Origin of the sequence: uncultured Sulfitobacter sp. (assembly GCF_947499945.1) — a bacterium.
GTDB lineage: Bacteria > Pseudomonadota > Alphaproteobacteria > Rhodobacterales > Rhodobacteraceae > Sulfitobacter.
Genome location: NZ_CANMQD010000001.1, coordinates 1,947,501 through 2,003,381 on the forward strand (window position 1 = coordinate 1,947,501; position 55,881 = coordinate 2,003,381).

General features: G+C 56.4%; 54 protein-coding genes and 2 rRNA genes (1 of these 56 cut by a window edge). 28 read left to right on the top strand and 28 right to left on the bottom strand.

From position 1 onward, the window contains the following. Positions 1-10 precede the first annotated feature (10 nt). From Q0775_RS09710 to aspS, 3 genes are all read left to right on the top strand, one after another. Positions 11-2,845: ribosomal RNA gene (locus tag Q0775_RS09710) — 23S ribosomal RNA — on the top strand. A 124-nt stretch (positions 2,846-2,969) separates the two neighbouring features. Beyond that, a 5S ribosomal RNA gene (gene rrf, locus Q0775_RS09715) occupies positions 2,970-3,084 on the top strand. A 719-nt stretch (positions 3,085-3,803) separates the two neighbouring features. Then, entirely contained in the window at positions 3,804-5,582 is a 1,779-nt protein-coding gene (gene aspS, locus Q0775_RS09720; protein WP_298859705.1) for an aspartate--tRNA ligase, read from the top strand. A gap of 50 nt (positions 5,583-5,632) precedes the next feature. Here aspS and Q0775_RS09725 read toward each other — a convergent pair whose 3' ends face one another. Beyond that, positions 5,633-5,824, bottom strand: coding sequence for a hypothetical protein (locus Q0775_RS09725; RefSeq protein WP_298859707.1), 192 nt, complete (start codon positions 5,822-5,824; stop codon positions 5,633-5,635). A gap of 153 nt (positions 5,825-5,977) precedes the next feature. Between Q0775_RS09725 and Q0775_RS09730 the strand changes: the two genes are divergently transcribed. Continuing rightward, positions 5,978-6,709, top strand: a complete 732-nt coding sequence (locus tag Q0775_RS09730) for a GNAT family protein (RefSeq protein WP_298859710.1) — start codon at positions 5,978-5,980, stop codon at positions 6,707-6,709. Between the two features lie 3 nt (positions 6,710-6,712). Here Q0775_RS09730 and Q0775_RS09735 read toward each other — a convergent pair whose 3' ends face one another. Beyond that, the gene (locus Q0775_RS09735; RefSeq protein ID WP_298860028.1) at positions 6,713-7,432 is read right to left on the bottom strand and encodes a response regulator; all 720 of its coding nucleotides are present in this window, start codon (positions 7,430-7,432) and stop codon (positions 6,713-6,715) included. A gap of 132 nt (positions 7,433-7,564) precedes the next feature. On the opposite strand from Q0775_RS09735, the gene mce reads away from it, so the two are divergent. Both mce and Q0775_RS09745 read left to right on the top strand, forming a co-directional pair. Further along, positions 7,565-7,969, top strand: coding sequence for a methylmalonyl-CoA epimerase (gene mce, locus Q0775_RS09740; protein ID WP_298859712.1), 405 nt, complete (start codon positions 7,565-7,567; stop codon positions 7,967-7,969). Continuing rightward, the gene (locus Q0775_RS09745; RefSeq protein WP_298859714.1) at positions 7,969-8,265 is read left to right on the top strand and encodes a DUF1467 family protein; all 297 of its coding nucleotides are present in this window, start codon (positions 7,969-7,971) and stop codon (positions 8,263-8,265) included. Before mce ends, Q0775_RS09745 begins: the two co-directional genes overlap by 1 nt. Here the strand turns inward: Q0775_RS09745 and Q0775_RS09750 are convergent. From Q0775_RS09750 to trpS, 5 genes are all read right to left on the bottom strand, one after another. Continuing rightward, positions 8,195-8,932, bottom strand: coding sequence for an EI24 domain-containing protein (locus Q0775_RS09750; RefSeq protein WP_298859715.1), 738 nt, complete (start codon positions 8,930-8,932; stop codon positions 8,195-8,197). The two genes, Q0775_RS09745 and Q0775_RS09750, sit on opposite strands and share 71 nt — an antisense overlap. Then, positions 8,923-9,495 carry a nitroreductase family protein gene (locus Q0775_RS09755; RefSeq protein WP_298859717.1) on the bottom strand — a complete coding sequence of 191 codons (573 nt, stop codon included), beginning with the start codon at positions 9,493-9,495 and terminating at the stop codon, positions 8,923-8,925. The genes Q0775_RS09750 and Q0775_RS09755 overlap by 10 nt, the downstream gene beginning before the upstream one ends. A gap of 2 nt (positions 9,496-9,497) precedes the next feature. Beyond that, a complete protein-coding gene (locus Q0775_RS09760; RefSeq protein WP_298859719.1) occupies positions 9,498-10,604 on the bottom strand; it encodes a class II histone deacetylase in 1,107 nt (368 codons plus the stop codon). A 73-nt stretch (positions 10,605-10,677) separates the two neighbouring features. Further along, positions 10,678-11,196: a hypothetical protein gene (locus tag Q0775_RS09765; protein ID WP_298859721.1), complete on the bottom strand. Its 519-nt coding sequence runs from the start codon at positions 11,194-11,196 to the stop codon at positions 10,678-10,680. Between the two features lie 63 nt (positions 11,197-11,259). Next, positions 11,260-12,282, bottom strand: a complete 1,023-nt coding sequence (gene trpS / locus Q0775_RS09770; RefSeq protein WP_298859723.1) for a tryptophan--tRNA ligase — start codon at positions 12,280-12,282, stop codon at positions 11,260-11,262. Between the two features lie 84 nt (positions 12,283-12,366). Between trpS and Q0775_RS09775 the strand changes: the two genes are divergently transcribed. Further along, on the top strand, positions 12,367-13,074 hold the full coding sequence (locus tag Q0775_RS09775; RefSeq protein ID WP_298859725.1) for a rhomboid family intramembrane serine protease: 708 nt from the start codon (positions 12,367-12,369) through the stop codon (positions 13,072-13,074). Here Q0775_RS09775 and murJ read toward each other — a convergent pair. Next, positions 13,071-14,615, bottom strand: a complete 1,545-nt coding sequence (gene murJ / locus Q0775_RS09780; protein ID WP_298859727.1) for a murein biosynthesis integral membrane protein MurJ — start codon at positions 14,613-14,615, stop codon at positions 13,071-13,073. The two genes, Q0775_RS09775 and murJ, sit on opposite strands and share 4 nt — an antisense overlap. Before the next feature lie 113 nt (positions 14,616-14,728). Between murJ and Q0775_RS09785 the strand changes: the two genes are divergently transcribed. Then, positions 14,729-15,673 carry an NAD(P)H-binding protein gene (locus tag Q0775_RS09785; RefSeq protein ID WP_298859729.1) on the top strand — a complete coding sequence of 315 codons (945 nt, stop codon included), beginning with the start codon at positions 14,729-14,731 and terminating at the stop codon, positions 15,671-15,673. On the opposite strand, the gene Q0775_RS09790 is transcribed toward Q0775_RS09785, so the two are convergent. Genes Q0775_RS09790 through Q0775_RS09800 form a run of 3 tightly spaced genes read right to left on the bottom strand, consistent with a single transcriptional unit; the run spans position 15,658 to position 20,830 of the window. Further along, a complete protein-coding gene (locus tag Q0775_RS09790; protein WP_298859731.1) occupies positions 15,658-16,872 on the bottom strand; it encodes an MFS transporter in 1,215 nt (404 codons plus the stop codon). The genes Q0775_RS09785 and Q0775_RS09790 overlap by 16 nt on opposite strands. Then, positions 16,869-19,643, bottom strand: coding sequence for a [protein-PII] uridylyltransferase (locus Q0775_RS09795; RefSeq protein ID WP_298859733.1), 2,775 nt, complete (start codon positions 19,641-19,643; stop codon positions 16,869-16,871). Before Q0775_RS09795 ends, Q0775_RS09790 begins: the two co-directional genes overlap by 4 nt. Before the next feature lie 8 nt (positions 19,644-19,651). Then, positions 19,652-20,830, bottom strand: coding sequence for a penicillin-binding protein activator (locus tag Q0775_RS09800; protein ID WP_298859735.1), 1,179 nt, complete (start codon positions 20,828-20,830; stop codon positions 19,652-19,654). 100 nt (positions 20,831-20,930) lie between these two features. Between Q0775_RS09800 and rsmI the strand changes: the two genes are divergently transcribed. Genes rsmI through Q0775_RS09820 form a run of 4 tightly spaced genes read left to right on the top strand, consistent with a single transcriptional unit; the run spans position 20,931 to position 24,068 of the window. Continuing rightward, positions 20,931-21,782, top strand: coding sequence for a 16S rRNA (cytidine(1402)-2'-O)-methyltransferase (gene rsmI / locus Q0775_RS09805; protein ID WP_298860030.1), 852 nt, complete (start codon positions 20,931-20,933; stop codon positions 21,780-21,782). Between the two features lie 47 nt (positions 21,783-21,829). Continuing rightward, entirely contained in the window at positions 21,830-22,174 is a 345-nt protein-coding gene (locus tag Q0775_RS09810; RefSeq protein WP_366863391.1) for a YraN family protein, read from the top strand. 56 nt (positions 22,175-22,230) lie between these two features. After that, complete coding sequence (gene gshB, locus Q0775_RS09815) at positions 22,231-23,166, top strand: glutathione synthase (protein WP_298859740.1); 936 nt, start codon at positions 22,231-22,233, stop codon at positions 23,164-23,166. Beyond that, positions 23,163-24,068 (top strand): alpha/beta hydrolase, encoded by a 906-nt coding sequence (locus Q0775_RS09820; protein WP_298859742.1) that lies wholly within the window; start codon positions 23,163-23,165, stop codon positions 24,066-24,068. The genes gshB and Q0775_RS09820 overlap by 4 nt, the downstream gene beginning before the upstream one ends. Here Q0775_RS09820 and Q0775_RS09825 read toward each other — a convergent pair. The 4 genes from Q0775_RS09825 to cobU all read right to left on the bottom strand — a co-directional run bounded on the left by Q0775_RS09825 (position 24,040) and on the right by cobU (position 27,458). Then, positions 24,040-25,554, bottom strand: a complete 1,515-nt coding sequence (locus Q0775_RS09825) for a YifB family Mg chelatase-like AAA ATPase (RefSeq protein WP_298859744.1) — start codon at positions 25,552-25,554, stop codon at positions 24,040-24,042. The two genes, Q0775_RS09820 and Q0775_RS09825, sit on opposite strands and share 29 nt — an antisense overlap. A gap of 65 nt (positions 25,555-25,619) precedes the next feature. Next, entirely contained in the window at positions 25,620-26,297 is a 678-nt protein-coding gene (locus Q0775_RS09830; RefSeq protein WP_298859746.1) for a glutathione S-transferase, read from the bottom strand. 58 nt (positions 26,298-26,355) lie between these two features. Then, positions 26,356-26,940, bottom strand: a complete 585-nt coding sequence (locus tag Q0775_RS09835) for a histidine phosphatase family protein (protein ID WP_298859748.1) — start codon at positions 26,938-26,940, stop codon at positions 26,356-26,358. Continuing rightward, positions 26,937-27,458: a bifunctional adenosylcobinamide kinase/adenosylcobinamide-phosphate guanylyltransferase gene (cobU, locus tag Q0775_RS09840; protein WP_298859750.1), complete on the bottom strand. Its 522-nt coding sequence runs from the start codon at positions 27,456-27,458 to the stop codon at positions 26,937-26,939. Before cobU ends, Q0775_RS09835 begins: the two co-directional genes overlap by 4 nt. A gap of 97 nt (positions 27,459-27,555) precedes the next feature. Between cobU and Q0775_RS09845 the strand changes: the two genes are divergently transcribed. The 6 genes from Q0775_RS09845 (at position 27,556) to Q0775_RS09870 (ending at position 34,080) form a co-directional block, all read left to right on the top strand. Next, the gene (locus tag Q0775_RS09845; protein WP_298859752.1) at positions 27,556-28,434 is read left to right on the top strand and encodes an RNA polymerase factor sigma-32; all 879 of its coding nucleotides are present in this window, start codon (positions 27,556-27,558) and stop codon (positions 28,432-28,434) included. Between the two features lie 23 nt (positions 28,435-28,457). Continuing rightward, entirely contained in the window at positions 28,458-29,240 is a 783-nt protein-coding gene (locus Q0775_RS09850) for a ChaN family lipoprotein (RefSeq protein WP_298859754.1), read from the top strand. Between the two features lie 65 nt (positions 29,241-29,305). Continuing rightward, positions 29,306-30,502: a bifunctional phosphopantothenoylcysteine decarboxylase/phosphopantothenate--cysteine ligase CoaBC gene (gene coaBC / locus Q0775_RS09855; RefSeq protein ID WP_298859756.1), complete on the top strand. Its 1,197-nt coding sequence runs from the start codon at positions 29,306-29,308 to the stop codon at positions 30,500-30,502. Further along, a complete protein-coding gene (gene dut / locus Q0775_RS09860; protein WP_298859758.1) occupies positions 30,499-30,960 on the top strand; it encodes a dUTP diphosphatase in 462 nt (153 codons plus the stop codon). The genes coaBC and dut overlap by 4 nt, the downstream gene beginning before the upstream one ends. A gap of 52 nt (positions 30,961-31,012) precedes the next feature. After that, positions 31,013-32,014: a molybdopterin-synthase adenylyltransferase MoeB gene (moeB, locus tag Q0775_RS09865; protein WP_298860032.1), complete on the top strand. Its 1,002-nt coding sequence runs from the start codon at positions 31,013-31,015 to the stop codon at positions 32,012-32,014. A gap of 53 nt (positions 32,015-32,067) precedes the next feature. Then, entirely contained in the window at positions 32,068-34,080 is a 2,013-nt protein-coding gene (locus Q0775_RS09870) for a M3 family metallopeptidase (RefSeq protein ID WP_298859760.1), read from the top strand. Here the strand turns inward: Q0775_RS09870 and Q0775_RS09875 are convergent. The 7 genes from Q0775_RS09875 to Q0775_RS09905 all read right to left on the bottom strand — a co-directional run bounded on the left by Q0775_RS09875 (position 34,077) and on the right by Q0775_RS09905 (position 41,232). After that, a complete protein-coding gene (locus Q0775_RS09875) occupies positions 34,077-35,006 on the bottom strand; it encodes a glyoxylate/hydroxypyruvate reductase A (RefSeq protein WP_298859762.1) in 930 nt (309 codons plus the stop codon). The genes Q0775_RS09870 and Q0775_RS09875 overlap by 4 nt on opposite strands. Next, a complete protein-coding gene (locus Q0775_RS09880) occupies positions 35,003-35,413 on the bottom strand; it encodes a VOC family protein (protein WP_298859764.1) in 411 nt (136 codons plus the stop codon). Before Q0775_RS09880 ends, Q0775_RS09875 begins: the two co-directional genes overlap by 4 nt. 43 nt (positions 35,414-35,456) lie before the next feature. Next, positions 35,457-36,596 carry a rod shape-determining protein RodA gene (gene rodA, locus Q0775_RS09885; protein ID WP_298859766.1) on the bottom strand — a complete coding sequence of 380 codons (1,140 nt, stop codon included), beginning with the start codon at positions 36,594-36,596 and terminating at the stop codon, positions 35,457-35,459. Beyond that, a complete protein-coding gene (mrdA, locus tag Q0775_RS09890; protein ID WP_298859768.1) occupies positions 36,593-38,515 on the bottom strand; it encodes a penicillin-binding protein 2 in 1,923 nt (640 codons plus the stop codon). Before mrdA ends, rodA begins: the two co-directional genes overlap by 4 nt. A 21-nt stretch (positions 38,516-38,536) precedes the next feature. After that, complete coding sequence (locus Q0775_RS09895) at positions 38,537-39,169, bottom strand: rod shape-determining protein MreD (RefSeq protein ID WP_298859770.1); 633 nt, start codon at positions 39,167-39,169, stop codon at positions 38,537-38,539. 6 nt (positions 39,170-39,175) lie between these two features. After that, positions 39,176-40,093 (bottom strand): rod shape-determining protein MreC, encoded by a 918-nt coding sequence (gene mreC / locus Q0775_RS09900; RefSeq protein ID WP_298859772.1) that lies wholly within the window; start codon positions 40,091-40,093, stop codon positions 39,176-39,178. 92 nt (positions 40,094-40,185) lie between these two features. Further along, positions 40,186-41,232: a rod shape-determining protein gene (locus tag Q0775_RS09905; RefSeq protein ID WP_298859774.1), complete on the bottom strand. Its 1,047-nt coding sequence runs from the start codon at positions 41,230-41,232 to the stop codon at positions 40,186-40,188. A 181-nt stretch (positions 41,233-41,413) separates the two neighbouring features. Here Q0775_RS09905 and Q0775_RS09910 point away from each other — a divergent pair, with 181 nt between their 5' ends. Beyond that, the gene (locus Q0775_RS09910; RefSeq protein WP_298859776.1) at positions 41,414-41,998 is read left to right on the top strand and encodes a VOC family protein; all 585 of its coding nucleotides are present in this window, start codon (positions 41,414-41,416) and stop codon (positions 41,996-41,998) included. 79 nt (positions 41,999-42,077) lie between these two features. Here the strand turns inward: Q0775_RS09910 and Q0775_RS09915 are convergent, their stop codons facing one another. Continuing rightward, a complete protein-coding gene (locus Q0775_RS09915; RefSeq protein ID WP_298859778.1) occupies positions 42,078-43,643 on the bottom strand; it encodes a 2-isopropylmalate synthase in 1,566 nt (521 codons plus the stop codon). 312 nt (positions 43,644-43,955) lie between these two features. Here Q0775_RS09915 and Q0775_RS09920 point away from each other — a divergent pair, with 312 nt between their 5' ends. The 3 genes from Q0775_RS09920 (at position 43,956) to Q0775_RS09930 (ending at position 46,794) form a co-directional block, all read left to right on the top strand. Continuing rightward, on the top strand, positions 43,956-44,621 hold the full coding sequence (locus Q0775_RS09920; RefSeq protein WP_298859780.1) for an SDR family NAD(P)-dependent oxidoreductase: 666 nt from the start codon (positions 43,956-43,958) through the stop codon (positions 44,619-44,621). Then, positions 44,618-46,144 (top strand): cryptochrome/photolyase family protein, encoded by a 1,527-nt coding sequence (locus Q0775_RS09925; protein ID WP_298859782.1) that lies wholly within the window; start codon positions 44,618-44,620, stop codon positions 46,142-46,144. Before Q0775_RS09920 ends, Q0775_RS09925 begins: the two co-directional genes overlap by 4 nt. Positions 46,145-46,338: 194 nt before the next feature. Next, on the top strand, positions 46,339-46,794 hold the full coding sequence (locus tag Q0775_RS09930) for a hypothetical protein (protein ID WP_298859784.1): 456 nt from the start codon (positions 46,339-46,341) through the stop codon (positions 46,792-46,794). Positions 46,795-46,800: 6 nt separating this feature from the next. Here Q0775_RS09930 and Q0775_RS09935 read toward each other — a convergent pair whose 3' ends face one another. Genes Q0775_RS09935 through Q0775_RS09945 form a run of 3 tightly spaced genes read right to left on the bottom strand, consistent with a single transcriptional unit; the run spans position 46,801 to position 48,109 of the window. Next, complete coding sequence (locus Q0775_RS09935; RefSeq protein WP_298859786.1) at positions 46,801-47,412, bottom strand: nucleoside/nucleotide kinase family protein; 612 nt, start codon at positions 47,410-47,412, stop codon at positions 46,801-46,803. 32 nt (positions 47,413-47,444) lie between these two features. Further along, on the bottom strand, positions 47,445-47,789 hold the full coding sequence (locus Q0775_RS09940; RefSeq protein WP_298859788.1) for an antibiotic biosynthesis monooxygenase: 345 nt from the start codon (positions 47,787-47,789) through the stop codon (positions 47,445-47,447). Further along, positions 47,786-48,109: an NIPSNAP family protein gene (locus Q0775_RS09945; protein WP_298859790.1), complete on the bottom strand. Its 324-nt coding sequence runs from the start codon at positions 48,107-48,109 to the stop codon at positions 47,786-47,788. The genes Q0775_RS09940 and Q0775_RS09945 overlap by 4 nt, the downstream gene beginning before the upstream one ends. A gap of 98 nt (positions 48,110-48,207) precedes the next feature. Between Q0775_RS09945 and Q0775_RS09950 the strand changes: the two genes are divergently transcribed. Continuing rightward, entirely contained in the window at positions 48,208-48,897 is a 690-nt protein-coding gene (locus Q0775_RS09950) for a winged helix-turn-helix domain-containing protein (protein ID WP_298859792.1), read from the top strand. Here the strand turns inward: Q0775_RS09950 and Q0775_RS09955 are convergent. Next, positions 48,894-50,342 carry a 2-isopropylmalate synthase gene (locus Q0775_RS09955; protein ID WP_298859794.1) on the bottom strand — a complete coding sequence of 483 codons (1,449 nt, stop codon included), beginning with the start codon at positions 50,340-50,342 and terminating at the stop codon, positions 48,894-48,896. The two genes, Q0775_RS09950 and Q0775_RS09955, sit on opposite strands and share 4 nt — an antisense overlap. A 162-nt stretch (positions 50,343-50,504) precedes the next feature. Here Q0775_RS09955 and Q0775_RS09960 point away from each other — a divergent pair, with 162 nt between their 5' ends. The 4 genes from Q0775_RS09960 to gltX all read left to right on the top strand — a co-directional run bounded on the left by Q0775_RS09960 (position 50,505) and on the right by gltX (position 54,957). Beyond that, on the top strand, positions 50,505-52,163 hold the full coding sequence (locus Q0775_RS09960; RefSeq protein ID WP_298859796.1) for an NAD+ synthase: 1,659 nt from the start codon (positions 50,505-50,507) through the stop codon (positions 52,161-52,163). After that, positions 52,160-52,693, top strand: a complete 534-nt coding sequence (locus tag Q0775_RS09965) for a hypothetical protein (RefSeq protein WP_298859798.1) — start codon at positions 52,160-52,162, stop codon at positions 52,691-52,693. The genes Q0775_RS09960 and Q0775_RS09965 overlap by 4 nt, the downstream gene beginning before the upstream one ends. Positions 52,694-52,763: 70 nt before the next feature. Beyond that, positions 52,764-53,561, top strand: a complete 798-nt coding sequence (locus Q0775_RS09970; RefSeq protein WP_298859800.1) for a prolyl oligopeptidase family serine peptidase — start codon at positions 52,764-52,766, stop codon at positions 53,559-53,561. A 61-nt stretch (positions 53,562-53,622) separates the two neighbouring features. Further along, positions 53,623-54,957: a glutamate--tRNA ligase gene (gene gltX, locus Q0775_RS09975; protein WP_298859803.1), complete on the top strand. Its 1,335-nt coding sequence runs from the start codon at positions 53,623-53,625 to the stop codon at positions 54,955-54,957. 24 nt (positions 54,958-54,981) lie between these two features. Here gltX and Q0775_RS09980 read toward each other — a convergent pair whose 3' ends face one another. Then, a complete protein-coding gene (locus tag Q0775_RS09980) occupies positions 54,982-55,542 on the bottom strand; it encodes a gamma-glutamylcyclotransferase family protein (protein ID WP_298859805.1) in 561 nt (186 codons plus the stop codon). A 128-nt stretch (positions 55,543-55,670) separates the two neighbouring features. Between Q0775_RS09980 and gcvH the strand changes: the two genes are divergently transcribed. Continuing rightward, positions 55,671-55,881, top strand: the 5' portion of a protein-coding gene (gcvH, locus tag Q0775_RS09985; protein ID WP_298859807.1) for a glycine cleavage system protein H. Its footprint extends 155 nt past the window's final position; 211 of the gene's 366 nt are visible here — the first part of the coding sequence; it begins with the start codon at positions 55,671-55,673; the stop codon falls past the right edge of the window.

Consider the following 55,881-nt stretch of genomic DNA (forward strand, 5'->3'; position numbering starts at 1 on the left):
TTCTGGATCAAATCAAGCGCGAAAAGGGCGTTTGGTGAATGCCTTGGCAGTAAGAGGCGATGAAGGACGTGATACTCTGCGATAAGTCATGGGGAGCCGAGAATAGGCTTTGATCCATGAATTTCCGAATGGGGCAACCCACCTGATACTATGTTATTACTACTCATTCGTGAGTAGCTAATAATGTGGTTAACCAGGTATTTCTTTGTTGAATATATAGACTCAGAAAAGCAAACCCGGGGAACTGAAACATCTAAGTACCCGGAGGAAAGGAAATCAATATGATACTCCCCTAGTAGCGGCGAGCGAACGGGGACCAGCCGAGCCATGAGTGTGGTTAGAATGCGTTGGAATGCGCAACCAAAGTGGGTGATAGTCCCGTATAAGAAGCATGATTGGACGTATTAAGTAGGGCGGAACACGTGAAATTCTGTCTGAAGATCGGAGGACCACCTTCGAAGGCTAAGTACTCCTTACTGACCGATAGTGAACCAGTACCGTGAGGGAAAGGTGAAAAGCACCCCGACGAGGGGAGTGAAACAGTACCTGAAACCGAACGCCTACAATCAGTTGGAGGGCCCTTGCGGCCTGACAGCGTACCTTTTGTATAATGGGTCATCGACTTGGTCTCTCAAGCAAGCTTAAGCCGTTAGGTGTAGGCGCAGCGAAAGCGAGTCTTAATAGGGCGAATGAGTTTGAGGGATCAGACCCGAAACCGAGTGATCTAGGCATGGCCAGGTTGAAGGTAAGGTAACACTTACTGGAGGACCGAACCCACATCTGTTGAAAAAGATCGGGATGAGCTGTGCCTAGGGGTGAAAGGCCAATCAAACTCGGAGATAGCTGGTTCTCTGCGAAATCTATTTAGGTAGAGCGTCGACCGAATACCATCGGGGGTAGAGCACTGGATGGGTAATGGGGCCCCACAGGCTTACTGATCCTAACCAAACTCCGAATACCGATGAGTACTAGTCGGCAGACACACGGCGAATGCTAACGTCCGTCGTGAAGAGGGAAACAACCCTGACCTACAGCTAAGGCCCCTAATTCATGGCTAAGTGGGAAAGCAGGTGGGACGACCAAAACAACCAGGAGGTTGGCTTAGAAGCAGCCATCCTTTAAAGATAGCGTAACAGCTCACTGGTCTAAATAAGTTGTCCTGCGGCGAAGATGTAACGGGGCTCAAGCCATGAGCCGAAGCTTAGGATGCATTTATTGCATGGTAGCAGAGCGTAGTGTGACATAGTTCCATGTGTCCTTACCTACTTCGGTAGGATTGGACACGCGGAGCTTTCTGTGAAGCGGGCCTGTGAGGGATCCCGTGGAGAGATCACTAGTGAGAATGATGACATGAGTAGCGACAAAGAGTGTGAGAGACACTCTCGCCGAAAATCCAAGGGTTCCTGCTTAAAGCTAATCTGAGCAGGGTAAGCCGACCCCTAAGGCGAGGCCGAAAGGCGTAGTCGATGGGAACCAGGTTAATATTCCTGGGCCAGATGGAAGTGACGGATCTCGAGGGTAGTTCATCCTTATCGGATTGAATGGGCTGCTTAGAGGTTCCTGGAAATAGCTCCATCGTTAGATCGTACCCTAAACCGACACAGGTGGATAGGTAGAGAATACCAAGGCGCTTGAGAGAACTATGTTGAAGGAACTCGGCAAAATACCTCCGTAAGTTCGCGAGAAGGAGGCCCGGTCGAAACGCAAGTTTTGGCTGGGGGCACAAACCAGGGGGTGGCGACTGTTTATTAAAAACACAGGGCTCTGCGAAGTCGTAAGACGACGTATAGGGTCTGACGCCTGCCCGGTGCCTGAAGGTTAAAAGGAGGGGTGAGAGCTCTGAATTGAAGCCCAGGTAAACGGCGGCCGTAACTATAACGGTCCTAAGGTAGCGAAATTCCTTGTCGGGTAAGTTCCGACCTGCACGAATGGCGTAACGACTTCCCCGCTGTCTCCAACATAGACTCAGCGAAATTGAATTACCGGTCAAGATGCCGGTTACCCGCGGTTAGACGGAAAGACCCCGTGCACCTTTACTACAACTTCACACTGGCATTAGGCCGAACATGTGCAGGATAGGTGGTGGGCTTTGAAGCAGGGACGCTAGTCCCTGTGGAGCCTCCCTTGAGATACCACCCTTGTTCTGCTTGATGTCTAACCGCGGTCCGTTATCCGGATCCGGGACCCTGTGTGGTGGGTAGTTTGACTGGGGCGGTCGCCTCCTAAATCGTAACGGAGGCGCGCGAAGGTTGGCTCAGACCGGTCGGAAATCGGTCGTTGAGTGCAATGGCAGAAGCCAGCCTGACTGCGAGACTGACAAGTCGAGCAGAGACGAAAGTCGGTCATAGTGATCCGGTGGTCCCGAGTGGAAGGGCCATCGCTCAACGGATAAAAGGTACGCCGGGGATAACAGGCTGATACTGCCCAAGAGTCCATATCGACGGCAGTGTTTGGCACCTCGATGTCGGCTCATCTCATCCTGGGGCTGGAGCAGGTCCCAAGGGTACGGCTGTTCGCCGTTTAAAGAGGTACGTGAGCTGGGTTTAGAACGTCGTGAGACAGTTCGGTCCCTATCTTCCGTGGGTGTAGGATACTTGAGAGGAGTTGCCCCTAGTACGAGAGGACCGGGGTGAACGATCCACTGGTGGATCTGTTGTGGCGCCAGCCGCAGTGCAGAGTAGCTATGATCGGACAGGATAACCGCTGAAGGCATCTAAGCGGGAAGCCCCCCTCAAAACAAGGTATCCCTGAGAGCCGAGGTAGACTACCTCGTCGATAGGCCAGAGATGTAAGCGTGGTAACACGTTCAGTTGACTGGTACTAATGGCTCGATAGGCTTGATTTGATCCAGTAACAGAGAGACTTAACGCCTCACTGAAACTGATCAGCGAGACATTCTTCGAATGCTCGTTATCAAAAGCATACACACACAATCAGCGTACTGACTTGGACATGAGGAATTTATTTGGTTTGGTGATCACAGCGTAAGCAAAACACCCGGTCCCATCCCGAACCCGGCAGTTAAGTGCTACTGCGCCGATGGTACTGCGTCTTAAGGCGTGGGAGAGTAGGTCATCGCCAAACCTAATAAGTTCCTCATGAGTATCTCTCTTCGATGTAATCAAAACGCCGTTCAGTGAAAACTGGGCGGCGTTTTGCTGTTTGAAGCATCGAGCTTTGTCAGCTGTTGCGCATGAAATAACTCGGGAGTGGGAAAAGGCTTCGCAAACAATACCTGGCCTATTACCGTCAGCATGCCCTGTGGCACGTTGCTAGGGCCCGGCAGACAGGTGCGACGGATGCCCCCTCTGCTGTCGGTATGCTCTTGATGACACTGTCAACCAGCCGATCATCGCAGACCTTCCAAGGTTCTGAAATCGGCCTTTCTCTATACCATGATTGCTGAAAACGTCGTTTGCCAGAAAGTTAGTGGCAATCTCCGTCTCCCAAAATGGACCACATTTATCCTGATCCAGCGCAAACCCTCCGGATCACCCCGTTCTTGTAGCAACACATCCAAAACCAAAATCCCAATACCAGCATCGCCTCCACCCATCCTCCGATAGATCAGAGACCTGTCAAACCATCCAAAACGCATACCCACCAGCCCAAAAAAAAACCTCCCCAAAAACTTCCAATGCAAAAAAATACTAACTACGAAACAAGCCAGCAACAAATACCTCACTATCCCTATACGAAGTCCCCCTTGACTTCATACCCCTCGGCCTGTGTAGCTGCCGACGAAACCAAAGAAGTTAAATGGCCAAAGTCAGTCCATTTCCGACCAAGTAAGAGGGACCACCATGCACGCCTATAGAAGCCAAACTTGCGCCGAATTAAATGCCACACATGTTGGCGAAAAAATCCGTTTGTCAGGATGGGTCCACCGCGTCCGTGATCATGGCGGTGTCTTATTTATCGACTTACGTGATCATTATGGCATGACCCAGTTAATCTGCGACCCTGACTCCGCTGCTTTTTCGCAAGTTGAAAAGGTACGTGCGGAATGGTGCATACGCATTGATGGCGAAGTAAAAGCGCGGGCACCTGATTTGATTAACACCAAAATCCCAACTGGCGAAATTGAAGTCTTTGTCCGTGAGCTTGAAGTTTTGGGCACCGTGAACGGTGAACTTCCGCTGCAAGTGTTTGGCGACCAGGAATATCCTGAAGAAACGCGTTTGCGTTATCGTTACCTCGATCTACGCCGTGAGAAGATGCAGCGCAATATGATCTTACGCTCTGACGTCGTGAGTTCCATTCGAAAACGGATGTGGGATCAATCCTTTAAGGAATTCCAAACACCTATCATTACTGCATCTTCACCGGAGGGTGCGCGGGACTTTCTTGTCCCCTCACGTCAGCACCCAGGTAAATTCTATGCCCTACCTCAGGCTCCGCAGCAGTTCAAACAGCTTCTTATGGTTTCGGGTTTTGACAAATACTTTCAAATCGCGCCGTGTTTCCGCGATGAAGACCCTCGTGCTGACCGCTCCCCCACGGACTTTTATCAACTTGACCTTGAGATGTCCTTTGTCGAGCAACAGGATGTGTTCGATACGATCCAACCTGTACTGACGGGCGTCTTCGAGGAGTTTGGTGGCGATAAGGCTGTGGATCAGGAGTGGCCACAAATTTCTTATAAAGATGCTGCGCTTTGGTATGGCTCGGATAAGCCTGACCTTCGTAACCCGATCAAGATGCAGGTGGTGTCGGAGCATTTCGCTGGTTCCGGCTTTGCTATTTTTGCGAAGCTGTTGGAGCAGGATGGTACACAAATTCGTGCAATCCCCGCGCCTAAGGGTGGTAGCCGAAAATTCTGTGACCGGATGAATGCCTTTGCGCAAAAAGAAGGCTTGCCTGGGATGGGATATATCTTCTGGCGCGATCAGGGCGAAGGCATGGAAGCAGCAGGGCCATTGGCCAAGAACATTGGACCAGAGCGGACGGAAGCCATCCGCCAGCAGCTTGGGCTGGGTGTTGGCGACGCCGCCTTCTTCCTTGGGGGTAAGCCGAAAGCTTTTGAAGCAGTGGCAGGGCGCGCGCGCAATGTCATTGGCGAAGAGTTGGGCCTGACGGATATGGACCGCTTTGCTTTTGCATGGATCGTGGATTTCCCGATCTATGAAAAAGACGAGGAGAGCGGCAAGATAGATTTTGAACACAACCCGTTCTCGATGCCGCAGGGTGGTATGGAGGCTTTGAACGGTGATCCGCTTCAGGTGCTTGGGTATCAGTATGACCTAGCGTGTAACGGATACGAGTTAGTTTCGGGCGCGATCCGAAATCACCGCCCGGAGATCATGTTTAAAGCATTTGAAATTGCCGGTTACGGTAAAGACGAGGTTGAGAAACGGTTTGGTGGTATGGTTAACGCCTTCCAATATGGTGCTCCGCCGCATGGTGGCTGCGCTGCTGGGATTGACCGCATTGTGATGCTGCTTGCAGAAGAGAGCAACATTCGCGAAGTTATTCTTTTCCCGATGAATCAGCGTGCGGAAGACTTGATGATGAACGCACCAAACGATCCGATGCCAGACCAATTGATGGAGCTTGGCCTACGCGTAATCCCGCTGGACTAAACAAGAGCGCCGCAGATAACTGCGGCGCTCTTTCGATATGGTTGGTGACCTTACTCGTTTTGAATGAATGGGCGCTCCGTCTCTAGGAATGTTCCAAGGTTGTCGCCCATCTGAACAGTACCATCTGCAACATTCACTGCGGCGGCAATGCCGAGCCCGACAACAGCGGCGGTGAGAACAACCCAGTCAACGGTCACAGCGCCGGATGTGTCATGTGAGAAGCTGCGTAGAAATGTGATCATTTCGATATCCTTGTTCCTCTGTGTTGAGGAAAGAATAGCGTCTGAATAAGGCGCGAATTAGAGGATAGGTAAGGGAAGTGCTTTGCATTTGATGCAAACGAGTAGCTCTCATCAGGGGTTGGCGATCCGCCGGATGCAGCCTATCACTCCTGTATGAATAACAATCCGCCTTCTGATACTCTTTTAGGGATGCCAGTTCCGAATTGGTCAACGCCAAGAATTCCAAACTGGGACGTGGTCGAAGGCCAATATGTCCGCCTCGAACGTATGAACGCGGAGGATCATGCGGCATTACTCTACCGCGCATTCGCGGAGCACGATCAGGTCTGGGATTATATGGCCTATGGTCCATTCTCATCTGCGTCGCAATACCATCGCTGGGTGCGTGACCATGCGGCCATGGATGATACGTATTTCTACGCCATCAAGAATTTGGAAACCGGAAACTGGGAGGGCGTTGCAAGCTATTTGCGCGCTGCACCTGAGGCGGGCTCTATTGAGGTCGGACATATCAATTACAGTCCAGCGCTCCAACGAACGCGGGCGGCGACCGAAGCCATGTATCTGATGATGTCATGGGCGTTCGACGCAGGGTACCGCCGCTATGAATGGAAGTGTAACGCACTCAATAAGGCATCGCGACGCGCGGCCCAGCGTTTCGGCCTTAGCTATGAGGGTGTGTTTCGTCAGGCCACGGTCTCAAAGGGACGCAACCGGGACACTGCGTGGTTTGCAGCAATTGACGCAGAGTGGCCATCTCTGAAGGAAGCATATGCGGCTTGGCTGTCGCCGACAAATTTTGACGCTGCAGGGCGGCAACGCGAGAGCCTTGGGGATATGACGCGCCTTGTGCGGGTGTCCGACGATCCGGCCTTGCCTTCCTAGCGTTTATATTGCGATTCTGTCTGCAAGCCGTTGCTGGATCAGTCCTGCTATTTGCGCCATCTCCGATGTTGTCGCTTCCCCGGACGCGCGCTTGTTTGCGAGTGCGCGTGCAGCCTGTTCCATGCGGTTGTCCTCGACCGACCGGGCGACCCCTTGCAGGAACTGTGCGATGTAGTCCAGTGCTTTGTCGTTGGGCAGATTGTCCAGTAACTCCGCCGCGTAGTTGATATCATCGTGATAGGCGATTTGATCGGGCGAGACCTGCTCATCTACGATCGCGCGAAGACCGGGGGGCTGGCGATCCGCAGGCAGTGATGCAAGAACCATCTGCTGAAACACGGCAAGAGAGGTAATGGGTTTGCCAAGGAAGCCCTGTGCACCAGCGGCCATTGCCTCACCCTCAAGCATGTCATCGCCGGAAGTGGCAAGTACAACGCTTTTTTCCGTCTCGGTTTGTGCAAGCTCTGCAATCAGGTCAGCACCATTGCCATCTGGCAGGCCCATATCAACAACCACCACAGAAGGACGGTACACTTGGAGGTGCCTGCGTGCAGATCGTATGCAGTCTGCGCGTCTGATCCGCGCACCGGAGCGTAGGCACAGTAGGCGCATGGCTTCGCAAGCGTAGCGGCTGTCTTCTACCACCAGAACCGTGAGGCCCAGCAGGGGACGCGCAGCGGTTGGCGCGGGATAGTTTGCCGCAAATGGGTCATTGGTATCCATCGTGCTCTCCGATTCCATACAAGTTTCCCTATTCTGGCGCAGGCCTCCCTAAGAGAGAGTTAACACGCCGCATTGCACGTCGATCTTTTGCAGCCCATAAACGCAAAAAGCCAAAGCTGTGAGGAGAATACCATGATCGGACGTCTTAACCATGTGGCCATCGCTGTGCCTGACCTTGAGGCTGCAGCGGACCAGTACCGCAATGCGCTGGGTGCCAATGTCGGCGCACCGCAGGATGAGCCTGACCATGGCGTGACGGTCATTTTCATTGAGTTGCCGAACACCAAGATTGAATTGCTTTATCCCTTGGGAGAGAATTCCCCGATTCAGGGGTTTCTGGACAAGAACCCCGCCGGCGGCATTCACCACATCTGTTATGAGGTAGATGATATTATTGCGGCGCGTGACCATCTGCTTACCACTGGCGCGCGGGTATTGGGGACCGGCGAGCCAAAGATTGGTGCGCATGGCAAACCTGTGATCTTCCTCCACCCCAAGGACTTCAACGGTGCCCTCGTTGAGCTGGAGCAAGTCTAATGGGTCCCGTCTCGGCCATTGTTCTGTATGCGATCGTCTGGTTCATGTTGTTCCTGATCATCTTGCCCATTCGTGTGCAGACGCAGGGTGACCTCGAAGATATCGTGCCTGGCACCCACGCAGGGGCGCCGGAACACCACCACCTAGGTAAAAAGGCGCTGTGGTGTACGGGCTTATCCTTCCTCATCTGGGGAAGCTTTGTGGCGATCATTCTTTCAGGTGTGATCAGCGTCGATAATCTGGAGGATTGGGTGGGCCGCGGTGCTCCTGCGGCAGTAACTGGAACAAATGAGTAAAAGTCGCAGCACCCAAGATCGGGATCACCAGGTTTAGCAGCGGAATGGAGAGCGGCATCGCCATAAGTATGCCCGCGACCCAGACGGTGAGGAAGTGCTTGCGGCGCAACTCCTTGGCGCGTTTGCGGCCCACGCGGCGCATGGCAACCAACATGAAGTATTCCCGCCCCAGCAGAAAGCCGTTCACCGTCCAGAAGATGAAGAGCGCGATGGGCGCGAAGATCACATAGAGAACCAGCGCGAGCAAGTTCACGATGACAATCACGCCGAGAAAGCCGAATGTATCACGCAAGGCCTCGCCAAAGGGTGTGCGGGGCTGTTGCGCGATGTTGGGGTAGTGTACGGCCTCTACCGCGTCTGCCACGTCGTCTAGGAACAGTGACGTGATGGCGGAGGCAACGGGCACCATCAGGAACACCGACAGGAGCAGTGCCAAGACGACTGCACCCCAGCTAAAGACGTTATCGAGCCATTGGATTTCGCCGACGAATGGCAATGAAATGCTGTCGCCTGTGAGCCACCCGACAAGGACGGACAAACACCAAGTAAAGGCGATGAGAAGCGTAACTGCACCGCCGACGCCAAGCAGCAGAACACGGCGAAAACGGGGATCGCCCAACTGACTCAACGCAAGGCTGATTGCCTTGAAAACAGTGTCTAAAGCCATGTTGTGATCGTCTCTATATCGGGGCGGGGGCGCTCTGGTGGCGTGCTCGTCTCGGTCGCGATATGGATGAGGCCTGCGATACGCTCATGCGAAGCGAGGTTGAATCCTTGCTCCATGAATTCGCGGTCGTGGCTCACCCAACCGCTGAGCCAGTTTGCACCCCATCCCGCGGCAAGTGCGGCGTTGAGCAAGGCGAGGCAAACGGCGCCTACGGTGTAAGTTTGCTCTAATGCGGGAATTTTCGGGGAGTCTCGCTGCACTTCGATCACGGCTACGGCCAGATGTCCTTGGTCAAATTGCGTACGGCCTTTGGTGATTTGGTCAGGGGCGAGGTTGAGCGTTTCGCCCCGAGTTTGGGCAAGCTCTGCCAATGGTCCCATCGCAGCACGGTCCACGATGATAAAGCGCCACGGCTCAAGCTTGCCATGATCAGGCGTGCGCGATGCGGCGGTGAGCAGTTGCATCAGCATATCGCGGTCAGGCACGGGGCCTGTAAGTGTCTTCGCCGGCCGCGAGCGGCGCGTCAGCAGGAAATCAAGTGCGGCAGGGTTTGGTACGGGCATTCTTATAGACCTATCTCATAGCTCATGTCGTCGATCAGCGCTTTGTGAAAGGCGGTGACGCGGGCGTTGGGTTGGCGTAAGTGCATAGCTTCGGCCATGGGATCTGGTGCGGTGATCTTGCTGCCGCTCAACTCCTCCATCACGGCATGGCCGCAGAAGGGGACATAGACTTCGGAATAGCCGCCTTCATGCACAACGACCAGCTTTCCGTTGCATACCTCGTTGGCGGTTTGTTTGATGCGGGCCGTCATATCCCGGAAGGTCTGGGCGGAGGCGAGCATGGAACCGAGTGGATCGGGCATGGCGCAGTCATAGCCGCAAGCGACGATGATGATGTCGGGATTGAACGCCTTGATCTGAGGGATCACGATGGTGTCGATTGCGTGCAGGTAGCCGTCATGGCCTAAGCCGGGGGGCAGCGGGAGATTGAGGTTAAACCCCTCACCTGCGCCCTCACCGCGATCAAGCAGGGGGCCGCTTTCCAACGGGTAGTTGTTTTCCTGATGTAGCGAGATCGTCAGCACATCATTGCGCCCGTAAAAGATTTTTTCTGTGCCATTACCGTGGTGCACATCCCAATCAAGGACAACAGCGCGGGTAATACGCCCCTCGCTGCGGGCAGCCTCAATGGCGATGGCGATATTGGCAAGCAGGCAAAAGCCCATGGGTTTGTCTGGCTCACAATGATGACCCGGAGGGCGGGAGAGGGAATAGGCGTTGTCGATCTCACCACTCATCACGGCGCGCACTGCGGCAGTGGCGAGGCCTGCGGAAAGCGTCGCAATCTCGTAGCCGTCTTTGGCGAAGGGGGCGTGGTGCCCCAACTCACCGCCATTTGCATCAGAGGCGGCTTTGAAGGTGTCGAGGTAGGAGGCGGGATGCACGCGGAGCAGCTCCTCTCGAGTGGCATGCTCTGCCGTGCGCATGTTCAGTTCACGGGCGAGGCCGGTAACATCCATCAGGTTTTTGAAACGGCGCTTGGTCTCTGGGCTTTCCGGCAGTCCGCCAGCCGCCAGAGGCTGCACCAAACCGCCCAAGGGCAGCGTCATGGCATAGTTGCCCCCTGCGTGCCAAAACGTTCGCTCATCCCAGAAAAATCCGGTTGCCATAGTGCTCTCCTATCGTTGAAGCGGAGCGTGGCAAAGTGGGCGAGAATTGTCCACGGCTGGCATGGCGCTAATACTATTTCTTGCAAAAGGCGCGTTTGAGCTCTGATATAGCGTCAATCTGGGATGAGGATAGGCCGTCTTGCACCAAGGAACCGAGGAACTCCTGTAGCAGATCCCAAGAGGCATCGCCGTCAATCTTGTAAAGGCGGCGACCAAGGCGTGTCACAGCTTGCTCCGGCCCTTGGCATTGGTTCATCAGCCAGCGGCCAAGGATTTGCATCTCGTCAGCTTCATCCTTGGAACAGCCGACCACTGCGCGAAGCTGCTGGCCCATATGTTCGCGCTGGTCGAGCGTGGGCAGGTCGTCCAACTCAATGAACGCTTGCCCGATCGCACAGATTGCAATGCGCGGATCATCAATGCCCTCAACAGGATGCGCATTGGTTTGTTTGCGAAAGGCCAGTTTGCGCGGGGCATTTTTGATTGTCGTTGCTGCGTCTTGGGCGGCGTGGATGGCATCGCGGGGATTGTTACGCACCCAGAACCAGATCGCGCCGCCAATGGCGCTCAAAATCAATAGAAGTATGGGCATGGTAAAATCTCTCGCTTGAATATCTTTACAGTATACGAAGATGTTACCGCTAGGGAAGTGTCCTTAGCTGCCTACCATCCCCACGATCTCATAGGTTTTCTTGAGGATCGGAGCGGTGATTTCGCGGGCTTGGAGTGCGCCCTTTGCCAGCAGTTTGTCGATTTCGGTTACGTCACTCATCAGACGTGCCATCTCGGTCGAGATCGGGCTGAGTTTTGCCACAGCCAGTTCTGCGAGCGCAGGTTTGAAGGTGCCGAATTGCTGACCGCCAACGTCTGCCAAAACCTGTTCGACCGTTTGCTCGTTAAGCGCGGCGTAGATGTTTACCAGATTGCGCGCCTCGGGGCGGTCTTTGAGGCCTTCGATCTCGGAGGGCAGCGCGTCGGGGTCTGTCTTCGCCTTGCGAATTTTCTTGGCGATGGTGTCGGCGTCATCGGTCATGTTGATGCGGCTGGCGTCAGAGGGATCAGACTTAGACATCTTTTTGGAGCCGTCGCGCAAGGACATGACGCGGGTTGCAGCCCCTTCGATTACAGGTTCAGTCACGGGAAAGAAATCAACGCCGTAGTCGTGGTTGAACTTGGCCGCAATGTCGCGGGTCAACTCAAGGTGCTGTTTCTGGTCTTCCCCTACGGGCACATGGGTCGCGTGATAAATCAAGATATCAGCGGCCATCAGCGCAGGATAACCGAACAGGCCCAGCGACGACTGCTCGGCGTTTTTGCCGGCCTTGTCCTTGAATTGTGTCATGCGGCTCATCCAGCCCATGCGCGCGACGCAGTTAAAGATCCACGCGAGTTGCGCATGCTCTGGCACCGCGGATTGATTGATCAGGACTGATTTTTCAGGGGAGATACCGCTTGCAATGAAACCGGCAGCCAACTCACGCGTATTGTGCCGCAACTTGGCAGGGTCTTGCCAAACCGTGATGGCGTGCAGATCGACCATGCAATAGATAGTCTGGAAATCGCCCACATTCTGCATATCCACAAAGCGTTTGATCGCGCCCAGATAGTTGCCCAGCGTGAGGCCGCCCGAAGGCTGGATGCCGGAAAATACGCGGGGGGTAAATTTGGTTTCGGTCATGGGATGCTCCGGTTGGGGCTGGATATGCTGTTGCGATGGGCTTACCCATGGCGCAGGTTCCCGTCAACAGACCGAAAGAGACCGATGCCAAACGAGTACACGCCACAAAACGATCCTGATTTCGAGCCACCTTTCAATAAACTGCCTGTTGTGGTGGTGGTCCTGTTCCTGCTGATGGCGGGGGTCGAGGCGGTGCTGTCGCTGGGCGAGGCGGGGTTGGTAGGCGGACCAAACGCGATAGGTTGGCGTCTGGCACTCGTGCGCGACTGGGGATTCTCGGGTGATTTGTTCGATGCGATGATTGCGCAAAACTACTGGACTGCACAACATGTTGCACGGCTCATTACCTATCCGTTTATCCACCTCAGCTTCACCCACGCGCTGCTCGCGATCGTTCTGATGTTGGCGCTGGGGAAGATGGCGGCAGAAGTGATGGGGCAGTTTGCGATGCTGGCGCTGTTTATGCTGTCGGGCATTGGTGGGGCATTGGCCTATGCTCTTCTGCTGGATGACCCTGTCTGGCTGGTGGGTGCCTACCCGTCTGTTTATGGTCTGATCGGCGGCTACAGCTTTTTGATGTGGCGTAGGTTGGGGGCAACGGGCGGCCAGCAGATGCAGGCGTTTACCCTCATCGGAATGCTGATGGGCCTACAATTGGTCTGGAGCCTGTTCGGCACCGTAGGCAACGGCTGGGTCGCGGAATTATCAGGTTTTATCTGCGGTTTCTTACTTTGCTTTCTTTGTGCCCCCGGCGAATGGGCAAAGATATTGGGGCGGTTGCGCCAGCGCTAACCGCCGCGCCGCATGGCTGATTTAAACTCTGACAATCTGAATGCCCCAAAGAGTTGCCCCGCGCCAAAATAGACCACAGCGCCAATGCTCAGAAGGATCAGAAGGCCCAACCCGCGCCACCATGGTAGGGCAAGCAATGGGCCGATTTGCAGGTTTACGAACCATAGCACAGCACCCATTACCACGGATGCCGCAATGATCCGCCAGATGCGTTTGCGAAAGCGAGCGTCGACACGTGCCGCATCGCCAAAGCCACGTGCGCCGAAGGCCAGTTGTGCATACATCGCCCAGCCTGCCACTGTCGCGGCGATTGCAGGGGCAAGCCAGCCGACCCACGGCGCCAAGCCAATCGCGAGGCCTGCATTCACGGTCATTGCAACCACAGCGTAGTAGAAAGGCCGCTTTGTATCGGCGCGCGCGAAGTAAAGGGGCTGCACGATCTTTTGCAGAACAAAGGCAGGCAGACCGAGGCCATAGATCATTACGGCAGTGGCAATCGCAGCGGTATCATCAGGACCAGAAGCGCCTCGCTCGAACAGAACAGAAATGAGCGTAAGCGGGATAACCATAAGCGCGATGGCGGAAGGGATAGTAAGCGCGAGCGAGATTTCGGCAGCGCGGCTGAGTGCGGATTTTGCACCTGCATCATCACCTGCCTGAAGGCGACGCGAAAGTTCGGGGAGGAGGACGATGCCCACAGCGATACCGACCACGCCCAAGGGGAGTTGATAGAGCCTGTCAGCCGCGAAAAGCCAGCTCACTGCGTTCTCATATTGCGATGCGACCAATTGGCCTACGACAAGATTGATTTGCATCACACCGGAGGCGAGGGCGGCAGGCAGGGCAATCATTACCAGATCGCGCATGTCCTTGTTCCAGCGTGGACGCTTGGGTCGCAGGTCAAATCCCGCTTGGGACGCTGCGCGCCACGTAAGGGCAAGCTGTGCGACACCTGCAATCGGGATCGCCCATATAAGCCAGTTAATGGCTTCGCCCCCTGTCACTGCAGCCATGGTTAGGGCGGAAATGACAAAGATGTTGAGCAGTACGGGTGCTGCGGCGGCCACGGCAAAGCGGCCTGTGGCGTTGAGGATGCCAGAGAAGAGAGCCGAAAGCGACATGAACAGGATGTAGGGAAAGGCGATGCGGCCAAAGCCGACAGTCATGTCAAAACGTGCGTCGTCGGAAAAACCCTCCGCCGTGGCCCAAACCAGCGCAGGCATAAAGATCATGCCAAGGGCGGTCAGAAGTGTGACAACAAAGAACAGTCCTGAAAACGCGTTTTGGGCAAAGGCGGCAGCGTCCGTATCGGCCTCAAGGCGCTTGGAAAACATCGGCACAAAGGCTGCGTTAAACGCCCCTTCGGCAAAGAAGCGGCGGAACATATTGGGTAAGCGGAAGGCGGCCACAAATGCGTCCATCACAGGGCCAGGGCCGACAAGCGACAGGATCATAACTTCGCGCACAAAGCCCAAGATGCGGCTCAACAGGGTCCAGACCCCTACAGTGAAAAAGCCTGTCATCAGGCGAATGGGTTTCATGGTGTTTGCCTTTGCTGCGCTTAGTGCATGGCGTAGCGATTGGACGCAGCCGTTGCAAATGTCTTTTGTGAGTGGTTGCGCGTGCGCGGATTTTTCCCGATGGTGCGCGGGATATGACACCTAAACGCATCTTTCTCACGGGCGCCACTGGTACGGCGGGCCGTGCTACGCTGGCAGCCTTGCAAGAGGCGGGCCACGAGGTTGTGTGTTTTACCCGCGCCGTGGCCGATTTGGATGCGGAGGTGCGTGTCGGGGACGCTGGTGATCCGATATCACTTATCCGGGACGGATTGCGTGGTGAGGCGTTTGACGCCGTCGTGTCTTGCATTGCATCGCGTACGGGCACGCCGCGCGATGCTTGGCTGGTGGATTATGGGCACAACTCGGTATTGTTGGACGCGGCAAAGGCAGCGGGCATCGTGCAGTTTGTCATGCTTTCGGCCATTTGTGTGCAAAAGCCGCTTTTGGAATTTCAGCATGCCAAGCTGGCGTTTGAAGCGGAGTTAATGGCTTCAGGGCTGACCTACTCCATTGTGCGGCCAACAGCGTTTTTCAAATCGCTGTCGGGCCAATTGGACCGTATGCGGGCGGGTAAGCCGTTTTTGGTGTTTGGGGATGGTAAGTTGACGGCGTGCAAGCCGATCAGCGACCGAGATTTAGGGGCGTTTATTGCAAGCTGTGTGGGCAATCCCGAGCGCGCCAATCAGGTGTTGCCCATTGGTGGCCCTGGCCCTGCGATTACGCCGATGGATCAGGCCGAGGCGCTGTTTGCGCTGCTGGGGAAACCTGTGCGTGTAAAGCGGGTGCCTGTAGCGATGATGGATGCCATTCGCAGTGTGCTGCGCGTTTTGGGGAAGGTCAGCCCCAAGATGGCGGATAAGGCCGAGTTGGTTGGCATCGGGCGCTATTATGCAACGGAATCAATGCTGGTTTGGGATGGCACCCGCTATGATGCGGATGCTACGCCCGAAACAGGTACGGACACCCTGTTTGAGTTTTACGCGACATTGCTTTCAGAGGGCCGCAGTGTTGCGCTGGGCGATCATTCGGTTTTCTGAGGCGGCGCGATCTGGACCCACCGTGCTGTGACTGCGAGAGCGGCAATGCAGATCAGTCCGCCAACGGTGTACCAGCCAAGGATGCGCTGAAGATCATCCGCTGGCAATAACCCTGCATCACTCGCGGTCGTCGCGGCAAGGATGAGAGTTCCAGCGAAGAGCACTTTTCCACCGAGGCTTTTGAGCGACAGATAAGTCGCGCGGGTGCCGTCCTCCAGCAAGGGTTGGATGCGGGCGAGGATGAAGGGGTTGGCGAGCGAGTCTGGCACAATGCGCAATAGCAGCACGCCGATGATCAGCGTGGAGGTGCTGGTAGCGAGTGCGCCGATGAGTGCGATTTGCAGGCCGAAGGCGCAGAGCAGCAGTAGCGGCAGGCCCAACGCGTGGCGCAATCGCAGAGCGGCCAAGGAGGCAAGTACAGAGGTCAGCATCATCGCGCTTGTGATGGCTCCGCTGACCAGCGGAGCATCGGCGGCAAGGCCCCATCCCTCAAGTGCTGTGAGGATGAAGGGCTGACCAAAGACAAAGGGTAGGTGGCTGAATCCGTACATCAAAACCGAGAGAGTGAAGAGCCATGCTAGGACGGGATGTAAGAGGGCAGTTTTGAGTGTGGCAAGCTGGCCGCGCAGCGCCTCCATCGCTTTGCGCGGCGGCTCGGACATGGCAAACACCAAGAGAGCGGCGATGGCGAATGCAAGCGCTGTGGCAAAGAAAGGCAAGCTGTCTGACCACATGCTCATCGCGCCGCCAAAGATCGCGGAGAGGGCGAAGCCTACCAGCGAGAAACGCCATGCGCGGACTTCTTGTTCTTCGACTTCATCGGCGCGGCCTGCGGCCTCCAGCGACTCGTATAGTAGGGAAGAATCGGTTCCAGATTTGAAGGCGGAGCCAGCGCCGAGGAGTGCTTGGCCCAAAGCGAAAAGGGCAAAGCTGCCGCTTAAGGCAAGCACGAGGCAACCTAGTAGGGAGCAGAGCGTAGACAGCAGAAGCGTAAACCGGCGGCCGATGCGGTCTGAGAAATAGCCGGAGGGTACTTCGAGGACCGTGACGGAGATATCGTAGACGGAATAGAGGATGATCGCCTCTGCGCCTGACAAGTTGCTCTGAAAATAAAGGAACCAGACCGCTTGCCAGAACAGCAGGGAATTGAGGAATTGAAACCACGGGATCAGCGCAATGGTGCGCGTGGCACTTATCAACTGTCGGCGCGGGCAACCCCTTCGAGAATCGCCTCGCGAAGACGCTTTTCAAGCGTGCGCTGTTTGCTTTCGGAATAGTATTTTAGGCCAAACATATCCTTCACATAGAAGGTATCGACGACCTGCTCCCCGTAGGTCGCAATCACGGCATTGGCGACATAGACATTGGCCGCCGCAAGAGTGCGTGCGAGATCATAGAGAAGGCCGGGACGATCGCGGGTGTCCACTTCGATGATCGTATAAATCTCGGAGCCGTCATTGTCGAAAGTGATAGAAGTCGGCACGCGGAACGCTTTTTCGCGCTTTTTTACCTTATCGCGGGACTTTAGCGCATCGCGGGCGATCACTTCACCCCTCAGAGTCTTCTCGATCATCTGGCGCAGGCGGGGCAGTTTTGAGGCCTCATAGGCGTTGCCCTCACTGTCCTGAATCCAAAACGCATCGGTGATATAGCCGTCTTTGGTTGTATAGCTGCGGGCATCCACCACGTTGGCACCAACCAGTGCCAGGGCACCGGCAAGGCGGCTAAAGATGCCGTGGTGATCAGGCATGACAAAACAGGCACGCGTCGCGTCGCGGTCCTCGTCGGGGTGCAGATCAATCTGGACCACATCAGGATCCACATCGCGCAGCAGTTTCGCAAAAACGACATGGGCAGTCACATGCAGACCCTGCCAATAAGGGTCATAATGGCGCCCTGTCTCGATCTGGAGGGCCTTCTTGGGCCAGTCAGGTAATGCCTCGCGCAGGGCCTTCTTCGCCTCTGCACCTCTGTTCTGGCGGTTGAGGTCTTCAAGGCCGGTTTCCAGCGCACGCTCGGTCTGGCGGTAGAGGGCGCGGATCAGTACGGCCTTCCAGTTGTTCCATGTGTCAGGACCGACGCCGCGAATATCACAAACCGTCAGGACGCATAACAGGTCAAGGCGCTTCACGGTCTGGACGGCTTTGGCAAAGTCGCGGACAGTGCGCGGGTCGGAGATATCACGCTTTTGCGCCATATCAGACATCAGCAGGTGATAGCGCACAAGCCATTCGACGGTATCGACTTCGTCTTGTTTGAGGCCGAGGCGCGGCGCCACTTTTCGCACGATCTGAGCCCCGAGGATGGAGTGGTCTTCGGACCTGCCTTTGCCGATATCATGCAGCAACAGAGCCACATAAAGCACTTTGCGGTTCACACCACGGTTCAGGATAGAAGAGGCCACGGGCAACTCTTCTTCCAACTCGTTCTTCTCAATACGGGCGAGGTTGGCAATGGTCTGGATGATATGCTCGTCCACAGTATAGCTGTGATACATATTGAACTGCATCATCGCCACGATCGGCTCAAACTCGGGGATAAACGCTGCAAGCATGCCCAACTCGTTCATGCGGCGCAGGGCACGCTCGGGGTTGCCATGTTTGAGCAGCAGATCAAGGAAAATGCGCTGGGCTTCGGGATTGGTCCGAACGGTGTCGGTGATCAGGTGCAGGTTCGCTTTGACCGTTCGCATAGCGTCGGGATGGATGAGCATGCCCGTACGCAGCGCTTCTTCAAACAGCCGCAGCATGTTCAGCGGATCGCTCAGAAATGCGGCTTCGTCTGCAATCGCGATCCGGTTGTGGACAACCCGATAACCCTCTTTGATCTTTGGCTTGCGGCGGAACCAGCGCTCCAGCAGCGGCTCGGACTTTACATGCATGTCCTCAAGTTTGGTCAGAAAGATGCGCGTAAGATCCCCTACTACGGTGGCGTGGCGGAAATAGGCCTGCATAAAGACTTCGACAGCGCGGCGGCCGTTTTGATCCTCGTATTGCATTGCTTCGGCCACACTCACTTGCATGTCAAAAGTGAGCTGTTCGGTGGCTCGTTTTGTTAGCAGGTGCAGGTGTCCGCGCACGGCCCAAAGGAAGTTTTCAGCGGCTTTGAAGGTCTCGTATTCCTCTGCGCGGAACACACCAGCGGCGACGAGATCAGCGGAATGTTCTACGCCGTGAATGTATTTCGCGATCCAGAATAGAGATTGAAGGTCGCGTAGCCCGCCTTTGCCCTCTTTGACGTTCGGCTCGACCACATATCGCTGGCCTTGTTTGAGGTGGCGGCTGTCACGCTCCTCCAGCTTTGCCTCAATGAACGCTTGACCAGAGCCAGAGAAGAGGTCGCGTTTGAGGGTTTCATCCAGTTGCTCGGCCAGATCGGTGTCGCCGCAGACATATCGGTGCTCCAGCAGAGCGGTCTGGATGGTGTAATCTTCTGTCGCCAGCTGCACGCAGTCCGTTATCGTGCGGGTTGCATGCCCGACCTTCAGCTTTAGGTCCCACAGGATATATAGCATCGCCTCGATGATGGTGTTCGTCCATTTGGTGCTCGTATTTGGCACCAAAAACAGAAGGTCTACGTCCGAGAAGGGGGCCATCTCTCCACGGCCATAGCCGCCAACACCGATCACGCTGAGTACGGGTGCTTTCTTTGGGGCTGGATGGAGGTGCTGTGTGGTGACGAAAAGCGCCGATTTTACCATGCCGTCCGTCAGATAAGTATAGGAGGCGGTCATCGCTGCCGCATCAAATGGCGCTGCAGAAAAAGCAGATGCAATTGCCGCGCGCCCGTTGGCTTGTGCGGCTTTCAAAATTTCAATGGTTTCGGAGCGCAGGTCTGCAGGGGTTGCAGCGCGTTCTGCGGCCTCGGCAATCTGTGCGTCGATTGCGAGGTGGTTATAGATCTCGTTGGGTGATGCACTCAGACGCGGCGCAAGGGCGGCGTCTGAGTTTGGTTGGTCCGTGCTGTTCACTGGCGCACTCAGAAGCCTGCGCCGCCGAACGCCTTGGGTGCAGCTTCGAGTAGGACTACCTGATTGTTGCGCACCGTAGCGACAGCAAGGCCACGCTCGTTTGTGCCGTCTTTGAGCAGGCGGAAGATACCGTTTGCACCACGGAAACCGGCACCTTGGGTCAGTGCGGACGCTGTCAGTGCATTGCCCTTTTTACTTTTCACAAGTGAGCCAATGGCGGCGATACCGTCAAAGGCGAGACCTGCAATGTCCAAGGGACGCTCGCCGTAGGTCGCGTTATAACGTGCAGCGAAGGCCGCGCTTGCGCCTGGGTCAGGAAGAGCGAACCAGCCACCTTGGATGCCCGGAATGGCGAGCGTCTGTGCTGGGATATCCCAACGCGACAGGCCAACAAATTGTGTTGTGTTATTTTTGATGCCTGAGGCGGGTAGCAAGTCACCCAAAAGAGGCAAAGCCGTTGAGGAGTTCGCCGTCATGAACAGTGCGTTTGCGCCTGTGCTGTCGATGGCAGCTTTTACACGAGGGATTGCTGCGCGTACGGCCTCTTGGCTAAGCGCATACTCGATATCACCTGACATGGTGGCACCGTTTGCTGCGATTGCCCGCTGGATTGCGTTCCGCCCTAACTGACCGCCGATGTTGTTCGCATGAAGCACGACAATCTTGTCTTTGCCCGTGCGCTTTGCATAGCGGACCAAGCGGTTGGCGGTGGTGTCAAATGTTGGTCCAAGCACAAAGACGTTTCCGCCAGCGATTGTTGTATTATTGGAGAAGGACAGGACGTTCACACCAGATTCAGCAACAGCAACGCCTGCTGCATTTGCGGCTTCACCATAGACAGGTCCAAGAATAATCTTCGCGCCTTCTGCCACAGCCTGAGAAGCTGCTGTTGCGGCATTGGATGCTTTTCCTGCCGTGCCATATACCCGCAGATTGATCTTCACACCTTCAAGGTCGCGGATGGCAAGGCGTGCTGCGTTCTCGAGGTTCTTGGCCAGAAGATCGTCGGAGGCTGTGCCCCCACGCGGAACCAAAAGTGCAACAGCGATCGGCTCATTCGGGTCAATCTTGGGACCACCACCAAGGCCACCCAGCATCGCAGGATCACAGGCTGACAACATCATTGCAAAGATTGGCAGCATTAGCATCCGGATCGGCTTTCGGATGGTGCGCAGAATGGCAAACATGGTAACGGTACTCCCCAGTCAAAGGCGCAGGTACGGTCCTGCGCTGTCATTCCGGCAATCATATCGTGTCCAAGGAGCGGGTCCAGCGTTGAATATTAATATGCAGAAGTTAGCGCCCGGAATCACCTTTGTAGGTGTTCCGATAGGCACAGCACGCGACATAACCTTGCGTGCATTAGACGTGTTGGCGAGTGCCGATATGCTGGTGGCAGAGGATACCAGAAGCCTTCTTAAGCTCATGGATATTCACGGAATTTCACTCGATGGGCGTAAGATATCCGCCTTGCATGATCACTCCCCTGCAGGGGCGGTGGAGCGCCTCATCACGGCCGCGCAAGGGGGAAAATCCATCGCTTATGCCTCTGAGGCAGGGATGCCACTTATTGCCGATCCGGGGTTTGAGCTTTCGCGGGCCGCCGCAGCCGCAGGCGTGGCCGTAACTTGCGCGCCTGGGCCTTCTGCGGTGCTTACAGCCCTTACATTGGGAGGTTTGCCGACTGATGCGTTCAATTTTACCGGATTTCTACCAAGTACAAAAGCGGCAAGGCTAACTGCGCTGGAAGGGCTGCGCGATGTACGTGCCACTTTGGTATTTTACGAATCGGCGCGGCGCGTCGGAGTGATGCTCAAGGACGTACAAACCGCCTTAGGAGGGGAGAGACGTGTAGCAGTGTGCCGCGAACTTACCAAAAAGTTTGAGGAAATTAGGCGCGGAACAGCCGCTGAATTGGCCGAATACTACGCTGAAAACAAAACCAAGGGCGAAATTGTCGTATTGGTGGATCGGGGCGATTTAGAAACAATTAACTCGGATGATTTAGAAGTGGCGCTGAAGGCTGCCTTGGAAGAGTTATCGATGCGAGACGCTGTGGACTTGGTCGCGAAGGCCCACGCGTTACCGCGCAGACAGGTGTATCAGGCAGCGTTGGAGCTTAGCTCAAACAAGGACTGAAGCCGATGATGAAAGAGATCACGCAAAGACGCACTCAACGAGGGAGTATGTCGTATCATGCGGGCCTTGCTGCCGAGGGGCAGATCGCACAGGACTATGCACGGCGTGGTTTTGCGGTGGCGCGGCAACGCTGGCGCGGCAAATCAGGGGAGATTGACTTGATAGTTCAAAATGGCGATGGACTGATTTTTATAGAAGTAAAGCAGAGCCGGAATTTTGACCGTGCCGCCGCTGCTGTGAGTAGTGCGCAAATTCGTCGACTGTATCGCTGTGCTGAGGAATATCTGGATACGCAGCCTAACGGGAACCTTACGGATGTCCGTTTTGATGTGGCATTGGTGAACGGGCACGGTGAAACGAAGATTATAGAAAACGCTTTTGGTCACTGCTGAGGATTGCGTAGCGCCGCTTGCTTTGTCATCAAGATGACAACAGTAAGGATAAAGTTATGAAAATCGCCTTTCAAATGGACCCCATCGGGGACGTCAACATCGATGCAGACAGCAGTTTCCGCCTCGCCGAAGAAGCACAAGCGCGGGGTCATACCCTTTTTTTCTACACACCTGATCACTTGTCCTATCAGGAGGGACGGATAACCGCCCGCGGTCAAGATATGAAGGTGCAGCGCGTAGCAGGCGATCCCGCGAGATTGGGAGAGATGCGTGAAGTTGATCTGAGCGAATTCGACGTGGTCTGGCTTCGGCAGGACCCGCCCTTTGATATGCATTACATTACGTCCACTCATCTTCTTGACCGGATTTCCGAGACGACACTTGTGGTGAACGATCCATTCTGGGTGCGGAATTTTCCGGAAAAACTGTTAGTGCTGGATTTCCCCGACCTCACGCCACCGACGACCATCGCCCATGACCTTGAGACGATCAAAGCGTTTAAGGAAAAACACGGCGATGTGATTCTTAAACCGCTCTACGGCAATGGCGGCGCTGGCGTCTTCAAACTCACGCGGGACGACCGCAACCTTAGTTCGTTACACGAATTATTCACGAGCTTCTCGCGAGAGCCATTGATTGTGCAAAAATTCCTACCCGACGTGGCCAAGGGCGATAAACGCGTCATTCTGGTCGATGGGGAGCCTGTTGGCGCGATTAACCGCGTCCCGGCGGAAGGGGAAACGCGTTCAAACATGCATGTCGGAGGGCGTCCGGAGAAGGTAGGCCTCACGGAGCGTGATCTGGAGATTTGCGCCAGAATCGGTGGTGTTTTGAAGGAAAGAGGACAGATTTTTGTCGGGATCGATGTGATCGGGGATTATCTGACCGAGATAAATGTAACCTCACCCACCGGCATTCAGGAGCTGGAGCGATTTGATGGCGTTAATATCGCAGGCAAGATCTGGGATGTGATTGAAGCCAAGCGCGCATGAGCATATTGCGCCGTCCGCTGAATTTTTGGCTGCGCACGATTGAGAAGCCGCGCATGCGCAACGGCAGCGTAGCGACGTTGCGGCGGGCACTTCGCGTGCAATCGCGCCTGTTCTTTCATCCGCCGCGCGGCACGAAAAGCAGCTGGCGGGAGTACGGAGGCATCCGATGTTTGACGCTCTTCCCGCGCGGTGTGCGGCAGGGCCGCGTGTTATTCTACATTCACGGGGGCGGTTTCGTCTTTGGCAGTCCAGACACGCACAGTGCAATGGCTGCAACGTTGGCTCAAAAACTCGGGGCGTGGGCAGTACTACCGCGCTACAGACTTGCGCCCGAATCGTCTTTTCCTGCTGCACCCGATGATGTGCGCCAAGCATGGGATGGGCTTATAGCAAGTGGCGTATCGCCAGCGAATATTGTCGTGGGCGGGGACAGTGCAGGGGGTGCATTGGCGTTAGGCCTGATTTCAGCGCTTTGTGCTGAAGGAGCGGAAGTGCCCAGTGCGATGTTCGCTTTTTCGCCGTTGACGGATCTTACATTTAGCGGAGCAAGTATTAGAACGAACGCTGAAGTCGAAGCTGTTCTAGCAGCGGAGCGTGGCGCCGAGATGGTAGGCATGTACCTGAACGGTCGCAAAGGTGCCGATCCAGAGATAAGCCCGCTATACGCAAGCTTTCAGGGCGGCCCACCTGTTTGGATCACAGTAGGCGATACCGAAATTCTGCTAGATGACGGGCGCAGAATGATAGAAAAGTTGCAGCATGACAAAGTGGAGGCGACGCTGGTTATCGCGGATGACCTGCCGCATGTTTGGCCGATTTTTCATAATATCCTGCCCGAAGCGCGCGAAACCCTGAACGCGTTAGCATCATGGATCAAGCAACAGCAGAACTGGGCAGTCTAAAGCTTACGGCTTCTGCGATATGGGGTCTGCGTACATCTGCGGACCCGTCTAGGTCGGCGATCGTTCGGGCAACGCGCAGGACACGGTGGTAGCCCCGTGCAGACAGATGAAACCGATCTGCCGCACGCATCAACAAATCACGGCCCTCCGCATCTGGTGCTGTGACTTGTGTAAGGATATCCCCCTCTGCGTCTGCGTTACACAGCATTTCGGGGCTTGCCGCATAGCGTGCCATTTGGATGTCGCGGGCTTGCGCCACGCGCTGAGCCACCTCGGCAGAGCTGTCGCCCGACGACGGGAGGTCAAGGTCGGTGTATGCTACCGGAGGCACATCCACACGCATGTCAAAACGGTCCATGAGCGGACCTGAAATGCGGCCCATATAGTCTTCACCACAGTGAGGAACTTTTGCGCAAGCGCGCGCAGGATCGGTGAGATAGCCGCACTTGCACGGGTTTGCCGCAGCAACCAGCATGAAGCGGCAAGGGTATTTTACATGGGCATTGGCGCGGCTGATCATGACTTCACCCGTCTCAATGGGCTGGCGCAGCGTTTCTAAGACATTGCGGGCAAATTCGGGAAACTCGTCCATGAACAGCACGCCATTGTGGGCCAAACTAACCTCACCGGGTTTCGCGTTTCGTCCGCCGCCGATGATTGCAGCCATCGACGCGGTATGATGCGGCTCACGAAAAGGGCGCGCGCGCGAAATGCCGCCTTCATCCAGCAGCCCCGCAAGGGAATGGATCATCGAGGTGTCAAGCGCTTCTGATGCAGACAACGGTGGCAGGATGCTTGGCAATCGCGCAGCGAGCATGGACTTTCCGGATCCCGGTGTGCCAACCATCATGAGATGATGCCGTCCTGCTGCGGCGATTTCCAGCGCGCGTTTCGCACGCTCTTGACCTTTCACCTCGCGCAGATCGCGGCAGTGGCTCATCATGGCCACTTCACCTGGTTCGGCCGGAGAAAGGGGCACTTGCCCCGTATAGTGACGCACCACATCGCCCAAGGAGCGCGCGGCAATGACCTGACAGGCATTGACCCATGCAGCTTCGGCGCCGGATGCATGGGAACACAGCAGACTGCGGTTTTCCTGCGCTGCAGCAACGGCGGCAGGCAACGCGCCAACAACAGGAACAAGCGATCCATCCAAAGACAACTCACCCAGAGCAACGACACCCTCAACAACATCAGATGGCAGGATGTCGAGAGCGGCTAGTAGAGCAAGAGCGATAGGCAGGTCAAAGTGGCTGCCCTCTTTCGGCAGGTCCGCCGGGCTGAGATTGATAGTGATCCGCTTGGAGGGAAGCGCGATCGCCATTGATGTCAGCGCCGTGCGGACACGGTCCCGCGCCTCTGACACGGCTTTATCCGGCAGACCGACAATCGAAAAGGCGGGCAGACCTGGTGTAACGGCGCATTGTACTTCAACAATCCGCGCTTCAACACCTTGGAATGCAACGCTGTAGGCGCGTGCGACCATTCTTCCACTCCGTCCTTACCCAGTGGTTAACGGTACCGGAGGGAGTCTTTAGGAATGGTTAACGCTTAGAAAGGCCAAGGGTCCCTGCGACCCACAGGAGGATAGGGAAAGGGATCATACGTTTCCCTCAGTCCTTCGGCACGCCAGTGCTGAAACGCAGGATCGGTGAGGGTGGTCTTGCAATAGGCGCGAGCGGTGTCTGACACAGGCAGATTATAACCGACTATTCGCGCACAAACAGGCGCATAAAACGCATCCGCAAGGGAATATGCTCCAAACAGCCACGGACCATCAGCGGCTTTTTCACGCGCAAAAGCCCAGAGCGTTTCAATCCGCGTGAGGTCGGATTTGACGGCATCCGAGGGGGCGAAATCAGCATCGACATGGGCCAGCTGCATGGAGCAATCGCCGCGCAATGCATCAAAGCCGCCCACCATTTCAGCGGATAGCCAGCGGGCGCGGATACGCGCTGCAGGATCGTTGGGCCACATTGCAATATCTGGATGTCGTTCTGCCAATGTTTCAGCCATGGCGATGCTTTCTCCAACGACATCACCCTCGGGGGTTCGCATCGCCGGCACAAGGCGTGCAGGCGCAAGTGCGGCCATATCCTCTGCCATTGTGCCACCATAAAGCCCGACCAGATGTTCGCGATAGGGCAAGTTGAATTTATGCAGCATTAACCAGCCGCGCAAAGACCAGCTTGAAAACGTGCGGTCGCCAATAAAGAGTTCATATGTCATTATTTATCCTTAGCCGCATGTTTCTGAGTGGACAAATTCATTCGAGTGCGCTGCTCCATCACGGAAGGTGATTGATCCGGTGCACGTCCCATTGTTCCTCGCCGTGATGTTGAACGGTAGTGACAGAGATATTGTCGATTTTATGGGCCATCGCCTCGTAGGCTGATACATCCAAAGCGCGTTGAACCTGCGTAAGGATGACTCCAAAATGTGCGACTGCAATGATATGTGCACCGCGATGCGCAGCGTTTAATCGGTCGACGACTGCACTCACGCGGAACATCGTTTGATTCCAGCTTTCGCCGTCTGGCGCTTGAATATCTCCTGGTTTTTCCCAAAAATCACGGCTCAGTTGTGGATCGCGTTCCGCAACCGCATCAAATCGCATTCCGTCCCAAACGCCAAAATCCATCTCGCGCAGGTCAGGTTCATGCGGCAAGCGGCGATGGGCGGGCAGGGTCAGAACATCAGCGGTCGTGACCGAGCGGATAAGATCGGAGGAGACGATCACCGCCTCGTCAGGCAAATGAGCCCGAACGCGGTCGATCAAAGCTGTATCTGTCAAATCGGCAGGTACATCGCGCCAACCAACAAAAGATTTCTCATGCGTCGGCCCGTGCCGGACCCAGTGCCATGTGGTCATGGAAATGTCCCCTTGAGAAGTTGTGGCAAGCCAGCAATCACCATTACGGCCAGATCGGCCTCCCGCGCCAGCGCGATGTTCAGCCGCCCTTGAGCTTCACGGAACTGGCGGGCGAGTCTGTTGTCGGGCACGATGCCATGACCGACTTCGTTGGAGACAATAACCCACGGTGCCGAACATTCGCGCAGCGCAACCAGCAAGGTGTCCGTAGCCTTAGCGAGATTTGCCTCCTCCATCATTAGATTGCTTAACCACATGGTCGCGCAATCAATGAGAACGGGAGTATCGGGAGAGAGTTTTGCAAGGGCCGGCCCAAGGTCAAGCGGCTCTTCCACCGTTGTCCAACGAGTATCGCGACGCTCTTTGTGCACTTTGACGCGTAATTTAATTTCGGCGTCTTCGATTTTGCCTGTCGCGAGGTATACACTGTTCAAGTCACTGGAAAGTATAAAGGTTTCTGCCCATTCAGATTTCCCTGATGCAGCTCCGCCTAGAATGAATGTCCCGCGTGGCAACATTATTTGAAACCTTTTGTGAACCAAAGTGCACTTTGGTGCGTAATCTTACCAAAGCGTCACCAAAGAGTGACTACACACACTAAGGGAGCCGGAACAGATGGCAATGGGTACTGCGCAGGACTTTTCACTGACCCGCACCGCGATGAAAGCGGAGCTTTTGGACGCCGAGACCGAGTTGAAACTGGCATATGCGTGGCGCGACGAGCGCTGCGAGGCATCGTTGCACCGTCTGATCACAGCTTACATGCGTTTAGCCATTTCAATGGCATCGAAGTTTAAACGCTACGGCGCTCCCATGAATGACCTGATCCAGGAAGCCGGCCTCGGCCTCATGAAAGCAGCCGACAAATTTGACCCTGACCGCGGGGTACGCTTTTCAACTTATGCAGTCTGGTGGATCAAAGCGTCCATCCAGGATCACGTGATGCGCAACTGGTCTATGGTGAGAACTGGCTCCACTTCTTCCCAAAAGTCCCTGTTTTTCAACATGCGCCGGGTTCAGGCGCGACTTGAGCGTGAGGCAGCATCGGCAGGAGAAGAGCTTGATCGTCATCAGCTGCGCCAGATGATTTCAACGGAGATAGGCGTGCCCTTGCATGATGTGGAAATGATGGAGGGGCGTCTTTCCGGCTCCGACTACTCTCTGAACGCCACACAATCGGCAGAAGATGAAGGCCGCGAGTGGATCGACGCACTTGAGGACGATAGTGCGCAAGCCGCCGAGAATGTAGAGCATAGCCATGACACTCAGCAGCTGCGGGCTTGGTTGGTAACCTCCATGTCCGCCTTGAATGAACGTGAGCAGTTCATCGTGCGGGAGCGTAAGCTGCGCGACACACCCCGCACTCTTGAGAGCCTCGGCCAAGAGCTGAGCCTGAGCAAAGAACGCGTGCGCCAGTTGGAGGCCGCAGCCTTCCAGAAAATGCGCAAGTCGCTAGAGATGCAGTCCCAAGAAGTGTTTCACTTTCTGAACTGATGAGGCATTTTTCTCCTAAGAAAATGTGCACGAGCGCGGCTGTCTTGGCCGCGCTTTTTGCATCTGCTGTTCGTGCTGAGATCCCGCAAGAAGCGCGGGATGCGCAATTCGTTGTGCTGGGTGAACAGCATGACAATCCTGCACATCATACACGCCAAGCGGAATGGGTCGCCGCGCTGAACCCTAAAGCGCTTGTGTTCGAGATGCTCACGCCCGAGCAGGGAAAGAAGGCGCACGGCGCGTGGAGCAATCAGGCAGAGCTGGACGCGCTGATTGGTTGGTCAGAAACTGCGTGGCCGTCTTTTGAAATGTATTATCCGATTTTTGCCGCCGCGCCCGAAGCCATCATTTACGGCGCTGGCCTCACGAGATCCGATTTGGAGGGCTTACTGGAGCGCCCTTTAGGGGAGTACAGGATTGCTGCAAAATTCGGATTTGAACGTCCAGTGGATAAGGCAGAGCAAACCGCCCGCGAAACGCTCCAAGCCGAAGCCCATTGCAGCGCACTGCCCGAAGACCTGCTGCCGATGATGGTCGATGCCCAGCGGTTTCGTGATATTTGGCTGGCCGATGCAGCACTGCGGGCGCTGGAGCGGACGGGCGGGCCTGTTGTGATTGTAACGGGCAACGGCCACGCCCGCACCGATTGGGGCATGCCTGCATTGGTCGCCTATGCCGCGCCTGAGATCACAGTTTTTACGCTGGCACAGGGTGAGGACGGGTCAGATGTAGGGGGCGGCTTTTCCCTGACATTGGATGCCCCCGCGCCGGAACGGGGTGATCCGTGTGATGCCTTCGCCCAGTAGGGTCTGGCGCTGCGGTGGCCTGCGGCCTATGTTGAGCCTGAATTTACGGGTCCAAGGGGCGCAATATGCTGAGCGGCAAACATATTCTTCTGATCATTGGCGGCGGAATTGCTGCGTTTAAATCGCTCGATCTGATCCGCCGTCTGCGGGAGCGGGGTGCGACTGTCACGCCTGTCCTGACCCGCGCGGGAGAAGAGTTTGTGACGCCGCTGTCCGTCTCCGCCTTGGCGGGGCGCAAAGTACACCGTGATCTGTTTGATTTGGATGATGAGGCCGAGATGGGCCATATCCAGCTAAGCCGCGTTGCCGATCTTGTCGTGGTTGCTCCTGCGACTGCAGACCTGATGGCAAAGATGGCGAATGGCTTGGCCAATGATCTGGCTTCGACGTTGTTGCTCGCGACCGATACCCCTGTGACGATCGTGCCTGCAATGAATGTTCGCATGTGGGAGCATGCTGCGACCCAACGCAATTTGGCGGCGCTAAAGGGGGACGGCATCACGATAGTAGGCCCTAACAAAGGCGATATGGCCTGTGGTGAACATGGGCCGGGCCGCATGTCGGAGCCGATGGAGATTGTTGCTGCCATTGAGGCCGCATTGTCGAACGGTCCGCTCAAGGGGCGGCGCATCCTTGTGACCTCTGGCCCGACGCATGAGCCGATTGATCCTGTGCGCTATATTGCGAACCGCTCGTCGGGGGCGCAAGGTACGGCATTGGCGCGTGCACTGGCGGCGCTGGGCGCGGAAGTGGTGTTTGTAACAGGTCCTGCGGATGTACCGCCCCCTGACGGCGTAGAGGTGGTGGCCGTGCAAACTGCGCAGCAGATGAAAGAGGCGGTTGATGCGACACTTCCCGTTGATGCTGCGGTGTTTGCCGCTGCAGTAGCGGATTGGCGTGTGACTTCCGCCACCGATCGGAAGTTGAAAAAGACCAAGGACGGTTTGCCCGTTTTGGAATTTGCCGAGAACCCTGACATCTTGCATGACGTGAGCCAGATGAAAAAGGGCCGGCCGCCTCTGGTGATCGGCTTTGCCGCCGAAACGAATGATGTGATTGAGAATGCTACGGCAAAACGGCTGCGCAAAGGCTGTGACTGGATTGTGGCCAACGATGTCTCGCCCGAGACTGGGATCATGGGCGGAGCGGAGAATGCCGTGACCCTTATCAGCGATGCGGGGTCTGAAGCATGGCCGCGCATGGGCAAGGATGAAGTGGCGCAAAAGCTCGCTGTGCGTATTGCGGATGCCATAAACCGATGAATGGCGTCGATATCCGCATGATGTGGGAGCCGTATGCTGACACGACACTGGGCTTGCCTCGCTATGAAACGCTAGGTGCTGCGGGAGCGGATCTGCGGGCGAATTTAGAAGGTCGGGCGGCAATAATCCTTGCAGCGCGGGCGCGAACCCTAGTGCCTACAGGTTTGCGTCTCGCCATTCCCGAAGGTTATGAAGTCCAGATCAGGCCGCGCTCCGGATTGGCGCTTAAATACGGGATCACACTGCCCAATAGTCCTGGCACCATCGATGCAGATTATCGCGGGCCGTTGGGTGTGATCATGATGAACCAAGGCGACGCACCCTTTATCATCGAACACGGCATGCGGATCGCACAGATGGTTGTCGCACCTGTCATCCAAGCTAGGTTTATTCCTGTAAACGAGCTTGACGAGACGGCGCGTGGCGCTGGCGGTTTTGGCTCTACCGGAACGGAGTGACCGAGTGCTGGTACTGATTTTAGCGGGTGTGATCTGGGGTGTGGGCGCTGCGATGGGCACGCCGCGTCCTGCACGGTGGATAATGATTTGCTTGTTGCTGGTTATGGTCATCATCGTGCAACTGGTCTTTCCCGAGGGCCATTCCCTGCGCGCGGCAACAGGCGGATCAGCGGCACCTTGGTTTATTTTTGGTGGTATTGGCGCATTGGTATTCATCTATTCGCGTTTCATTGCGCGGATACGGGTGCAGACAGGGGCGGATGATGCGCCTGCGATGGTAATTAGCAAACAGGGCAGCTTTTCAGAGACGGAATTGAATCGGTATGCTCGTCACATTGCTCTACGCGAAGTGGGTGGCGCAGGGCAAAAAGCGCTCAAAAACGCTAAGGTGCTGGTAATCGGGGCAGGGGGGCTCGGCGCACCTGTGCTGCAATATCTGGCGGCAGCAGGTGTTGGCACGATTGGCGTGATTGACGATGATACGGTCGAGAATACCAACCTTCAGCGTCAGGTGATTCACAAGGACGCCAACATCGGTATGCCCAAGGTCTTTTCGGCGCAGGCGGAAATGGTTGCTCAGAACCCTTTTGTCACCGTCAAACCCTATCACCGCCGCCTCGATGCAAGCATCGCGCCCGAGTTGATTGCGGAATATGACCTGGTGATCGACGGCTGCGACAATTTCGACACACGATATCTGGTGAACGCGACCTGTGTTGCCGGAAGTGTCCCGCTTGTTTCTGGTGCGCTGAGCCAGTGGGAAGGGCAGCTCAGCGTATTTGACCCTGCCCACGGCGCGCCCTGTTACCAGTGTATTTTTCCCCACGCACCCGCCGCGCATCTGGCACCCAACTGTGCCGAGGCGGGTGTGATTGGCCCTTTGCCGGGTGTGGTCGGCGCGATGATGGCAGTGGAAGCAGTCAAGATTATCACGGGCGCAGGCACGCCCTTGCGCGGCCAGATGGTGATCTATGATGCACTTTATGCCGAGAGCCGCAGTATCAAATTGACCCCGCGCAGCGACTGTCCGATTTGCGCCCATATGCAAGCCTGAACATTGTAAGCCCCACACCGCACTCTTACTTTGGGTGCAAAGGAGACCACCACATGAACCCGCTTTTGCAAGACTGGAAGACCCCCTTTGGCTTAGCGCCCTTTGACCAAATCTCAGATGATGATTTCGCACCGGCACTGGAGGAGGCCTTAGCTGCTCATAACGCAGAGATTGACGCGATTGCAGACAATCCTCAAGCGCCCAGTTTTTCAAACACGGTTGAGGCGCTGGAGGCTGTGGGCGGTAAGCTAGATAAGGTTCTGAGCGTTTTTTATACGGTCGCAGGCGCAGATAGTAATCCTGCCCGTGAGGCGTTGCAGCGCGATTTCTCTCCTAAGCTATCTGGGCATTTCGCTGAGATTTCTGCGAATAAAGCGCTCTTTGCGCGGGTGGATGCCGTCTGGCAAGGGCGTGATGCGCTGGACCTGAGCGACGAGCAGGCGCGTGTGCTTAAGCTGACGCATCTGGGGTTTGTGCGGGCGGGTTCCGCGCTGACTGGCGCGGATGAGACGCGGATGAAAGAGATCAAAGGGCGCCTTGCTGTACTGGGAACCGAGTTTACGCAAAACTTGCTGGGCGATGAGCGGAGCTGGTTTATGAAGCTGGAAGAGGCTGACCTTGAGGGGTTGCCTGACTTCGTGATTGATACAGCGCGTGCTGCCGGTGAGGAAAAAGAGGCGGGTGGGCCAGTTGTGACTTTGTCACGCTCGCTCATCACGCCATTTTTGCAATTCAGCCCGCGGCGAGATCTGCGCGAGCGTGCATTCCTAGCATGGGAAGCGCGTGGGGCAAATGGTGGCGAGACAGACAACCGTGCAATCGCTTCGGAGACGCTGGTTTTGCGCAAGGAGCGGGCGGCGCTTTTGGGTTATAATAGCTTTTCAGACTACAAACTGGAGACGGAAATGGCCAAGATACCCGCCGCTGTGCGTGATCTGCTGATGCAGGTCTGGGAGCCGGCAAAGGCGCAGGCCAATGCGGATGCAGAAGTGCTCACCAAGATGATGCATGCGGATGGGGTGAACGGTGATCTGGCCCCATGGGATTGGCGCTACTACGCGGAGAAACGCCGCGCTGTGGAGCATGATCTGGATGAGGCGGCGCTCAAGCCTTACTTCCAGCTTGATCGTATGATTGAGGCATCTTTTGCCTGTGCGACAAGGCTGTTTGGATTGGAGTTCAAGCCGCTTGATGTGCCGCTGTACCACGCCGATTGTCGCGCATGGGAAGTCACGCGGAATGGCGAGCATGTGGCCGTGTTCATTGGCGACTATTTCGCACGCGGATCCAAGCGCTCTGGTGCGTGGTGCTCGGCCATGCGTGCGCAGGCGAAGTTCCCCAAAGTTCAGGCCCCTGTGGTCATCAACGTGTGCAACTTTGCCAAGGGTGATCCCGCGCTGCTGTCATATGACGATGCCCGCACGCTGTTTCATGAGTTTGGCCATGCGCTGCACCAGATGCTGTCGGATGTGACTTATGAGAGTGTCTCAGGCACTTCTGTAGCGCGCGATTTCGTGGAGCTGCCAAGCCAACTTTATGAGCATTGGCTGGACGTGCCAGAAGTACTGGGCGAGTTTGCGACCCATGCTAAAACGGGTGAGGCGATGCCGCGCGAGATGCTTGATAAAGTGTTGGGCGCATCGACCTTCGATATGGGTTTCCAGACGGTTGAATATGTTGCCTCCGCGCTTGTCGATCTTGCGTTCCATGAAGGGGATGCCCCTGCCGACGTTATGGTGAAACAGCGCGAAGTGCTGAACGGTCTCGGCATGCCCGCCGCGATCACCATGCGCCACGCGTCTCCGCATTTTGCGCATGTATTTTCCGGTGATGGATATTCCAGCGGCTATTATAGTTATATGTGGTCGGAAGTGATGGATGCGGATGCGTTTGAGGCTTTCGAAGAGGCCACTGGTGCCTTTGACCCCGAGCGTGCAAAAGCGCTGGAGGAGCATATCCTGTCTACAGGCGGAAGCCGTGATGCAGCAGAACTCTATATCGCGTTCCGTGGCCGTTTGCCTGGTGTCGAGGCATTGCTCAAAGGGCGTGGACTAAAGGCTGCCTAGTATCCCAAGGTGCAGTCAACGAGATTGATGAAATCCGCGCCTTGCTCTCCCCGCTTGATGTTCTCCACGATAACTTCGCTCGCTGTGCTGGCCCGCGTTTCTGCGGCGATGTGGGGCGTCACAGTCACCAGAGGATGCGCCCAGAACGGGTGCTCCTGCGGCAGGGGTTCGACGCGAAACACATCCAATGTGGCGTGTGCGATTTGGCCTGCGTCCAAAGCGGCAATCAGCGCGTCATCGTCGATAAGCGGCCCCCGGCCCGGATTGATGAGGAACGCACCGCGCGGCATTTGAGCGAGCGTTTCCTCATTGAAGAGGTTCGTCGTTGCAGGCGTGTCGGGCAGCAACGTCACAGCGATCTCGGCACGGCGCAAGGCATCGGCAAGACCATCTTCGCCATTCAAGCATGTAACGCCTGCTACATCCTTGGAGCTGCGAGACCAGCCCGTGACACGAAACCCAAGACCGAGCAGAGCCTGCGCACAGGCCGTCCCCAAAGCGCCGAGGCCAAAAATCACGACTTCGCGCTCCTGTGCCAGCGGCGGCGTTTTAACAGTCCAACCGTGCGAGGGGTTTACAATATGCGCGTCCATCCCGAGGTGGTAGCGCATTACATGCCCTGTGACCCATTCCACCATCCCTTTGGTCAGACCGGGGTCAACCATCCGCGCCAACGGGATTTTCAGCGTCTGGTTTCCCGTGATCTGCTCAACCCCTGCCCAAAGGTTCAACACGGCCTTGGCGCGGGTGTAGGGTGTGAAATCCTGTAGATCGCTGTTGGGCGCATAGACGATATAGTCGACCTGATCGGGGGCGATATCTTGACTTAGATGTGCCTCGATGCCTGCGGCGGCAAGAGCGCTGCGCAGGGGGGCTTCATAGGTGGTCCAGCGCTCGGGCTTTGCGGCGAAAAGGATATTGATCATCTGGCAAATGCCGCGTTCATATCGGCCAGTCCTTTGAACTCAATAGGGTTGCCAGAAGGATCGGTAAAGAACATGGTTGATTGCTCACCTGGCTCACCTTTAAATCGCGTCTGGGGTGCAAGGATGAACTCAATGCCCTTGGCCTCCATGCGGTCAGCCAAAGCGCGCCAGTCGGCATAGGGCAAAACAGCACCGAAATGGGGCATCGGTACTTTGTGCTCACCTACCAGACCCGTGGAGGCGACACTCATCGGGGTGCCAAGGTGGCAGGACAATTGATGCCCGAAGAAATCAAAATCGACCCAAGTGTTCGTGCTGCGCCCCTCTTTGCATCCTAAAAGGCCGCCGTAAAACGCACGTGTTTTGTCAAGGTCGGTCACGTTAAAAGCGAAGTGGAAGATGGACATACTGGGCGGACCTTATCTGACGTGTTTGAACATGGAGAAGCGGTTAGCGTGGCCTGTGTACATGCGCCGATTGCACAAGGCCAAAGGCAAGCATGAGAACGAGCATTGCAGAGCCACCATAACTGACCAGTGGTAGAGGTACGCCCACAACAGGGGCCAGCCCCATCACCATCGACATGTTAACGGCAAAGAACAAAAAGAAGTTCAGCGCGATGCCGAGGATGAGCAGCGATGAAAACCGGTCTTTGTTCATGACCGCAGAAACCACGCAAAAGACGATGATCAGCGCATAGAGCACCAGCAGAGATATCCCCCCGATAAAGCCGAATTCCTCTGCCAATGTGGTGAAGATAAAATCGGTATGCTTTTCAGGCAGGAAGTTCAGCCGCGACTGTGTTCCTTGCATGAAACCACGCCCTGTCCAGCCGCCAGAACCGAGAGCGATCTTGGACTGGGTGATGTGATATCCCGCTCCGAGGGGATCCGAGCTTGGGTCCAAAAACGTATCGATGCGGCGGAACTGGTAATCCTTGAGCAATTGCCAAGGGGTGCCGCGTGACTGGAAGACAGCAACCACTAGGCCGATGCCTGCCGCGATGACTGTTGCGAAATATGCCCAATGCACGCCCGCCAAAAACATCAACCCGCCCCCCGCAGCCATCAGCAGGATCGCAGTGCCAAGGTCGGGCTGTTTGAGAACAAGGGCGGTGGGGACAATGATGATCAGCAGGGGCAGCAACACCCATAAGGGGCGCGACGTTTTCTTGGCGGGGAGCCAATCATAATAGGCGGCCAAAAACATGACCAAAGTAATCTTTGTCATCTCGGAGGGTTGCAGGCGGATAAATCCAAGATCGATCCAGCGCTGGGCACCCATACCGACGGCGCCAAAAAACTCCACTCCGATCAGGAGCATGATAGAGACGCCATAAGCCACGCCGGCAAGGTTGCGCCACATCCAGATAGGGACCAATCCAACGGCCACCATCAAGCACAGGCCCAGGGCAAACCGCTTCATCTGCGGCTCTGCCCAAGGGGAATAACCACCCCCCGCAACGGAATAGAGCATTAGAAAACCTGTGCCTGCTACAGCAGTGAGCAGCAGGACCAGTGGCCAGTTCAAGTACAGGATTTTGCGAAAACCGGTCGGGACCGATTTGACGGTATATTCAAGATAACTCATGCTTGATCGCTGTTCTTTTTGATGCGGGCCTCGGGCTGTACATCGCGCAGTTTGCGCTGCTGGATTTTGATCCGGCCACGGTCGCCCGTGGGATAGGCCTCAAGTGGCGGTTCGCCCTCATAAAGTGCCTGTAGCATCACATCCCGCGCAATGGGCGCCGCCGCAGTCGAGCCGCCGCCACCGTGTTCGACCAGTACGGCACAGGCGTAGCGCGGGTTGTCGTAAGGGGCAAAGCCAACAAACAAGGCATGGTCGCGCTGCTCCCATGGGACTTCGCTGTTGTTCACCACTGCTGAGCGGACCTGTGAGGTGCCAGTCTTGCCTGCCATGCGCATGCCATCGGCGATGATCCTGCTGCGGTATGCCGTGCCACGGCGATCATTCACAACGGCATACATGGATTTGCGCATCTTGCGCAGGTTGCCCTCTTTCATGTCGAGTTGTGCATTGCCTTTTACGGGTTGCTCCACACCGTTTACTGTTTTCACCAGCCTTGGTGTGATTTCGCGACCCGTCGCCAGACGTGCAGTCATCACCGCCAGCTGCATAGGAGACGCCAACATAAAGCCCTGCCCGATAGATGCATTCACGGTATCGCCGATGACCCAGTCCTCGCCACGGTTTTGCAGCTTCCAGTCTTTGGTCGGTGTCAGACCCGAATTGACCGAGCTGAGGGCCAGATCATGCCGGATGCCGAGGCCAAAGCGATTGGACATGGCTGAAATCTTTTCAATTCCGACTTTGAGCGCCAGATCATAATAATACACATCGCAGGAGCGTTTGAGCGACGTTTCAAGATCGACCCAGCCGTGACCAGAGCGCTTCCAGCAGTGGAATCTACGCCCGCCCACTTCGAGATGACCGGGGCAATAAACGGTCTCATCCGGCCCGATAATCCCCGCCTCGATTGCGGCCATTGCAGTCATCATTTTGAAAGTGGAGCCTGGCGGGTAAGCCCCTTGCACGGTCTTGTTCACCAATGGGCGGTATTTGTCCGTGAGCAGCGGGTCATAATCCTTGGAGGAGATGCCGCCAATAAACAGGTTTGGATCATAGGAAGGCGCAGAGGAATTTGCGAGAATGTCACCTTTCTCGCAATCAATGATGACCACCGCCGCGCTTTCGCCAGTCAGGCGAGCCTGCACATAATTTTGCAATTTCGCATCGATAGTAAGTTGGAGGGCGGCGCCGGACTGACCCTCGCGGCGCTCAAGCTCGCGCATCACACGGCCTGTTGCGTTCACTTCAACCTGTTTGGTGCCAGCCGTGCCGCGCAGGAGTTTTTCCTCACGCGCCTCAACGTTGATCTTGCCGATCTGGAAGCGGGGGATGCGTAGAACCGCGTCGGGATCTTCAAGCGCATCAAGATCTTTCTGGCTCACGCGGCCCACACGCCCCACAACATGGGCAAAGTCGGAGCCGCGCGGATAAACCCGCGTGCTGCCGACTTCGGGGGCAACGCCGGGAAGGGCGGGTGCATTCACAGAAACGGCGCTGACCGCGTCCCAGCTGACGTCCTCAGCGATGGTGACGGGCAGGAAGGGCGCAGAGCGGTTGAGCTCGCGCACAGCACTTTCGGTCTGTTCCGGGGTGAGGTTAATCAGGCTGGCGAGGCGCTGCATCACGTCCTCAACATTACCTGCATCCTCGCGCACCATAACAATTCGATAGCTGGGCACGTTCTGGGCCAGCTGCATGCCGTTACGGTCAAATATCTCGCCGCGCTTTGGTGGAATAAGGCGGATGTTAATCCGGTTTTCTTCGGCAAGCAGGCGAAACTGGTCGGCTTGGTCTACTTGTAAGTACCGCATACGCGCGGCAAGGCCGCCCATGAACAACAGTTGCACCCCGCCCAAAAGGGCGGCACGACGGCCCAGCTTTGCGTGGCTGGCATCTGTTTCGGCTCTGCTGCGTCTCATGCTGTCTGCCTCATTTGTTCATCATGCGCGCCCGCCTAGGGCGTCAAGTTCTCCCGGTGCAGCGCGGCGCACGCCCATTAAGGAGCGCGTGACAAAAACGACGGCGGGATAAACCAAGATCGTTATGCCAAGCTCTAGCAAACTAAGCCGTAGCTGTGGCGCTGGCACCAGTAAAAGGGATAGCACAATCCTGTTCGCGATCAAAATACCTGTAAGCAGCACAGCCACTGAAACCCACTCGGCGCCAAATGTAGCATCCCGCAAAGACCTACTGCGTCCTTTGAGGTTTTCACATGCCAGCAATGCCAGAAGAGCCCAAAGGCCAGGTGGTCGCTGGAGCAATAAGTCAGCCAGCAGAAAAACCAGAGCGAGCAGGAGCGATGGCACATATTCAGGGCGGCGCAGCGACCATGCAAAAGCAAATGCAATCAAGAGGTCTGGGCCGATCAAAAAGCGGTTGCTGCCTTGGTCCAGTAGATCGCGCAGGCGGGCCTCTGCAGGGTCGATAACTGCCAATGGCGGGAAAAGCTCGGGCGTGAAAAGTGACACGGGTTGGGTGTCAATTGGCAACAGATGAAAGAATAGGATCAAAAGCGTGAGTGCGATAAAGGCACTGCGCATTAGCCATAGTCTTGCTGGTGAAAGCTCGTCCATCTGCGTCTACTCGCTCACTAAGGGGTCGGCGATCTCGGCAAGTGGTTGCGGCCCCTGGACTTGTGGGTTCGTCGAGATTACGGAAGGGTAGTTCACGACAGTGTCAGTGCCGTGATGGCGCAACACGCGTAGAAATTCCAACCGCTCAAAATCCGCAGCAAGGCGTACGCGCAACCGGCCGCCAGGGTCAGCCGCAATTTGCCCGATCAGCAGGCCTGCAGGAAATACGCCGCCATCGCCAGAGCTGATGACCCGGTCACCGGGGCGAACCAATTCGGGGTTCTCTAGAAAATCTATCGGCGGCGCGGCGGAGTTGTCGCCTGCCACAATTGCGCGTTGGCCGGAAGGCTGGATCACAGCGGGAATGCGGCTTGAAGCGTCGGTGAGCAGGATCACCCGCGCCGTATTGTCCCCGACACCCGATATGCGCCCCACAAGTCCGATGCCATCCATCGTGGCCCACCCTTCGATCAGCCCGTCGCGCGCACCGACATTGAGCAGCACAGATTGGCGAAACGGCGAACCACTATCTGCCATGACAACACCCGTCACATAGGTCAGGCGAGGGTCAAGACGAACGTTGTTCAGATCAAGCAGGCGGGCGTTTTCTTGCTCCAGTTGGAGGGCTGCCTCTTTCCACGTTTGCATGCGCCGCAACTCGGAACGGAGCTCTTGGTTCTGCTCCGACAGGCGCTGGTAGCTTTGATAATCGCGCAGCAGATTGATGGTGCCAGTTACGGGGGCCATTGCCCAATCAAGGTTTGGCACGAGGCTGTCTGTTACCTGTGCGCGAAACCGCTCGACCCGTGGGCTGTCGATGCGCCAGAGAATAAATACTGCAGCCAGGACCAGCGCCAGCACCGCCAGAAGCAACCGGCGCAGAGGGCCAGTATAGTCGTTGGAGTTGTATTGGTCTCTTGCCATGACGGCGTGACATTCCCTTGGTCTAGCCCTCAGTCCGGTCGCGTAATGAGGGCTTTGGTGCAAAAACTAAGGCGCACCCGCGCGGGGACGCTTTAGCTGTCGTAGTCGATAGCGTGGCGCAACTGCTGTTCATACTCAAGCGCTTTACCTGTGCCGAGAGCCACACAGTTGAGCGGCTCGTCAGCAACAGAGATCGCAAGGCCTGTTTGCTCGCGCAGGGCGAGATCCAGTTCACCCAACAATGCACCGCCACCCGTAAGCATTACACCTCGGTCCACGATGTCCGCCGCAAGGTCGGGCGGTGTTGTCTCAAGCGCGGTCATCACCGCTTCGCAGATTTGTTGTACAGGTTCGGCCAAGGCTTCAGCGATCTGCGCTTGGGTCACTTCAATCTCTTTGGGGACACCATTGAGCAGGTCGCGCCCACGAATTTGCATTGAGGTGCCGCGTCCGTCGTCGGGCATACGCGCTGTACCGATGGAGGTCTTGATCCGCTCGGCTGTTGTCTCTCCGACCAGCAGGTTTTGTTGGCGGCGCAGATAGCTGATGATCGCTTCGTCCATCCGGTCACCGCCGACGCGCACAGAGCGGGCATAGACCACATCGCCCAGCGACATGACCGCAACTTCAGTCGTGCCACCCCCGATGTCGACAACCATGTTGCCCGTCGGATCAGTGATCGGCATGCCTGCACCAATTGCGGCTGCAATAGGCTCTGCAATCAGGCCAGCCCGACGTGCACCAGCGGACAAAACGGATGTTCGGATCGCACGCTTTTCAACAGGTGTTGCACCATATGGAACGCAGACGATGATCTTGGGCTTTGAAAATGTCGAGCGTTTGTGAACTTTGCGGATGAAGTGTTTGATCATCTCTTCGGCGGTGTCAAAGTCTGCAATCACACCTTCACGCATTGGGCGGATCGCCTCAATGCTGCCGGGTGTACGGCCCAGCATCAGCTTTGCATCTTCACCTACAGCCAGCACTTTTTTTACGCCGTCTTTGACGTGATAAGCGACCACGGAAGGCTCTGACAATACGATGCCCTTTCCCTTCACGTAGATCAGTGTGTTGGCAGTCCCCAGATCAATCGCCATATCAGACGAGAACAGGCCGCGCAGGCTTCCAAAGATCGACATGTGATTTAGCACCTTGCAAAATAGATATTGGCCCACGACTCTATTGAGACTGGGCATCGCTCTTATAGGCTCGCATTTCGTGGGAATAAAGGGGGTGTTACGGATGGCTAGGCGTGTTTGCGCTTCACATATGATGGGACATTTGCAGCAGTATGCGGGCAAGGATAAGAAAGAGCATGAAATGAAGAAAATTCAAACCCTTGGCGTACATCACATCACTATGATGGGCGCAGATCGCCAAGCCAGCATCGACTTTTGGGAGGGAGTGCTGGGCATGCCGTTCCTGTTCGATCAGCCCAATCTGGATGATGAAAACGAAGGGCATCTCTACTTCGATCCCGGTGATGGGCGGCTCATTACGATTTTCACCAACGAGACTCGCAAGCGTGTCCACAACCGCACGCCTATGGATGCGGGATGCGTGCATCATGTGGCCTTCGAAGTGGATCGCGCCATGTTTGATCAGGTGCTGGAGCGGCTCAAGGCGCGGGGAATCGGCAATTCTGGTGTCAAAGATCGCGGATTCATGCACTCGATCTATTTTAAGGACCCGTTGGGCCTGTTGATTGAACTCGCCTGCTACACTTTCATCCCGCCACGTGGGAGCAGCCACGCAGAAGTGATGTTGGAGGCACATAAGCTGCGCGTTGAGCGTGGCGACAAAGCGATTGCGCGTGAACATCTAGCGGATGCGGCTGTAAAGATTGTAGAGCGGTCGCAGGGGTCGCTGAGCGCGGATCGAACACCGCGAAACCCGTATCGATAGGGTTTGCTGAGCGGGGATCAAATCTTCCCAGCAGATTTGTGCCCAGACTTTCAATGAAAGTCTGGGTCTGGTTGCTAACTCAATTTGCGTCTTTGTAGTTGATCTCACGCTTATCTGTGCCGCCTTTTTCCCGACGTACCAGCAGGCGGTTGAGCGCGTGGATATAGGCACGGGCAGATGCAACAACCGTATCCGTATCTGCAGATTGGCCGGTCACAATACGACCGTCCTCTTCAAGGCGCACGGACACTGTTGCTTGTGCATCCGTGCCTTCAGTTACGGCAGCCACCTGATAAAGTTGCAGGCGGGCGGTGTGATCGACCATTGCTTTAATACACTTAAAGGATGCGTCCACAGGGCCATCGCCCGACTGTTCAGTGCTGTGTTCGATCCCATCCACAATAAGAGTCATCTTTGCTTCATTGGGACCATCAGTTCCGCAAACGACATGCATTGATTTGAGTCTGATCCGGTCCGCCTCAGGATCGGAGGCAACACGCATCAGGGCGATCAAATCCTCGTCGTAGATTTCTTTCTTGCGGTCGGCCAATTCCTTGAACCGCACAAAGACGTCCTTGAGTTGGTTATCGCCCAACTCATACCCGAGGTTCTCGAGTTTTGAGCGCAACGCTGCACGGCCAGAGTGTTTGCCCATCACGATATTTGTCTCAGTCAAGCCTACATCTTCGGGGCGCATGATTTCGAATGTTTCGGCGTTTTTAAGCATGCCGTCCTGATGAATGCCGCTTTCGTGTGCAAATGCGTTCTTGCCCACAATTGCCTTGTTGAACTGCACGGCAAAACCACTCACGCTGGCCACGCGGCGCGAGATGTTCATTAGTTTGGTGCTGTCCACGCGGGTTTGGTAAGGCATGATGTCGTTGCGGACCTTCATAGCCATCACAACTTCTTCCAGTGCTGTATTACCCGCACGCTCGCCCAAGCCATTGATTGTACATTCGATTTGGCGTGCGCCAGCCTCAACAGCAGCCAAAGAGTTCGCCGTCGCCATGCCCAGATCGTTATGGCAGTGGGTGGCAAAAATGATTTCGTCTGCGCCTGGCACACGCTCCAGTAACATGGCGATCAACGCGGCGCTTTCACGTGGCGCAGTGTAGCCTACGGTGTCCGGGATGTTGATTGTGGTCGCACCCGCTTTGATCGCGATCTCGACAGTGCGGCAAAGGTAATCGGCCTCGGTTCGCGTGGCATCCATCGGCGACCACTGCACATTTTCGCACAAGTTGCGAGCATGGGAAACGGTCTCGTGAATGCGGTCGGCCATCTCGTCCATCGTCAGGTTAGGGATCGCACGGTGCAGCGGCGAAGTGCCGATAAACGTGTGAATGCGTGGGTTTTTTGCATGTCTCACCGCTTCCCAGCACCGATCGATGTCGCCGAATTGTGCACGGGCAAGGCCACATATCTGTGCTGTCTGCGCTTGGCGTGCAATCTCTGACACGGCGGCGAAATCTCCCTCGGAGGCGATGGGAAACCCTGCTTCAATCACGTCCACACCCATCTCGTCGAGCAGCTGTGCAATCTCGAGCTTTTCGGCATGGGTCATCGTGGCGCCAGGAGATTGCTCCCCGTCACGCAATGTCGTGTCAAAGATCAAGACGCGGTCTTGTTTGCTAATCGTCATAAGTTTGGCTTTCTTTTATCTGCTGATCTTGGCGCGCGGCACATCCCTCTGAGCGGGCGCGCCTATTCGGCACGCTCAGAGGCGGGCTAGCAGCAGGAGTGCACTTAGCAGGGGCGCAGTCGGGTGCGCGAAACGAGGGCTATGTGCTATTGTGTTCATAGACACAGTTATAACGTCGGTTTTTCAGATGGGAAGAGGGGGATTGGAGTCTTTTGTAGCAACTTGCACTCGGGCAAGTTGTGATGCGTTCTGGGGCAAAATGAAGACAAAGTGCGGCGTTGAATAGCAATCATGGGGCGCTAATTGGCGGGTATGGATAAAGTATTGATTATTGGCGCCTCGGGCGGAATTGGCATGGCACTGGCAGCGACGTTGCGCGGGCAAGGTGCTGAAGTTGTGGGGCTTTCGCGCTCTATTGATGGGTTTGACATTACGGACGAGCGAAGCGTCGAGGCGCATCTGGGAGCACTGGAGGGGCCGTTTGACGGGCTGATCGTAGCTTCTGGTGCCTTGGAGATTGATGGCGCCGAGCCAGAGAAAAGCATTCGTGCTGTGAGCGCTAAAGGAATGGCGGACCAGTTTGCAGTGAATGCCATCGGGCCCGCGCTTGTGCTGCGGCATGCTGCACGCCTGCTGCCGCGCAAGGGGCGCAGTGTGTGTGCGGTGCTGACGGCGCGGGTAGGGTCGATTGGCGACAACAAGATTGGCGGCTGGACCAGCTACCGCGCGGCGAAGGCTGCTGCGAACCAGATTGTACATACCACGGCGATTGAATTGGCGCGGACGCACAAGGATTTGATCTGTGTCTCTCTGCATCCGGGTACGGTGCAAACACCTTTTACCGAGAAGTATCTGGCGCGGCATCCTGCTGTGCCTGCAGCGGAGGCAGCGCAGAATTTGTTGAACGTGATGAATGGGTTGGAGCCTATGCAGACAGGTGGGTTCTTTGACTGGTCCGGTGCGGAGGTAGTGTGGTGAGCCGTCTTATTCTGGTGCTGGGCGATCAACTGTCTGAAGGGCTGAGCGCGCTGCGCGAAGGGGACCGTGAGACCGATACTGTTGTGATGGCGGAAGTGGTTGAAGAGGCTACTTACGTTAAACACCACCCCAAGAAGATTGCGTTGATTTTCAGTGCAATGCGCAAGTTCGCGGTGGCGTTGGAGGCAGATGATTGGACTGTTGCCTATGCGCAATTGGACGACACGGACAACGCGGGCTCTATCGTCGGCGAGTTGCTGCGTAGGGCCGAGGAGACGGGGGCGCAGGAGGTGATCTGTACCGAGCCGGGAGAATGGCGGTTGATCAACAAGCTGACCCATGCGCCGATCAAAACGACCATTCTGCAAGACGACCGGTTTCTCGCCTCGCATGGGGAATTCGAGGCGTGGGCCGAGTGGCGTAAGGCCTTGAGAATGGAGTATTTTTACCGTGATATGCGGCGCAAAACGGGTCTGCTTATGGACGGGGATAAACCCATCGGCGGTCAGTGGAATTTTGACCATGACAACCGCAAACCCGCACCCGGCAGCGTTGCCCCAAAGGGGCCGTTGAAGTTCGAACCTGACAATATCACGGGCGACGTTCTGGGACTTGTCGAAAGTCGATTTGGAAGTCATTTCGGAGAGTTGCGCCCTTTCTGGTTTGCGACGACGCGGGAGCAGGCGTTAGAGGCATTGGACCACTTTATTGCCAATTCCCTGCCTACGTTTGGCGATTATCAGGATGCGATGCTGCGGGGGGAGGACTTCTTGTTTCATGCGATCATATCGCCTTACCTCAACATCGGGTTATTGGGGCCGCTGGAGGTCTGTCAAGCGGCTGAAAAAGCGTATGAAAGCGGTGATGCGCCGATCAACGCAGTGGAAGGGTTTATCCGGCAAATCATCGGTTGGCGAGAGTACGTGCGGGGGATCTACTTCCTTGAAGGACCAGAGTATGCATCGCGAAACGCGTTGAAACAAAAGCGGGATTTGCCTGCGATGTATTGGGGTGGCGAGACGAAGATGGCTTGTATGGAGGCCTCGATCGGGCAGACGGCGCGGGAAGCTTATGCGCACCATATTCAGCGATTGATGGTCACGGGCAACTTTGCGTTGCTGGCGGGCATTGATCCGTCTCAAGTCTCTGATTGGTATCTGGAAGTCTATGCGGATGCGTTTGAATGGGTTGAAGCCCCCAATGTTGTGGGCATGAGTCAGTTCGCCGATGGAGGTGTAATCGCCTCGAAACCTTATGTGTCTTCGGGTGCTTACATCAATCGCATGTCGGATTACTGCAAGGGATGTGCCTACAAGGTGAGCCAGAAAACGGGTGAGGGGGCATGTCCGTTCAATACGTTATACTGGCACTTCCTTGATCGTCACCGCGAGCGATTTTCTAATAACGTGCGGATGGGAAATATGTACCGAACGTGGGACCGCATGGATGAGGACAAGCGGGGCACAGTGCTGGCGGATGCAGATACCGTTCTGGCGAAACTGGATGCCGGCGAAGTGGTTTGAGACATGAGCCGCGAATCATAGATTAGCAGCCAACGAGCATAGCGCTTACGCCCTGTCTGCCTCGCGTGCAGCAATGTAAATTCCCTGTGTATGCCCCGTATGCCCCTTGGGGGCAGTAACGGAACGTACGTTGCATACTATTCAGAGCGTCAAGTTGACGTTAGGTTCCCATCAGGGAAATCGGGAGTAGTCGCATGGATGATCTAAGCAATTATCGCGCCAAGTCGGGCAATCTGGTCGCTGTCTGGACGTTGGAGATACAGACGCTGCCTGCGGATGTAGACCGTATTCTGGATGCTGTGATGGAAGTGCACCCGTTGGAATACGGCAACTACCAACGCAATGCGAGCGTGTCAGCTGTCGGGTGGGAGACCTCACAGCCCAAGGAGGGCTCGACGACGACGACGCACCTCAAAGGGTTCAAAGCAGGCGGTACCGAGAGCTATCCAATTGTTGAATTGAAGATTTCTGTGCCGCGTGACGTGCAAGTGCTGGAGCGGGTGATGGATGCGGTGCTGTATGTGCATCAATATGAAGAGCCGGTGATTTATGTACGTGAAGATTGGGCCAGCCATTCGGCCTATAACCCCAAGAACGACAACCCGAACCGTTGGTGGAACAATGGGCGCGGACTGCCAAAAAAGATATAGACGCCGCTAGCTCTCGTTTTTGACGGTGATCTGTGCGGGGCGTGACCTGCTGATAACGTACTGTGCGTTCGGGATATCATTGGCCAGCGCGCGTTCCTTAGCCTGCTCGGGGGTGTGATCATGGGCCAACCAGCGGTTCGTGAGCCGCTGTTCGAGCACATCGATCGGCACGTCGAGCGCGATTGTCAGGTCCCAAAGCGGCGCTAGCTGGGACCATGGCGGGTGATCGAGCAGCAGATATGACCCCTCTACCAGAAGGATGCGGTGTGAGGCGTCAATCACCCGCGCTCCTGCAATCGCGATATCAAGCTTGCGGTCAAAAACTGGAATGACCACTTCATCCTGTGCATTGAGGCGGCGGATCAGGGTTACAAAACCGTCAGCGTCAAACGTTTCGGGCGCACCTTTTCGGCGGAGTAGCCCACGGTCCTGAAGCACGCTGTTGTCGAGGTGGAACCCGTCCATCGGGACTACAGCGGCTGCGGAGCCAAGTTCATTTGCCAACGTCTCGGCAACGGTCGACTTACCGGACCCTGCGGGTCCAGAAACGGCGATGATCACGCGCTGGCCTGCGTGTGCCAGTTCCGCGATGCGGGCGAGGATGTCAGGTAAGAGCATGAGGCGTCCTGTTTTGGTTATGCTGACCAAGTTTAACCGTGTTTCTCGCGGCTGTCTCGGGGTGCTTCATCGCGGTCGAACAAGCCGTAGTCGCGGATCACATGGGCAATGCGCAGCTGGTAGTCCGTAAACATCCCTGCGCGGCCTGCGGATTGGGCGGCGCGGTGTTTGGTGAGGCGGCGCCAGTCAGCAATAGCCTCTTCATCCCGAAAGAAGGACAGCGACAGGAGTTTGTCGGGGTTTGTCAGGCTTTGAAAGCGCTCGACGGAGATGAAGCCGTCGATTTCGTCCACCAAGGGGCGCATGAGGGCTGCCATATCGAGGTAGTCGGCTTTGCGGTCAGGATGGGGCGTGACTTCGAATATGACGGCGATCATTTGGACTCTCCATGTGGGGTGGAGGCGAGTGTGAGGAAGGTTCGGTCCTCGCGCAGTAGGAATTTTTCAGACTGGGCGAATTCGTAATTCTCACGGCCTATGGGATCTGCGGCGAGGCGGATGCGGTAGGCCTCATATTCGGCAAGGCTGGGGATGTTGTAGATGCCGTAGGCAAGTGTCGAGGAGCCTTCGTGAGGCGCGTAGTAGCCTACAAGGTCGGCCCCGCAGCGCGGGATCGCTTGGCCCCAATTGCGGGCGTATTGTTGGAACTGTGCCTTTTTGGTGGGGTCGATCTGGTAGCGGATAATACAGGTGAGCATGGTCGTTTCCTTATGATTGATCACTCTGTTTAGCGTGTTGTGGGGTGCGGATGCTTCGCCTACGGTCGAAGTATGAAATCAATTTTGAAAGCTTTGATATGAGAGAAGGTCCAGACATCGCCCGTATTGCCGCGCTGATCGGTGATCCTGCACGCGCCAATATCCTAGGAGCGTTGATGAGCGGGAAGGCCTTGACTGCCACCGAGCTGGCGCATGAAGCGGGGGTTACGGTGCAGACGGCGAGTGCGCATCTGGCCAAGCTGGAGGCGGGGGGGCTGACGGCTGCGCGTAAATCGGGGCGGCACAAGTATATCTCATTGGCGGGCGCAGAAGTTGCGGCGGTACTTGAGGCATTGATGGGATTGGCCGCAGGACAAGGGCATTTGCGCACACGCACAGGGCCAAAGGATACAGCGCTGCGCGAGGCGCGCGTCTGTTATAATCATCTGGCAGGTGCGCGGGGGATTGCGATGTATGACGCGATGCTCGCGCGGAGTGATCTGGTCGAGGACGGTGAGGATGTAGCGCTAAGTGACGCGGGAGCCGCGTTTGTGTCAGAGTTTGGCGTGGATCTGGCGGCGTTGCAGAAGGCGCGCGCGCCTGTGTGTCGCACCTGTATGGATTGGAGTGCGCGGCGCACACATCTGGCGGGTGGTCTAGGTCGCGCGATGTTGGTGCAGATGGAAACTCTTGGCTGGGCCAAACGGGAGCAGGGCAGCCGTGTGGTGCGGTTTACACGCGCCGGTGCTGCCGCATTTGACGCGCAGTTTGGAGTAAGTGGCAGCTAGTCTGTGGCCGTTGTGTCTGCGGCGGGTTCAGCGACGGCAGGTTCAGCGACGGCAGGTTCAGCCAATGTACCGTCCTGCCAGTCGCCCGACGCTTGCTCGCCCGTTGCGTAGGTCATAGTGCCTTGGCCCTGACGTTTTCCGTCTTTGAAAGACCCAACATAGACATCGCCATTGGCATAGGTCGCCGTGCCTAAGCCATCAATTTCCCCATTGGCCCACTGGCCTTCATAGACAAAGCCGCTGGCCATGGTGATTTTGCCATTGCCTGACCGCTTTCCCTCAAAGAATTCGCCGACATAGATGGTGCCGTCGGGATATGTCGCGGTGCCTGTCCCATGGCGCAGCCCTGCTTTCCAGCCGCCAACATAAGAGCGGCCATCGCCGTAATCGAGTGTGCCTTGCCCCTCATTACGGGCGTCCACAAATCCGCCCTCATAGACCATGCCGTTGGGGTATGTCGCGCGGCCTTGCCCTTCGATCACGCCTGCGGACCATTCGCCCACATAGGTGGAGCCGTCGGGGTAGGTGATGCTGCCAGTGCCGTCGGCAAGATTGTCCTTGAACTGGCCTGTCTGCACAGAGCCGTCTGGGTAGGTCACGGTGCCTGTGCCTTCGGCGCTGCCAGCGATCCACTGGCCCTCATATTTATAACCGTCGGCTCCTGTGAAAGTGCCGATGCCGTGGCGCTGGTCATCAAGATAAGCACCAACATAAACATCACCCGCTGTTGTTGTTGATGTGCCCATGCCCTCACGGCGGCCTTCGATCAGATCACCGACATAGGTATCGCCGTTAGCCTGAGTAATCGTGCCTTTGCCATTCAGCTGGCCGCCTGCCCATGTGCCCTCAAGCGTGAAACCTTCGGGGTGGGTCAGCTTGCCTGCGCCGGAACGTGCGCCATTGACCACGGTGCCTTCATAGATCGCCCCCTCGGCGTCTTTGATCACGGCCTGTCCTGTGGCCTGACCATCTATCCAGTCGCCTTTATATTCATATCCTGCGGGGGTGACGAGCACGCCTTTCCCGTTGCGCTTGCCATTGCGAAAGCTGCCCTCGTAGCGTTCTCCGTTGGCGTGAATTGCGACGCCTTGGCCCATGATGGTGCCTGCTTCCCATTCGCCCTCATAGGTGCCGCCGTCCGACATGGTGATTTTGCCGATGCCCTCTGGCTTGCCTTTTGAAAACTCGCCCTCATAGACGGAGCCGTTGGGAAAGCGTGCAGTGCCTGTACCCTTTATCTCGCCCTCGACCCACTGGCCTGTGTATTGGTAGCCGTTGGGCAGGGTATAGGTACCTGTGCCGTGCTGGAGGCCGTCCTTGAACGTACCTTCATAGACACCGCCATCGTCGTATTGTTTGCTGAGCACTTGGGTGTTCTGCGCCAGCGCAGGTGCAAACATCAAAGGACTAAGGGCGGCGGCGAGCAGCAGGGTGCGAAAGGTCATGGCGGTCCTGTTCTAAAGAGTGGGCAGGGAGCCCGACGAGTCACGCACAAGACTAAAGACGCGGACCCGAAGGGGCAACGGCCTTTTGTCCCATGGGCCATTGCGTGCTTTCCAAGGCGGCATGATCTGCTACATCATTGCCCAAGTTTAAGAGGGTTGGACATGGCAGATCGTTTTCGCATTACACTGGGGCAGTTGAACCCGACCGTTGGTGATCTGGCGGGCAATGCGGCGCAGGCCGCTGCGGCATGGGCCGAGGGGCGCGATGCGGGGGCCGATCTGGTGGCGCTGCCCGAGATGTTTATCGCAGGCTACAATGCGCAGGACTTGGTGATGAAGCCTGCCTTCCAGCGCGATGTGATGACTCATATCGAGACGCTGGCGGCTGCTTGTGCAGATGGTCCTGCATTGGCGATTGGTGCGCCCATTGTGGAGGAGGGTAAGCTCTATAATGCTTATCTGGTGCTCAAGGGGGGCAAGATTGCGAGCCGTGTGCTCAAGCATCATTTGCCGAACGAGACTGTTTTCGACGAAGTGCGGATTTTCGATTCTGGTCCGTTGGGCGGGCCGTATTCGGTGGGAAACACGCGGATTGGAAGCCCGATTTGCGAAGATGCGTGGCATGAGGATGTGGCAGAAACTTTGGCCGAGACGGGGGCAGAGTTTTTGTTGGTGCCTAATGGATCGCCCTATTATCGCGGAAAGTTTGATACGCGGATGAACCATATGGTCGCGCGGGTGGTGGAGACGGAACTGCCGCTGATCTACCTCAATATGGTGGGCGGTCAGGATGACCAGATATTTGACGGGGCGAGTTTTGGTCTGAACCAGGGCGGTAAGCTGGCGTTTCAGATGCCAGCCTTTGATGCAGTCACGCAGCATGTCGATCTTGAGCGTGGGCCTGAGGGTTGGCGGATCATTGAGGGCGAAAAGGCCGTTCATCAGGACGCTTATGCGCAGGATTACCGCGTGATGGTGCAGGGACTGCGCGATTACATGCGCAAGACGGGTTTCAAGAAGGTGCTGCTGGGGATGTCTGGTGGGATCGATTCGGCGATTGTCGCGACAATCGCGGTGGATGCGCTGGGCGCGGAAAACGTGCGCTGCGTGATGTTGCCGTCAGAGTATACCTCCAAGGCCTCGCTGGAGGATGCGGAGGCTTGTGCGAATGCGCTGGGCGCGCGGTATGATTATGTGCCGATCAAGCAGGGGCGTGATGCGATTACCGAGACTTTGGCACCGTTGTTTGAGGGGACCAAGCCTGATCTGACGGAGGAGAATATCCAGAGCCGTCTGCGGGGGCTGTTGCTCATGGCGCTGAGCAATAAGTTTGGCGAGATGCTGCTGACCACGGGAAATAAGTCCGAGGTCGCCGTGGGCTATGCCACGATCTATGGTGACATGGCGGGCGGGTATAACCCGATCAAGGACCTCTATAAAATGCGGGTGTTCGAGACGTGCCGTTGGCGCAACGCGAACCACGCTGAGTGGATGATGGGACCCAAGGGTGCGGTGATCCCCGACAATATCATCACCAAAGCCCCCTCGGCAGAGCTGCGCGATGACCAGAAGGACAGCGACAGCTTGCCTGACTATCCAGAGCTGGATGCGATGCTGGAGATATTGGTCGATCGCGATGGGTCGATTGATGATTGCGTAGCTGCGGGATTTGACCGTGATGTGGCCAAGAAGGTTGAGCATCTGGTCTATATCTCGGAGTACAAACGCTTTCAGTCTGCGCCGGGGCCGCGGCTGACAAAGGGGGCGTTCTGGCTTGATCGGCGGTATCCGATTGTGAACCGCTGGCGTGATCCGAGTTGAGTAGAAACGCTCGCTACAGAATGCGGGTGGGGTGGTTTGTCTGTGTCGCAGTGATCGCATTTGCGCTTTTTGCGGGGTCGGGCGGGGCACTGATTGCCCGCACTTTGGGGGCGGCGGGGGTTGTGGCACCCGTTTGGCTTACCGGACCGATCATGGTTCTGGCCGGAGCTATAGCTTACTGGTGTGGCGGCATATCGTTTGGACGTCCCGTAGGTCTCAGGCTTGATAGGGACGGGTTGTCCGGCTTTCTTTTACCTGCAACACTTTGGTCACAGGTTGCCGATGTTGGACTGCATGAGGTCCTCCGCTTTGAAGATGGCAGCAGGGCGGCGCAGGACGACTTGTATTTTGCGCTGCGTCTGTATGATCAGGAAGGCTGGTGGTTGCAGGCAACGCTGGTGCAGAAATTCTGCGGATTGCGGCGGGGTGGAAAAAGCCGCTGGGATGTTCTGCTGCCTTTGAATGCGCTTGAAGCGGCTGATCAAAAAGCGCTGATCGATTTGGCGATAGACCAGTTTGAAAGGCGGTGAAGTGACACGCTTTAGTGACTTGTCTGTTGCTACACCCTGCCGCAGGGTGCGGCGCAAGAAGAGGGATCACATGCGCTTAATTCTAACTCTGGTGTTTATGTTGCTTGCCCCCGTGGCGCAGGCTTGCGGCTCCGACAGTGACTGTACGGTCGGGGATCGCAGCTACCGTATCTCACTGCCCGAGGGTGTTGATGCGCCTGTGGGGGCGGTGATCTGGGCGCACGGGTATCGCGGCACGGCCGCAGGTGTGATGCGCAACGGGAGTTTGCGCAGAATGGTCCATGCCGAGGGGCTGGCGCTGATCGCATTGCAGGGGATTGATGGTACGTGGGATTTGCCTAACGGGCCGCGCACCCCTGACAGTACGGGGGCGGTTGAGTTTGACTATGTCGCGGCGGTGATTGCGGACGCGCAGGCTCAGTATGGGGTCGATCCTGCGCGGCTGGTGGCGAGCGGATTTAGTGCGGGCGGGATGCTGGTGTGGAACCTTGCTTGTGCGCGGCCTGATTTGTTTATCGGGTTTGTGCCCTATGCGGGGACGTTCTGGATGCAGCCACCAGCGGAGTGTGCGACGCCTGCCAAGAGCCTGATCCATATTCACGGGGACGCGGATAGCACTGTGCCGCTGGACGGGCGGGCGATTGGGCCGACGCGTCAGGGGAAGGTCTCAACCGCGCTGACGATGTACAGTGCGTTGGGCGATTTTGGTGCGGCGGAGCAGGTCGATACGCCTGCGCTGCGGTGTACGCAGCAGGCTAATTCGGATGGTGATGTGCTGGCGTTTTGCTTGTTTCAGGGCGGGCATTCGTTTCGCACAGAATATCTGGGTTCTGCGTTGGAGCGGTTGCGCCTTTTGGGCAAGCTTTAGATTGCGATAACTGGACAAACAGCCCTACCTGTGCCAGCAAGCGCGGCAACAGGAGGCATATATGTCCGATAAAACCATTACCCGTTTCGCCCCATCCCCGACAGGCTGGATTCACGTTGGAAACCTGCGCACGGCGCTGATGAACTACCTCATTGCGCGCAAGGCGGGGGGCGAGTTTATCTTGCGGATCGACGACACTGATCCGAACCGCTCCAAGGAAGAATATGTCGACGGGATCAAGCGTGATCTGGATTGGCTGGGCCTGCATTGGGATCGTGTTGAGCGCCAATCGCTGCGCATCGAAAAGTACCACGAGGCGGCGAAAGAGCTGCGCGAGATGGGCCGTTTCTATGAGGCCTTCGAGACGCCAACAGAGCTGGACCTCAAGCGTAAAAAGCAGCTGAACATGGGCAAGCCACCTGTGTACGACCGTGCGGCGCTGAAATTGTCGGAAGACGAGAAGAATGCTCTGCGCGCGGAGCGTGGCGATGGTGTGTGGCGGTTCAAGCTGTTGCATGAGCGGATCATCTGGAACGACGGCATTCTGGGCGATATCAGTATTGACGGTGCGTCCGTCTCCGATCCTGTGCTGATCCGTGGTGACGGGCAGATCTTGTATACGCTGGCCTCTGTTGTGGATGATACCGAGATGGGTGTGACGCATGTTGTGCGTGGCTCGGATCATGTCACAAACACAGGCACACAAATCCAGATCATGCAGGCGCTGGGTGGCACGCCGCCGTCGTTCGCGCACCACTCGTTGCTGACGGGTCCGCAGGGGGAGGCGCTGTCCAAGCGGCTTGGTACACTTGCGCTGAAAGACTTGCGCGAGGCGGGGATCGCACCACAGGCGTTGTTGAGCCTGATGTCGCGGCTTGGCTCTTCCGATCCGGTGGAATTGCGCACGGACATGGCGGAGTTCATCGAGGGCTTTGACATCACGCGCTTTGGCTCGTCCCCGACGAAGTTTGATGCGGAAGATCTCAAGCCCCTGACGGCGAAGTATCTGGCGGCATTACCGCTGGCCGATGTGGCGGATGATATTGCTGCGCTTGGGGTGCCTGCCGATAAGGCCGAGCAGTTCTGGGCCGTGACGCGGGAGAACATCACGACGCTACATGATCTGGCCCCGTGGTGGGAGATGTTCAGCAAGGGTGCCGAGCCTGTGATTGATGATGAGGACCGCGAGTTTATCGCCCAAGCGATGACGATGCTGCCCGACGGGGAGTATGATGCGGAGACTTGGGGTAGCTTCACTGCGGCGGTCAAGGAAGCGACAGGGCGCAAAGGTAAGGGTCTGTTCATGCCGCTGCGCAAGGCGCTGACGGGGCAGGCGCATGGACCCGATATGTCTGCCGTGCTGCCATTGTTGCAGGTCATTAAAGCGCGCGGTTGAACCAGAAATAAGATCGTGGCGGTGTTAGCCCGCCACGATCACAGCATTGCGCAAGGCCAAATGCTGGTCGACCAATGATGTTTCTTGCGCGCTGAGCGTCTGAGCGCGGGGATAGCGGGGGGTAGTGCGATCATTCAGGATCGGAGTGTCCCAGCGGTCCGTCGTGGCAAAGAAATTCGCCACGCCGCCGGCGCCGAATTCGCGCAGATACCCCTGCACCACAACATCCAGATAGCTGAGCAGGATGTGGTTGTCCGCGCTTTGCACCCATGTCTCCCGCGGGACAGCATAGTGGGAGATGGGGCGCGCGGGATCGTCGGGATGCCGGATTGCCGAGCCTGAGGGCAGGCGGGCATAACCGTGCTCACGCGCGTCCAGTGCGCCCCAATCGCCGTGCGGCACTTCGGCGATGAGGCCGTCGATTGTCGTGCCTGCATCGGGAATCACGCTGAGGAAAGCCTGCCCACGATCCGATGTGTAGACCCATGTGCGACGCCAGCCTGCAAGCTGTGTGCGGGCCGCGTTTTCATAGACATGGGTGTCGCGGTTGACGAGGCTGCCGTAGCCGAAAAAGCAGGGATGCATATCGTGCCTTTGCATTGGTGGAATTTGGCCCTACCTAACCATCGGAAAGGGATCGGGGCAACCATGCGCATGGTGGATTGAAAAAGGTCCAGACCTTTGGCAGAACAAATTAACGGAGGGCCAGTGCCATGAAATTTACCGAAGAGCATCTGTGGTTGCGTGTCGAAGACGGCGAGGAGGAAATCACTGTCGGCTTGACTCCTTATGGTGCTGAACAGCTTGGCGATGCCAAGTTTGTCGAGTTGCCGGATGAGGGTGACGTTGTCTCTGTCGATGACCCGGTTGTGGTGATTGAGGCGGATGATGACGCAATCGATATTCTGGCGCCGTTAGACGGGG

Excerpts from the sequence above, each read along its gene's own strand:
- aspS (WP_298859705.1), top strand. The coding sequence starts at position 3,804 with ATGCACGCCTATAGAAGCCAAACTTGCGCCGAATTAAATGCCACACAT.
- Q0775_RS09725 (WP_298859707.1), bottom strand. The coding sequence starts at position 5,824 with ATGATCACATTTCTACGCAGCTTCTCACATGACACATCCGGCGCTGTG.
- Q0775_RS09730 (WP_298859710.1), top strand. The coding sequence starts at position 5,978 with ATGAATAACAATCCGCCTTCTGATACTCTTTTAGGGATGCCAGTTCCG.
- Q0775_RS09735 (WP_298860028.1), bottom strand. The coding sequence starts at position 7,432 with ATGGATACCAATGACCCATTTGCGGCAAACTATCCCGCGCCAACCGCT.
- mce (WP_298859712.1), top strand. The coding sequence starts at position 7,565 with ATGATCGGACGTCTTAACCATGTGGCCATCGCTGTGCCTGACCTTGAG.
- Q0775_RS09745 (WP_298859714.1), top strand. The coding sequence starts at position 7,969 with ATGGGTCCCGTCTCGGCCATTGTTCTGTATGCGATCGTCTGGTTCATG.
- Q0775_RS09750 (WP_298859715.1), bottom strand. The coding sequence starts at position 8,932 with ATGGCTTTAGACACTGTTTTCAAGGCAATCAGCCTTGCGTTGAGTCAG.
- Q0775_RS09755 (WP_298859717.1), bottom strand. The coding sequence starts at position 9,495 with ATGCCCGTACCAAACCCTGCCGCACTTGATTTCCTGCTGACGCGCCGC.
- Q0775_RS09760 (WP_298859719.1), bottom strand. The coding sequence starts at position 10,604 with ATGGCAACCGGATTTTTCTGGGATGAGCGAACGTTTTGGCACGCAGGG.
- Q0775_RS09765 (WP_298859721.1), bottom strand. The coding sequence starts at position 11,196 with ATGCCCATACTTCTATTGATTTTGAGCGCCATTGGCGGCGCGATCTGG.
- trpS (WP_298859723.1), bottom strand. The coding sequence starts at position 12,282 with ATGACCGAAACCAAATTTACCCCCCGCGTATTTTCCGGCATCCAGCCT.
- Q0775_RS09775 (WP_298859725.1), top strand. The coding sequence starts at position 12,367 with ATGCCAAACGAGTACACGCCACAAAACGATCCTGATTTCGAGCCACCT.
- murJ (WP_298859727.1), bottom strand. The coding sequence starts at position 14,615 with ATGAAACCCATTCGCCTGATGACAGGCTTTTTCACTGTAGGGGTCTGG.
- Q0775_RS09785 (WP_298859729.1), top strand. The coding sequence starts at position 14,729 with ATGACACCTAAACGCATCTTTCTCACGGGCGCCACTGGTACGGCGGGC.
- Q0775_RS09800 (WP_298859735.1), bottom strand. The coding sequence starts at position 20,830 with ATGTTTGCCATTCTGCGCACCATCCGAAAGCCGATCCGGATGCTAATG.
- rsmI (WP_298860030.1), top strand. The coding sequence starts at position 20,931 with ATGCAGAAGTTAGCGCCCGGAATCACCTTTGTAGGTGTTCCGATAGGC.
- Q0775_RS09810 (WP_366863391.1), top strand. The coding sequence starts at position 21,830 with ATGTCGTATCATGCGGGCCTTGCTGCCGAGGGGCAGATCGCACAGGAC.
- gshB (WP_298859740.1), top strand. The coding sequence starts at position 22,231 with ATGAAAATCGCCTTTCAAATGGACCCCATCGGGGACGTCAACATCGAT.
- Q0775_RS09820 (WP_298859742.1), top strand. The coding sequence starts at position 23,163 with ATGAGCATATTGCGCCGTCCGCTGAATTTTTGGCTGCGCACGATTGAG.
- Q0775_RS09825 (WP_298859744.1), bottom strand. The coding sequence starts at position 25,554 with ATGGTCGCACGCGCCTACAGCGTTGCATTCCAAGGTGTTGAAGCGCGG.
- Q0775_RS09830 (WP_298859746.1), bottom strand. The coding sequence starts at position 26,297 with ATGACATATGAACTCTTTATTGGCGACCGCACGTTTTCAAGCTGGTCT.
- Q0775_RS09835 (WP_298859748.1), bottom strand. The coding sequence starts at position 26,940 with ATGACCACATGGCACTGGGTCCGGCACGGGCCGACGCATGAGAAATCT.
- cobU (WP_298859750.1), bottom strand. The coding sequence starts at position 27,458 with ATGTTGCCACGCGGGACATTCATTCTAGGCGGAGCTGCATCAGGGAAA.
- Q0775_RS09845 (WP_298859752.1), top strand. The coding sequence starts at position 27,556 with ATGGCAATGGGTACTGCGCAGGACTTTTCACTGACCCGCACCGCGATG.
- Q0775_RS09850 (WP_298859754.1), top strand. The coding sequence starts at position 28,458 with ATGTGCACGAGCGCGGCTGTCTTGGCCGCGCTTTTTGCATCTGCTGTT.
- coaBC (WP_298859756.1), top strand. The coding sequence starts at position 29,306 with ATGCTGAGCGGCAAACATATTCTTCTGATCATTGGCGGCGGAATTGCT.
- dut (WP_298859758.1), top strand. The coding sequence starts at position 30,499 with ATGAATGGCGTCGATATCCGCATGATGTGGGAGCCGTATGCTGACACG.
- moeB (WP_298860032.1), top strand. The coding sequence starts at position 31,013 with ATGGGCACGCCGCGTCCTGCACGGTGGATAATGATTTGCTTGTTGCTG.
- Q0775_RS09870 (WP_298859760.1), top strand. The coding sequence starts at position 32,068 with ATGAACCCGCTTTTGCAAGACTGGAAGACCCCCTTTGGCTTAGCGCCC.
- Q0775_RS09875 (WP_298859762.1), bottom strand. The coding sequence starts at position 35,006 with ATGATCAATATCCTTTTCGCCGCAAAGCCCGAGCGCTGGACCACCTAT.
- Q0775_RS09880 (WP_298859764.1), bottom strand. The coding sequence starts at position 35,413 with ATGTCCATCTTCCACTTCGCTTTTAACGTGACCGACCTTGACAAAACA.
- rodA (WP_298859766.1), bottom strand. The coding sequence starts at position 36,596 with ATGAGTTATCTTGAATATACCGTCAAATCGGTCCCGACCGGTTTTCGC.
- mrdA (WP_298859768.1), bottom strand. The coding sequence starts at position 38,515 with ATGAGACGCAGCAGAGCCGAAACAGATGCCAGCCACGCAAAGCTGGGC.
- Q0775_RS09895 (WP_298859770.1), bottom strand. The coding sequence starts at position 39,169 with ATGGACGAGCTTTCACCAGCAAGACTATGGCTAATGCGCAGTGCCTTT.
- mreC (WP_298859772.1), bottom strand. The coding sequence starts at position 40,093 with ATGGCAAGAGACCAATACAACTCCAACGACTATACTGGCCCTCTGCGC.
- Q0775_RS09905 (WP_298859774.1), bottom strand. The coding sequence starts at position 41,232 with ATGTCGATCTTTGGAAGCCTGCGCGGCCTGTTCTCGTCTGATATGGCG.
- Q0775_RS09910 (WP_298859776.1), top strand. The coding sequence starts at position 41,414 with ATGAAGAAAATTCAAACCCTTGGCGTACATCACATCACTATGATGGGC.
- Q0775_RS09915 (WP_298859778.1), bottom strand. The coding sequence starts at position 43,643 with ATGACGATTAGCAAACAAGACCGCGTCTTGATCTTTGACACGACATTG.
- Q0775_RS09920 (WP_298859780.1), top strand. The coding sequence starts at position 43,956 with ATGGATAAAGTATTGATTATTGGCGCCTCGGGCGGAATTGGCATGGCA.
- Q0775_RS09930 (WP_298859784.1), top strand. The coding sequence starts at position 46,339 with ATGGATGATCTAAGCAATTATCGCGCCAAGTCGGGCAATCTGGTCGCT.
- Q0775_RS09935 (WP_298859786.1), bottom strand. The coding sequence starts at position 47,412 with ATGCTCTTACCTGACATCCTCGCCCGCATCGCGGAACTGGCACACGCA.
- Q0775_RS09940 (WP_298859788.1), bottom strand. The coding sequence starts at position 47,789 with ATGATCGCCGTCATATTCGAAGTCACGCCCCATCCTGACCGCAAAGCC.
- Q0775_RS09945 (WP_298859790.1), bottom strand. The coding sequence starts at position 48,109 with ATGCTCACCTGTATTATCCGCTACCAGATCGACCCCACCAAAAAGGCA.
- Q0775_RS09950 (WP_298859792.1), top strand. The coding sequence starts at position 48,208 with ATGAGAGAAGGTCCAGACATCGCCCGTATTGCCGCGCTGATCGGTGAT.
- Q0775_RS09955 (WP_298859794.1), bottom strand. The coding sequence starts at position 50,342 with ATGACCTTTCGCACCCTGCTGCTCGCCGCCGCCCTTAGTCCTTTGATG.
- Q0775_RS09960 (WP_298859796.1), top strand. The coding sequence starts at position 50,505 with ATGGCAGATCGTTTTCGCATTACACTGGGGCAGTTGAACCCGACCGTT.
- Q0775_RS09970 (WP_298859800.1), top strand. The coding sequence starts at position 52,764 with ATGCGCTTAATTCTAACTCTGGTGTTTATGTTGCTTGCCCCCGTGGCG.
- gltX (WP_298859803.1), top strand. The coding sequence starts at position 53,623 with ATGTCCGATAAAACCATTACCCGTTTCGCCCCATCCCCGACAGGCTGG.
- Q0775_RS09980 (WP_298859805.1), bottom strand. The coding sequence starts at position 55,542 with ATGCATCCCTGCTTTTTCGGCTACGGCAGCCTCGTCAACCGCGACACC.